This is a genomic window from Gaoshiqia sediminis, from assembly GCF_025907915.1.
Classification (GTDB): Bacteria; Bacteroidota; Bacteroidia; order Bacteroidales; family Prolixibacteraceae; genus Gaoshiqia; species Gaoshiqia sediminis.
This window is the reverse complement of sequence record NZ_JAPAAF010000035.1, coordinates 1-47,743: the sequence shown is the minus strand read 5'-3', so window position 1 is coordinate 47,743 and position 47,743 is coordinate 1. Positions and strand designations below refer to the sequence as shown.

General features: G+C 47.9%; 39 protein-coding genes, 2 tRNA genes and 1 other RNA gene. 24 read left to right on the top strand and 18 right to left on the bottom strand.

Annotated elements, in window-relative coordinates; translation table 11 throughout:
- Positions 1–12: 12 nt before the first annotated feature.
- From N2K84_RS16775 to ffs, 3 genes are all read right to left on the bottom strand, one after another.
- Positions 13–95 (bottom strand) — tRNA-Tyr (locus tag N2K84_RS16775).
- A 93-nt stretch (positions 96–188) separates the two neighbouring features.
- A tRNA-Thr gene (locus N2K84_RS16770) sits at positions 189–262 on the bottom strand.
- Positions 263–276: 14 nt separating this feature from the next.
- Positions 277–375, bottom strand: an RNA gene (gene ffs, locus N2K84_RS16765) — signal recognition particle sRNA small type.
- 306 nt (positions 376–681) lie between these two features.
- Between ffs and N2K84_RS16760 the strand changes: the two genes are divergently transcribed.
- The 6 genes from N2K84_RS16760 to N2K84_RS16735 all read left to right on the top strand — a co-directional run bounded on the left by N2K84_RS16760 (position 682) and on the right by N2K84_RS16735 (position 8,647).
- Positions 682–1,236 carry a DUF4199 domain-containing protein gene (locus tag N2K84_RS16760; RefSeq protein WP_282592987.1) on the top strand — a complete coding sequence of 185 codons (555 nt, stop codon included), beginning with the start codon at positions 682–684 and terminating at the stop codon, positions 1,234–1,236.
- Positions 1,237–1,281: 45 nt separating this feature from the next.
- Positions 1,282–2,235: a glycosyltransferase family 2 protein gene (locus N2K84_RS16755; protein WP_282592986.1), complete on the top strand. Its 954-nt coding sequence runs from the start codon at positions 1,282–1,284 to the stop codon at positions 2,233–2,235.
- 119 nt (positions 2,236–2,354) lie between these two features.
- Positions 2,355–5,102 carry a S9 family peptidase gene (locus N2K84_RS16750; RefSeq protein ID WP_282592985.1) on the top strand — a complete coding sequence of 916 codons (2,748 nt, stop codon included), beginning with the start codon at positions 2,355–2,357 and terminating at the stop codon, positions 5,100–5,102.
- 15 nt (positions 5,103–5,117) lie between these two features.
- Entirely contained in the window at positions 5,118–5,636 is a 519-nt protein-coding gene (locus tag N2K84_RS16745; RefSeq protein ID WP_282592984.1) for a DUF4252 domain-containing protein, read from the top strand.
- Positions 5,637–5,762: 126 nt separating this feature from the next.
- Positions 5,763–7,106 carry an MFS transporter gene (locus N2K84_RS16740; RefSeq protein ID WP_282592983.1) on the top strand — a complete coding sequence of 448 codons (1,344 nt, stop codon included), beginning with the start codon at positions 5,763–5,765 and terminating at the stop codon, positions 7,104–7,106.
- Positions 7,107–7,165: 59 nt separating this feature from the next.
- A complete protein-coding gene (locus tag N2K84_RS16735) occupies positions 7,166–8,647 on the top strand; it encodes a DUF1080 domain-containing protein (RefSeq protein ID WP_282592982.1) in 1,482 nt (493 codons plus the stop codon).
- Here the strand turns inward: N2K84_RS16735 and N2K84_RS16730 are convergent, their stop codons facing one another.
- On the bottom strand, positions 8,648–9,373 hold the full coding sequence (locus N2K84_RS16730) for a cytidylate kinase-like family protein (protein ID WP_282592981.1): 726 nt from the start codon (positions 9,371–9,373) through the stop codon (positions 8,648–8,650).
- 274 nt (positions 9,374–9,647) lie between these two features.
- Between N2K84_RS16730 and N2K84_RS16725 the strand changes: the two genes are divergently transcribed.
- On the top strand, positions 9,648–11,036 hold the full coding sequence (locus tag N2K84_RS16725; RefSeq protein WP_282592980.1) for an aminopeptidase P family protein: 1,389 nt from the start codon (positions 9,648–9,650) through the stop codon (positions 11,034–11,036).
- Between the two features lie 21 nt (positions 11,037–11,057).
- On the opposite strand, the gene N2K84_RS16720 is transcribed toward N2K84_RS16725, so the two are convergent.
- Complete coding sequence (locus N2K84_RS16720) at positions 11,058–11,495, bottom strand: arsenate reductase/protein-tyrosine-phosphatase family protein (RefSeq protein ID WP_282592979.1); 438 nt, start codon at positions 11,493–11,495, stop codon at positions 11,058–11,060.
- 221 nt (positions 11,496–11,716) lie between these two features.
- Between N2K84_RS16720 and N2K84_RS16715 the strand changes: the two genes are divergently transcribed.
- Genes N2K84_RS16715 through N2K84_RS16705 form a run of 3 tightly spaced genes read left to right on the top strand, consistent with a single transcriptional unit; the run spans position 11,717 to position 12,426 of the window.
- Positions 11,717–12,121, top strand: a complete 405-nt coding sequence (locus N2K84_RS16715) for a nucleotidyltransferase substrate binding protein (protein WP_282592978.1) — start codon at positions 11,717–11,719, stop codon at positions 12,119–12,121.
- On the top strand, positions 12,118–12,270 hold the full coding sequence (locus N2K84_RS16710) for a nucleotidyltransferase domain-containing protein (RefSeq protein WP_282592977.1): 153 nt from the start codon (positions 12,118–12,120) through the stop codon (positions 12,268–12,270). Before N2K84_RS16715 ends, N2K84_RS16710 begins: the two co-directional genes overlap by 4 nt.
- Positions 12,271–12,426, top strand: coding sequence for a hypothetical protein (locus N2K84_RS16705; protein WP_282592976.1), 156 nt, complete (start codon positions 12,271–12,273; stop codon positions 12,424–12,426).
- A 281-nt stretch (positions 12,427–12,707) separates the two neighbouring features.
- Here N2K84_RS16705 and N2K84_RS16700 read toward each other — a convergent pair whose 3' ends face one another.
- On the bottom strand, positions 12,708–17,042 hold the full coding sequence (locus N2K84_RS16700; RefSeq protein ID WP_282592975.1) for a hybrid sensor histidine kinase/response regulator transcription factor: 4,335 nt from the start codon (positions 17,040–17,042) through the stop codon (positions 12,708–12,710).
- A gap of 253 nt (positions 17,043–17,295) precedes the next feature.
- On the opposite strand from N2K84_RS16700, the gene N2K84_RS16695 reads away from it, so the two are divergent.
- The 10 genes from N2K84_RS16695 (at position 17,296) to N2K84_RS16650 (ending at position 29,185) form a co-directional block, all read left to right on the top strand.
- Positions 17,296–18,717 (top strand): glycoside hydrolase family 28 protein, encoded by a 1,422-nt coding sequence (locus tag N2K84_RS16695; protein ID WP_282592974.1) that lies wholly within the window; start codon positions 17,296–17,298, stop codon positions 18,715–18,717.
- 80 nt (positions 18,718–18,797) lie between these two features.
- Entirely contained in the window at positions 18,798–20,036 is a 1,239-nt protein-coding gene (locus tag N2K84_RS16690) for a DUF4861 family protein (RefSeq protein ID WP_282592973.1), read from the top strand.
- A 173-nt stretch (positions 20,037–20,209) separates the two neighbouring features.
- A complete protein-coding gene (locus N2K84_RS16685; protein ID WP_282592972.1) occupies positions 20,210–21,595 on the top strand; it encodes a glycoside hydrolase family 28 protein in 1,386 nt (461 codons plus the stop codon).
- 24 nt (positions 21,596–21,619) lie between these two features.
- Positions 21,620–22,609 (top strand): alpha/beta hydrolase, encoded by a 990-nt coding sequence (locus N2K84_RS16680; protein WP_282592971.1) that lies wholly within the window; start codon positions 21,620–21,622, stop codon positions 22,607–22,609.
- Positions 22,606–24,228 carry a glycoside hydrolase family 43 protein gene (locus tag N2K84_RS16675; protein ID WP_282592970.1) on the top strand — a complete coding sequence of 541 codons (1,623 nt, stop codon included), beginning with the start codon at positions 22,606–22,608 and terminating at the stop codon, positions 24,226–24,228. Before N2K84_RS16680 ends, N2K84_RS16675 begins: the two co-directional genes overlap by 4 nt.
- A 332-nt stretch (positions 24,229–24,560) precedes the next feature.
- Positions 24,561–25,310, top strand: a complete 750-nt coding sequence (locus N2K84_RS16670) for a rhamnogalacturonan acetylesterase (protein ID WP_282592969.1) — start codon at positions 24,561–24,563, stop codon at positions 25,308–25,310.
- A 196-nt stretch (positions 25,311–25,506) separates the two neighbouring features.
- Positions 25,507–26,667, top strand: coding sequence for a GDP-mannose 4,6-dehydratase (gene gmd, locus N2K84_RS16665; protein WP_282592968.1), 1,161 nt, complete (start codon positions 25,507–25,509; stop codon positions 26,665–26,667).
- Positions 26,668–26,679: 12 nt separating this feature from the next.
- Positions 26,680–27,069 (top strand): GxxExxY protein, encoded by a 390-nt coding sequence (locus tag N2K84_RS16660; protein ID WP_282592967.1) that lies wholly within the window; start codon positions 26,680–26,682, stop codon positions 27,067–27,069.
- Between the two features lie 141 nt (positions 27,070–27,210).
- Positions 27,211–28,347, top strand: a complete 1,137-nt coding sequence (locus N2K84_RS16655) for an adenylyltransferase/cytidyltransferase family protein (RefSeq protein WP_282592966.1) — start codon at positions 27,211–27,213, stop codon at positions 28,345–28,347.
- Positions 28,348–28,465: 118 nt separating this feature from the next.
- Complete coding sequence (locus tag N2K84_RS16650) at positions 28,466–29,185, top strand: hypothetical protein (RefSeq protein ID WP_282592965.1); 720 nt, start codon at positions 28,466–28,468, stop codon at positions 29,183–29,185.
- Positions 29,186–29,201: 16 nt separating this feature from the next.
- On the opposite strand, the gene N2K84_RS16645 is transcribed toward N2K84_RS16650, so the two are convergent.
- From N2K84_RS16645 to N2K84_RS16635, 3 genes are all read right to left on the bottom strand, one after another.
- On the bottom strand, positions 29,202–32,180 hold the full coding sequence (locus N2K84_RS16645; protein WP_282592964.1) for a PEP/pyruvate-binding domain-containing protein: 2,979 nt from the start codon (positions 32,178–32,180) through the stop codon (positions 29,202–29,204).
- Positions 32,181–32,285: 105 nt separating this feature from the next.
- A complete protein-coding gene (locus tag N2K84_RS16640; protein WP_282592963.1) occupies positions 32,286–33,359 on the bottom strand; it encodes a 2-oxoacid:ferredoxin oxidoreductase subunit beta in 1,074 nt (357 codons plus the stop codon).
- A 3-nt stretch (positions 33,360–33,362) separates the two neighbouring features.
- Positions 33,363–35,201, bottom strand: coding sequence for a 2-oxoacid:acceptor oxidoreductase subunit alpha (locus tag N2K84_RS16635; RefSeq protein ID WP_282592962.1), 1,839 nt, complete (start codon positions 35,199–35,201; stop codon positions 33,363–33,365).
- A 213-nt stretch (positions 35,202–35,414) separates the two neighbouring features.
- Here N2K84_RS16635 and N2K84_RS16630 point away from each other — a divergent pair, with 213 nt between their 5' ends.
- Positions 35,415–35,930: a gamma carbonic anhydrase family protein gene (locus N2K84_RS16630; RefSeq protein WP_282592961.1), complete on the top strand. Its 516-nt coding sequence runs from the start codon at positions 35,415–35,417 to the stop codon at positions 35,928–35,930.
- A 40-nt stretch (positions 35,931–35,970) separates the two neighbouring features.
- Positions 35,971–36,870 carry a nucleotidyltransferase family protein gene (locus N2K84_RS16625; RefSeq protein ID WP_282592960.1) on the top strand — a complete coding sequence of 300 codons (900 nt, stop codon included), beginning with the start codon at positions 35,971–35,973 and terminating at the stop codon, positions 36,868–36,870.
- Between the two features lie 8 nt (positions 36,871–36,878).
- On the opposite strand, the gene murI is transcribed toward N2K84_RS16625, so the two are convergent.
- The 8 genes from murI to N2K84_RS16585 all read right to left on the bottom strand — a co-directional run bounded on the left by murI (position 36,879) and on the right by N2K84_RS16585 (position 44,909).
- Positions 36,879–37,715 carry a glutamate racemase gene (gene murI / locus N2K84_RS16620; RefSeq protein ID WP_282592959.1) on the bottom strand — a complete coding sequence of 279 codons (837 nt, stop codon included), beginning with the start codon at positions 37,713–37,715 and terminating at the stop codon, positions 36,879–36,881.
- Between the two features lie 71 nt (positions 37,716–37,786).
- Positions 37,787–38,296 carry an OmpH/Skp family outer membrane protein gene (locus N2K84_RS16615; protein WP_282592958.1) on the bottom strand — a complete coding sequence of 170 codons (510 nt, stop codon included), beginning with the start codon at positions 38,294–38,296 and terminating at the stop codon, positions 37,787–37,789.
- Between the two features lie 42 nt (positions 38,297–38,338).
- The gene (locus N2K84_RS16610; protein ID WP_282592957.1) at positions 38,339–38,851 is read right to left on the bottom strand and encodes an OmpH/Skp family outer membrane protein; all 513 of its coding nucleotides are present in this window, start codon (positions 38,849–38,851) and stop codon (positions 38,339–38,341) included.
- 66 nt (positions 38,852–38,917) lie between these two features.
- Positions 38,918–41,548 carry an outer membrane protein assembly factor BamA gene (gene bamA, locus N2K84_RS16605; RefSeq protein WP_282592956.1) on the bottom strand — a complete coding sequence of 877 codons (2,631 nt, stop codon included), beginning with the start codon at positions 41,546–41,548 and terminating at the stop codon, positions 38,918–38,920.
- A 14-nt stretch (positions 41,549–41,562) separates the two neighbouring features.
- Positions 41,563–42,306, bottom strand: a complete 744-nt coding sequence (uppS, locus tag N2K84_RS16600) for an undecaprenyl pyrophosphate synthase (RefSeq protein WP_282592955.1) — start codon at positions 42,304–42,306, stop codon at positions 41,563–41,565.
- 5 nt (positions 42,307–42,311) lie between these two features.
- Positions 42,312–43,082, bottom strand: coding sequence for a type IX secretion system protein PorG (gene porG, locus N2K84_RS16595; RefSeq protein ID WP_282592954.1), 771 nt, complete (start codon positions 43,080–43,082; stop codon positions 42,312–42,314).
- A 183-nt stretch (positions 43,083–43,265) separates the two neighbouring features.
- The gene (locus N2K84_RS16590; protein ID WP_282592953.1) at positions 43,266–44,147 is read right to left on the bottom strand and encodes an NAD kinase; all 882 of its coding nucleotides are present in this window, start codon (positions 44,145–44,147) and stop codon (positions 43,266–43,268) included.
- A gap of 99 nt (positions 44,148–44,246) precedes the next feature.
- Positions 44,247–44,909: a CBS domain-containing protein gene (locus N2K84_RS16585; protein ID WP_282592952.1), complete on the bottom strand. Its 663-nt coding sequence runs from the start codon at positions 44,907–44,909 to the stop codon at positions 44,247–44,249.
- 70 nt (positions 44,910–44,979) lie between these two features.
- Here N2K84_RS16585 and N2K84_RS16580 point away from each other — a divergent pair, with 70 nt between their 5' ends.
- The gene (locus N2K84_RS16580; RefSeq protein WP_282592951.1) at positions 44,980–45,696 is read left to right on the top strand and encodes a pyridoxine 5'-phosphate synthase; all 717 of its coding nucleotides are present in this window, start codon (positions 44,980–44,982) and stop codon (positions 45,694–45,696) included.
- Between the two features lie 4 nt (positions 45,697–45,700).
- On the top strand, positions 45,701–46,519 hold the full coding sequence (locus N2K84_RS16575; protein ID WP_282592950.1) for an alpha/beta fold hydrolase: 819 nt from the start codon (positions 45,701–45,703) through the stop codon (positions 46,517–46,519).
- Positions 46,520–46,579: 60 nt separating this feature from the next.
- Here N2K84_RS16575 and N2K84_RS16570 read toward each other — a convergent pair whose 3' ends face one another.
- Positions 46,580–47,473: a tetratricopeptide repeat protein gene (locus N2K84_RS16570; RefSeq protein WP_282592949.1), complete on the bottom strand. Its 894-nt coding sequence runs from the start codon at positions 47,471–47,473 to the stop codon at positions 46,580–46,582.
- Between the last annotated feature and the right edge of the window lie 270 nt (positions 47,474–47,743).

Sequence of the window (47,743 nt, the reverse complement as noted above, 5' to 3'; positions counted from 1 at the left end):
TCATCATTCGTGTGGGGAGAGCAGGATTCGAACCTACGAAGACGTACGTCAGCTGAGTTACAGTCAGCCCCAGTTGGCCACTTTGGTATCTCCCCTTTGGAATTACTATCGATGATGGATGATTTATGATTGGCAAAAACATCCATAGCATACCACATTAATCAATCATCAATCATCAATCTGTATTGAGCCGGATCACAGATTCGAACTGTGGACCCCGAGATTACAAATCACGTGCTCTGGCCAACTGAGCTAATCCGGCAACTTTTCACAAAAAGTGGGTAAGCTACCTGTGTCGCACCGCTCAACCACCTACCCTTGCTGCCTTCCGACCCTGGGGGGATTCAGCAGGAGCTGGTCGCACAGGACTTACCCGGCGACAAAAGTAGAAATTTTTACTTTCCCGGCAAACCAAATCCCAACTATTCCCGAAGTTTTCCCCCACCATCCCGACTAAACGACTAACCTTCAAAGAAATATTTGCGTAACTTTTTTTTGACTTTCTTTTAATCCGGTCAAAAGCTGCGATGCAAACAGCCGATATACAGTAGCTGACTTCAAAATTGAGATGAATCGAGGGGAAATCCACCGCCATCGGGCATTGGACAATCGAAATTAATTTTCACACGAATGAAAAATCAGATATATTTGTCATTAACTCCTTCATACAAAAAAAACATCATGGAACAAAAATCAACTTTCTGGAAAAGCGCCATGACCTATGGCCTTTACTTAGGCATTGCGCTGATTTTATACAATGTATTGCTGTATGTGGCCGGACAAAATCTGAACACTACCCTTGGACTGGTTTCTTATCTGATTATGGCGGCGGGTGTTTTCTACTCGCAAATCCATTACCGCAACACCGAACTCAATGGTTTTATCAGCTATAGCCAGGCGCTTGGTTTCGGGATTGTTGTCATGTTGTTTGCCGGAGTCATCCAATCGCTGTATTCTGTCATTCTCATCAAATACCTCGATCCCTCCATCCTCGATCAAATCCGGGTGATGCAGGAAGAAGCCCTGATGGAAAGAGGCATGTCAGACGAACAGATCGAAGCCGTTGGCCAGATGATGACCAAGATGCAAAGTCCCTTGGTTATTGCCATTTCCGGCTTACTGACATTTGGTTTTATTGGCTTCATCATTTCCCTGGTGACTTCTATTTTCGTAAAAAAGAATGACGAGGAAAATGCCTTTGCCGAAGCCATGGGTGAAATAAAAGACGAAGAATAAACACACCGCATCGCAACTCCTATTCATTAACTAATACATTTTCAAGTGGATATTTCCGTAGTTGTTCCCCTGTTTAACGAAGAAGAATCCTTACCCGAACTGACTTCCTGGATTGCCCGGGTAATGGACGCCAACGGGTTTTCGTACGAAATTATTTTAATTGACGACGGGAGCAACGACCGTTCGTGGGAAGTAGTTGAAAAACTGCACCTGCAAAATCCCGATATCAAGGCCATCAAGTTCAGGCGCAATTACGGCAAATCGGCGGCGCTGCAGGTTGGCTTTACCGAAGCCCAGGGCAATGTAGTGATTACCATGGATGCCGATTTGCAGGACAACCCGGAAGAAATACCGGAATTGTATCAATTAATCACCGAACAGCAGTTTGATCTGGTTTCGGGCTGGAAAAAGAAACGCTACGACCCGCTGCTTTCAAAAAATATCCCCAGCAAGTTTTTCAACTGGATTGCCCGGCGCAGTTCCGGCATCAAGATCCACGATTTCAACTGCGGACTGAAAGCCTACCGCCGACAGGTGGTAAAAAGCATTGAAGTGTATGGCGAAATGCACCGCTACATCCCTATTCTGGCCAAATGGGCCGGTTTCCGCAAAATCGGTGAAAAAGTGGTGCAGCATCAGGAACGCAAATACGGCGTCACCAAGTTTGGCTTTGAACGCTTCCTGCGTGGCCCGCTCGATCTGCTATCGGTTATCTTTATTGCCAAATTCAGCAAACGGCCGATGCACTTTTTCGGACTGATGGGCAGTCTGGTTTTTCTTGCCGGTTTGATAGCAGCAGCCTCCGTGGGCATCCACAAACTGATTGCTCTGGCCAACCAGGTGCCCGCCCCGAAAGTAACCGAAAGCCCCTATTTTTACCTGGCGCTCACCGCTATGATTATTGGGTCGCAGCTATTTCTGGCCGGCTTTATCGGTGAACTGGTTTCCCGAAATGCTTCGGAACGCAACAAATACCTTATCGAAAAAAAAATTAGCTGATCCGGCTGACTGCCGGGCTTATCCACCTATGGGCCAATCCTTTCCGCACAACAGAAAAGATTGGCCCTTATTTGTTATATTTGGACTTCCTGAAAACAAAACTTACAAATTAGCTCCTTATGAAGTATTTTATTCTTCTTTTCATGCTCTTCTTTTCGGAGGTACTGTACGCCCAGAACCATAAAAAAACACTTCAGGTGGAAGACTTCGCACACTGGAAAGTACTGGAAAACCAACAAATTTCAAACGATGGGAAGTGGGTAGCCTACGAGTTGAACCCGCAACAAGGAGATGGCGCCTTGGTTTTAACCGACACGGAAGGCAAACGCACCGACACGCTGGTACGCGGCGCCTCGGCAGCCTTTACCCCCGGTGCCGACGTTCTGCTGCATCGCATTAAAGTGCCTTTCGACAGTATTCAGGTTGCCAAACGAAAAAAACTAAAAGAAGACCAGATGCCACTCGACAGTGTTGGAATTTTCCAAATAAACACCGGGCAGATCACAAAATATCCACGGCTGGTATCGTGGCAACTGCCGGAAGAAAACGCCAACTGGGCGGCCATTTTGCAGCAGCCTGACAGTGTTGTGAAAACCAGGGACGAACTGAAACTTCAAAACCTGATCCTGCATCGGCTGGATACAGGCGACACCCTGACCAAAAGACAGGTAACCGACTACAGGGTTGCAAAAAAAGGGAATAGCGTCATCTACTCCACCTTCAGCGGCGACTCGACCACCATCAGCCGTGTGTTTGTGTTCGACACGAAAAGCGGAACCACACACACATTGTTTGAAAAAAACGGCCACATCCGCCAGGTAGCCACCAATGAGGAGGGTAACCAATTCGCCTTTCTCTTCTCAACCGATACCACCCAACAAAAAACCTTCGACCTGTATTATGCCAAGAGCACCGAGTCGCCACAGGCTGTGGTTACAGCCAGCACACCGGGCATACCCATCAGCTGGGCGCCCAGCGAACATCGCGAGCTTCTGTTCTCGAAAAACGGGAACCGGCTTTTCCTCGGAACAGCACACATTCCGGAACCGGAACCCAAAGACACACTCGCACCCGACGAAAAACCCGTACTCGACATCTGGAGCTGGACTGATGCTGAACTAATGCCGCAGCAGCTTGTCAAACTCGACCAGGAGAAAAAACGCACTTACCTGGCCGTGTACCATCCGGCTGAAAAGAAATTCCTGCAACTGGCCGATCCCGGAATACCGGAAATAAGCCTGATTCAGGACGGCGATGGGCGCATGGCCCTCGGAAAAGACGAGAAACTATACCAAAAGGCCAGCTCATGGACCGGCCGCAACAGCGCCGACTACTACGTCGTTGACACCCAAACCGGTATCAAAAGGCAAATGGTGACCGATAAAACCAAGGCTGAAATTTCACCTGCCGGGAAATTCATTATCTGGTTCGATCCGGCCGACAGCAGCTACTATGCCCGCTCAACCGACGTTTATAAGATACAGGTGTACGCGCTCACAAAAAATCTTCCGGTAAACTTTTACGACGAACTGGACGACACGCCCCTGGAGGTAAAACCTTACGGAATTGCCGGCTGGAGCGATGACGACCGCTACGTTTACATTTACGATCGCTACGACCTCTGGAAGATTGACCCGACGGGCTCACGTGTCCCGGTAAACCTGACTTCGGGCTACGGACGGAAAAACAGCATCAACCTGCGCTATGTAAAAACCGATCCGGAAGGAAAATTTATTCCGGACGGAGAAATCCTGGTAAACGGTTTTGACGAACGAAATAAAGCTTCAGGATTCTTTACCGTGGATACCAAAACGGTAAAAGCCCCTAAATTACACCTACTGGAGGATTACCGGTTCAGCGAGGTAAAAAAAGCCAAAGAAGCCGGTCGGCTGATTTGGCGCAAGGAAAGCTGTACGCTATTTCCCGATCTTTGGACCAGTGACGCGACCTTCGGCCACCCCCGAAAACTATCGGATGCCAACCCGCAACAAGCCGGGTTTAACTGGGCGAGAAACCAGTTGGTGAGCTGGACTTCCTTTTCGGGCGAACAGTTGCACGGAATCCTCTACTACCCCGAAGATTTCAACCCGAACTTATCCTACCCGATGATCGTTTATTTTTACGAACGAAGCTCCGAAGAATTGCACCGGCACTTCCTGCCTTCCCCCAGCCGGTCGATAATCAACAAAACATTCTATGCCAGCAACGGCTACCTGGTTTTTGTGCCCGACATCACTTACCAAACCGGTTATCCGGGGCAAAGCGCGTTTAACGCCGTGGTGAGCGGGACCAGCTTCCTAATCAACCAGTTCCCCTTTATTGACAAAAACCGGATCGGCATCCAGGGGCAAAGCTGGGGCGGCTACCAAACGGCCTACCTGATTGGCCAAACCGACATGTTTGCAGCCGCCATGGCCGGGGCGCCGGTTAGCAACATGACCAGCGCTTATGGGGGAATTCGCTGGGAAACAGGCCTCTCGCGCATGTTTCAATACGAAAACACCCAAAGCCGGATTGGCGGCACCCTGTGGGAAAAACCGATTCAGTACATCGAGAATTCACCGCTTTTTTACGCACCCAAAATTAACACGCCTTTGCTGATGATGCACAACGACCAGGACGGCGCCGTGCCGTGGTACCAGGGAATTGAGCTATTTGTTGCCATGCGCCGCCTTAACAAACCGGCCTGGCTGCTCAATTACAACAACGAACCCCACAACCTGAAAAAGGAAAGTTGGGAAAACCGCATGGACCTGAGCCGCCGGATGAAGCAATTTTTCGACCATTACCTGAAAGGCGCCCCAATGCCCGGATGGATGAAATACGGACTTCCGGCGCTGGATAAAGGGAAAGAATTAGGTTATTAAACACAAGGTATAAAAATGAAGATCCGACTGCTTTGGGCGACAACTGTTCTGCTGCTGCTTTTTTCCTGTACCAGGAAAACAACAATCGATGCGGCTTTTTCGAAATACAACCACCGGGAAGGAATAGTTTCCATGACCATCCCGGGCTTTTTGATCCGCACAGCTACCTGGGGACAATCCCTGGAACCGGAAGAAGAGCGCCTGCTGCGCCAAATCGATCAGGTAAAAATCCTTTCGGTGGAGGACCGGGGAAACTACCGGGACCTCAACTTCTACAAAGAGTTGAAGCCATTAATCGACCAGGAAAACTACACCGAACTCATGGCTGTAAAATCAGCTGGCGACGATATCCGCATCCTGTCCAATATGAAAAAGAAAGATCGCATCAACGAGCTGCTCATCCTGACAGACGGCAATGATAAAGCCTTGATCTACGTGAAAGGTAATTTCTCCGTAGCAGAGCTGGCTCAACTGGCAGGTAAGGGAGATTTGTTGGAATCGGGCGCCTTGCAAAGTATATTAAACAGGAATTAACCGGCATCCGTAATAACCTTGCTTTTCGCAACGGAATATTAAAAAATCGGAAAACGTTTAACAGATTGTTCAAACTCTGGCACCGCTTGACTGTTTAAGCGGTAAGTTTGCACAAAAGTTACTGTTTTGATCAAGCACCGCTATAACCATTTCCCCTTTTCCCCCACCAAATCACCTGTTTTTTACGGCTGGTTTATCGTGCTTTGGGGCACACTGGGGGTCATCATGAGTGTTCCCGGGCAAACCATGGGTGTGTCCACCTTCACCGACCATTTGATCGGCGCCCTGAAACTGAGCCGCAACGAATTAAGCACTGCCTATCTGATTGGCACCATTGCCAGTTCGTTGATGCTTACCAAGGCCGGAAAATGGTACGACCGTATCGGGGCGCGTTGGCTGGGCGTGGGTATTAGCCTGGCGTTGGGCACTACCCTCATCCTGCTCAGCCAGGTTGACCGAATTGCCATTGGACTGGGAAAACTTCTTGCCATAACCGATTTTCAGTTCTACCTGAGTTTCTTTTTCATCACGGCAGGATTCTTTCTGGTCCGTTTCAGCGGACAGGGTGTACTCACTATGCTTTCGCGCAACATGATGATGAAATGGTTCTCCCGCCGCAGAGGTTTTGCCAACGGTATCAGTAGCGTGTTTACCTCGTTGGGCTTTGCTATCGCTCCGCTGGTCTTCGATTACTTCATCGAAAGCTTCAGCTGGCGAGGAGCCTGGATCATTTTGGCAATGATCACCGGTTTTGGCTTCAGCATGCTCGTGTTCCTGTTTTTTCGCGACAACCCCGAGGATTGCGGTCTGAAGCCTGACGGCGAACCGGTAAATACGCAGGAGAAAAATCCACAGCATATTGCCTATGAGCCGGTCAAACAATTTTCGCTGAAAGAAGCCCAACACACCTTCCCGTTCTGGGTATTTGTAATTGCGCTTTCGATGCAGTCGCTCGCCATTACCGGCTTCACCTTCAATATTGTTTCCATTTTCGAATCTGCCGGAATGGACAAAACCACGGCCCTCTCTGTCTTCTTGCCTACTTCGGCCATTTCGGTCTTTATTTCGCTGACCGGCGGTTGGCTAAGCGACCACATTAAACTGAAATATTTACTGATGGTCTTTTTGGCTGGCCAGATCATCTCGCTCTTGAGCCTGTCCGTGCTGTCGCCCGGCTTACCATACTTGTTCCTGATAATTGGCAACGGCATCGTAGGTGGCTTGTTCAGCGTACTGGCAGCCGTGGTGTGGCCCCGCTTTTACGGTCGCGAACACCTGGGCGCCATCAGTGGTTTTGCCATGAGTGCGCTGGTGTTTTTCAGTGCGCTGGGACCACTGCTTTTCAGCGCTTCGTACACCAGGCTGGGCTCATACGCTTGGGCGGCTTTCCTTTGTCTGTCCATCGTGGGCGCCACCTTTGCAACCTCCTTCAAGGCTGAAAACCCACAGGAAAAACTGAGCAGACAATAGCCCATCTTTCAGCAGGAAGTTTATCTTTGTTACAACGTAACCTGCTAAACTTATCCATCATGGCTAAATTATCCCTGCTATCCGGGCTGTTCATGTTATTAATGGCCGCCACTTCCTGCACTACCAACCACGAAAATAAATGGCATAATCTGTTTAATGGTGAAAACCTGGACGGCTGGACCGCCTTGGAAAACCCGGAATCGTTCCGGGTGGAAGAAGGAGCCATTGTATGTAGTGGCCCCCGTGCCCATTTGTATTACATGGGAGATCCGCAATCGGGCATCTATAAAAACTTCGAACTGAAAGCAATGGTGATGACCCGTCCCGGCGCCAATTCGGGAATCTTCTTTCATACCAAAGAACAGGAACGCGGCTGGCCACTGAAAGGCTACGAAGTGCAAATCAACAATTCGCACGAAGGAAGCGGCGATTTCCGTGAACTGAAAAAAACCGGCAGCCTGTACGGAATCCGAAACGTCTTTTTTCAAACGGTACCCGACAATGTATGGTTTGAAGTGACCGTTAAGGTGATTGAAAACCAGGTAGAAATCAGCATAAACGGGACTAAGGTGGTGGATTACATTCAACCCGATGAGCCTTACCGCCCCGAAAATGACAAATACAAGGTATTTGACCGCGGCCGTATTGCCCTTCAGGCACACGACAAGAACAGTACCACTTACTTCAAAGACATCCGCTTAAAAATTTTGCCGGAAGACCAAAAACGGGAACCTTACACCGACAAGGCATGGGACACGAAAATTACGAAACTGCACCTGGCCAATTTCCCGGTGATCGACTTCCACACCCATCTGAAAGGCGGATTGACCATTGAACAGGCCACCGAGAATTCGATGAAACTGGGGATCAATTACGGGATCGCCCCCAACTGCGGGCTGAAGTTCCCGGTTACCGACGATGCCTCATTGTATATGTATATGGATACGGTGAAGGCGCAACCCATTTTCCGGGGCATGCAAGCTGAGGGCCGCGAGTGGGTCACCCTGTTTTCGCCCGAAGCCGTGGCCCGGTTCGACTACGTTTTCACCGATGCCATGACCTGGACCGACCATAAAGGACGACGCCTGCGACTGTGGATTCCCGAAGAAACCTTCGTGGACGACGAACAGGCCTTTATGGACGAACTGGTCGGCAAAATTGAAGCGGTCATCGCGCAGGAGCCCGTTGACATTCATGTAAACCCGACCTATCTGCCCGAGGTGATTGCCGGTAAGTATGACGAATTGTGGACCGACGAACGCATCGACCGCTTTGTGAAAGTGTTGGCCGACCACGGCGTAGCGCTGGAGATCAATTCCCGGTTCAGGCTCCCCTCAGAAAAAATACTGCGTAAAGCGAAGGAGGCCGGCGTGAAGTTCACCTTCGGCACCAACAATGCTGGCAACGACTTGGGACGCCTGGAATACTCACTTGAAATGGCCGAAAAACTAGGCCTCACCTGGAAAGATATGTTTATGCCCAAACCCAACGGAGAAAAGCCGGTACAGAAGAAAGGCCTGCCGGCTCATATAACCGGATGATTAAAAATAGGGTACTTTTTTCATTTTTTCCGGTATGCCTTTTATTTCGAAAGCGGCAACAATAAGACGCACCACCTGTTCGGTCGTAAACCGGGAAACATCAATGATCAGGTCGAAATGCTCATGCGCATTTTTGTCCTTGAGATAATGTTTCCGGTAAATGTCTTTTTCCTTTTCGTTTATCTGAATGTATTTCAAGGCCTCAGGTCTGGATAGTTTGAAACGCTCTGAAATTGCGTCAATCCGCCATTCAAGCGGAGCCATAAAACGCAGGTGCAACGAATTGTCGAGGTCAGCGGCAATAATATGGGCAGCACGTCCCAAAATGATGCAGCAACCGTCGTACGCAAAATTACGGATCACCTCGCGTACCGTTTTCACAATCACCCGGTTACTTTTATAATACTTGTCGGTAAACGCCGAGATAACTTCATCAAACGCATAATGTTCGCCGGTGGAAAACAGCCGGTGAACCTTTTGCGGGGCAATTTTCAGTTCTTCGGCACAGTGGCTCAGCACCTCCTTACTGATGACTTGCCAGCGTTTGCAATACACATGCTTGTTTAACTCATCGGCCAGGAGGTTGCAGAGATGTTCACCACCGCAGCCAACTTCACGCGAAATGGTAATAAAAGGTCCGGCGTTTTGAGGCTTCATCTCATCCTTTTTGCCCAACTCGCCAAATCGCTTATTCATATAATTCACCAAGGTATTTGTGTTTTCCATGACTCGGGATTTTGGGTTTGTAAATGATTTTACGGACCGTCTTAATTTATGTTATATGTTTGGCAGTAGGCAACTTATCGGAAAACTTTTTGTAAATTAGCTGTTAGTTCGGGAAAAAATCATAAAATCATCTCCATTTAATTTTTATCTTTCGTGTCCGGTTTCGGAACAACAACCTGCTGGTGCTGCCTTCGTGCCAATGAAATTTCAGACAGGCAGACACTCCGGATCGGCAAATCATGCACCAAATCGTTAAATCAGAAAATCAGCACCTATGTTTGATCAAAAAATTTATACCGAACGGAGAAAAAAGCTGAAACAAAAGCTGGGAAATGGCCTGATACTCTTGTTAGGGAATGTCGATTCGCCCATGAACTATCCCGCCAACACCTTTCATTTCAGGCAGGACAGTACATTTTTGTATTTCTTCGGCCTCGGTTTCCAACGCCTGGCCGGGGTAATTGATGTGGAAAGCGGTGACGAAATTATCTTTGGAGATGATGTGGATATTGAAGACATCATCTGGATGGGGCCGCAAGTGAGCTTGCAGGAAAAAGCAGCGAAAGTGGGTATCACGCAAACCGCCCCTTACAGCCAGCTGTTCGACGCCATCAATCAGGCCATCCGCCAGGGGCGCAAAATCCATTTCCTGCCGCCCTACCGTGCCGAAAACAAACTGCTGCTTCAGGAACTGCTGGGCATCCATGCCCAGAAGCAGAAAGAATACGCTTCACTCGAACTAATCAAAGCAGTGATCGCCTTGCGGTCGGTAAAAGAAGCTTGTGAGATTGAAGAAATCAAAAAGGCCTGCGCTACCGGTTACCAGATGCATGTTACGGCCATGAAAATGGCCCAACCCGGCGCTTGGGAGCAAACCATAGCCGGCACCATCGAAGGCATTTCGCTGGCCAACGGCAGTGTGCCCTCCTTCCCCATCATTCTCTCGCAAAACGGCGAGACCCTGCACAACCACGACCACTCCAATTATCTGAAAAAAGGAAAACTGTTGCTGGTAGATGCCGGCGCCGAAACCAGCCTGCGTTACGCCTCCGACTTTACCCGCACCACGCCTGTTGGCGGTACATTTACCCAAAAGCAGCGCGAGATCTACGAGATTGTGCTGGCGGCCAACAACCGGGCTGCCGAACTGACCAGGCCTGGCGTAACTTACCTGTCGGTGCACCTGGAAGCGGCCCGCGTGATCACAGCCGGATTGAAAGCATTGGGTCTGATGAAAGGCGATGTGGATGAGGCCGTCAGGAATGGCGCGCATGCGCTGTTTTTTCCGCATGGACTGGGGCACATGATGGGACTGGATGTACACGACATGGAAGACTTAGGTCAGATTTATGTGGGCTACGATGATGAAACCCGCCCGGTTGACCAGTTTGGCACGGCTTACCTGCGCCTGGGCAAAAAGCTGGAACCCGGCTTTGTGATTACCAACGAACCCGGCATCTATTTTATCCCGGCGCTCATCGACAAATGGAAGCACGAAAAAATCAATACCGATTTTATTGATTTCGGGCGGCTGGAAAGCTACAGCGACTTTGGAGGCATCCGTCTCGAAGACGACCTGCTGGTAACTGCTGCCGGCAGCGAACTGCTGGGCCAACGGGTACCCATCACACCGGAAGAAGTTGAAGCCACCGTGAAAGGTTAATTCTAAAATAGCAAAGGCTGCTCATTCCGCAGCCTTTTCTTTTTTCAAAATCCGGTGATAAAAATAATCGAGTTCCGTTTTTATCTCTTCAATGTAACTTTTATAAGCTTTAATCTGATCGGAAGAACTGCCCGTAATTTTGCCCGGATCGGCAAATCCCAGGTGTAGTTTCTTCCTGTAAGTGAGCGACAAACGGTCGAACTCTTCTTTTGTCCCGTCACACAGGGTAATCACGTATTCCAACTCCATCGTTTTAAAATCATCCAAGGGTCGTATTTCTTCCGACGCCATCGGGTAGCCGAAGAACTTCATCACCTCAAAAGCCACCGGATTAAGCTCGCTCACCGGCGCAGTGCCCGCCGCAAAAACCTCCAGGCGATCATCAATCGATTCCAGGATCGTTTTGGCAATCAGGCTACGGCACGAACCGGCCCCCGAACAAAGGAACAGAATCTTCATCTTTCGTTGTTTTGGTCAAACACTATACTGCTGTAAAATACTGAATATTGATTGCTTAGGATACAGGCGACCAGCTGTTTTGAAACTTCTTGACACAAAAGGCACCTGTTATTCAACAGCTTATCAGGCCGGACACCCTTTGGCCTTTTGAGTAGGACGAAGAATGAGCAGCCGCAACTAAATGTGTATATTTGCCTAAATCAACCAAGTCCCCGAAAGATATGGAACAGGATATCCGATGGAAACAACGGTTTCAAAATTTCGAGAATGCCCTTCATCAGTTGGAAAATGGTATTGCTTATTATCATGATAATCCAATTGATCTGGTAAAGGAAGGTATCATTCAACGGTTTGAATTTACCCATGAGCTGGCCTGGAAAACCATGAAAGATTTTCTGGAATACGAGGGAATTCAGGAACTGATAGGCTCGCGGAGCGTGACCCGGGAAGCCTTTAACAAAGGGCTGATTTCCAACGGACAGGAGTGGATGAACATGATTAAAAGCCGGAATGAAACCGTACACACCTACAACCCGGAAATTCTGGAAACCGAATTTTCGAATATCGTTACCGTTTATCTCGACTTGTTCAAAGCCTTTCGATCAAGAATGAAATTCTGGTTATGAAATTTGGATTATCCGAAACCACCATCAGTCTGCTTTGCTCGGTATTTGAAAACTACCCGGAAATTGAAGAGGTGATCATTTACGGTTCGCGGGCCAAAGGAAACTACCGCGAAGGCTCCGATATTGACATCACCCTGAAAGGAACATAATTGACTGAACAAATCCGTGCGAGCGTATGGCTGGACATCGACGAACTAGACACCCCCTATTTATTCGACATTTCCATCTTCCACCTGCTGAAATCCGATAACCTGATCGACCACATTAACCGGGCAGGAAAAGTACTTTACCGCAAAGAAGACTAAAAAAAGTTTGCTTTCGGTTTACTCTTCCTTCGTACATCCTTCGCTTTTGAGTCTGAGTTTCTCTTAGTTTTCTCTGAGCTTTCTGTTAGGTTTTTCTTAGCTAACTAACAGAAAACTTAGATAATTTTTAGAAATACTATGTATATTGTCTGATTGAGGTACGGATCATCTCCGAAAGAATATCCTGCCCATCCGCTCGGGTAAAAACAGTTTTTGTGAAAATTAGTTGGCCTCTCCGACAGCCCCGTGAAGGACTTAATATGGGTAAAAAAGAAAAATTCTTACTCGCCCCCGCCCTCTTTAAACTTGCTGGGCGGGCAGTTGTAACGTTCCTTAAACTTTTTGCTGAAGTACTTCAGGTCGTTAAAGCCCGAAAGGTAAGCAGCTTCGGAAACGCTATAGCCACCGGCCATGATGTATTGGGCCGCGATTTGCAGCTTGGTGTTGCGCAAAAATTCTACCGGCGACATGCCCGTGAGCGACTTCACCTTGTTGTAAAAAACCGTACGCCCGAGGGAGGTCTCCTTCACCAGGGCATCCACGTTAAAGTCGGCATCCTGACAGTTTTTTTCAATCAGTTCAACCAGGTTTTTCAGAAATTCTTCGTCGCGGTTGGTGATTTTCAGATCGCCCTTAAACGGGTTGTTTTTGTTGAAATAGCCCAGCACATTTTGCCGTTGCCAAAGCAGGTTGCGGATCACCGTGCTGAGATATTCCGAATGAAAAGGCTTCATGACATAAGCTTCGGCGCCCGATTCGATGCCTTCGAGCTGGTCGTCAAGGGCCGACTTGGCTGTTAGCATCACCACGGGAATGTGACTGAGCGCGAAGTCGTTTTTGATGAGCCTGGTCATGCTGATGCCATCCATCACGGGCATCATCAGGTCGGTCACAATCAGGTCGGGCTGCTTCTCGCGGGCCAGGGCCAGGCCTTCCTCGCCGTTGCCGGCCTGGAGCAGCTGGTAGCGGCCGGCCAGAATGGATGCCAGGTAGTTGCGTATTTCCAGGTTATCTTCCACCAGCAAAACCGTTTGCTCCGTTTCCGGCGGCTCCGGCTGAACAGCAGAAGCCTGTTGTTCCTCCTTGCACTCCGGCTCAAACTCGTCGGCATGAGAAAAATGGCGCAGGTCTTCGTTTTGAAGGCCGGCCAGCTCATCTTTCGAAAAATGCGCATTACCCAGCAGCAGGTTTACGGTAAAGCTGCTGCCCTCGCCAGGGGCGCTTTTCACCGCAATATCGCCGTGATGCAACTTCACCAGCTCGTACGAATAGGCCAGCCCAATGCCCGTTCCGCTGAAGTCGGCATTTTCGTCGGTCAGCGAGGTAAAGCGCTCGAACAGCAAAGGCAACTTTTCGCGGGCAATACCTTTACCTTCGTCTTCCACTACCACCGACACCTGGCGCCCCTTGTCGTCGGGAATAATGCGCACAGCAATTTGTTTTCCGGCCGGGGTAAATTTAAAGGCGTTCGACAGCAGGTTAAAGAGCACCGAGTCCATCTTTTCCGGATCCACCAGCACCCGCACTTCCGGACCTTCGGACGGGCAGGAAAAGCGGATTTGGCGCTGCCGGGCCATCTGTTCGAAGTTGTGGCAAATATCTCGCACAAAGGCAGTGAGTTCCACCTCCCGCAGTTTCAGTCGCATTTTCTGGTTCTGTATTTTGCGGAAATCCAGCAACTGGTTGATCAGCCGGAGCATCCGTTTGCCGTTGTTGCTCATGGTTTGGATGGGCGTTTTCAGTTGCGGCGGAAGGTCGGCCATGCGTTTCATATCTTCCAGCGGCCCCAGAACCAGCGTGAGCGGGGTGCGTATTTCGTGGGAGATGTTGGTGAAGAACTTCAGCTTGATCTCGTTCACCTTGCGTTCCACCCGCAGGTCGGTGCGCAGGCGATTGTATTTGGTGAAGATACGGCGCGACACCTCGGCCACCAGCAAAAACAGCAGCACATAGACCACGTAAGCCAAATGGGTGCGCCACCAGGGCGGCAGGATTGTGATTTTCAGTTCGCGCGGCGTGTCAGACCACGTGCCGTCCCAATTGGCCGCCCGTACCAAAAAGGTATATTCACCGGGGGGGAGATTGGTGTACGAAGCTTTGCGTTCGTTGCGTACATCGTACCACTGCTGATCAAAACCATCCAGCGTGTAGGCATAGGCATTCTTCCGCGGATCGAAAAAGCTCAGGGCAGCATACTCGATGCTAAAGCTCGACTGGTTGTACTTCAGCACAACGTGATCGGTATAGTTGATGTGCTTTTGAAGCGGCGAATCGTCGGCCCGGAACGACACATCCTGGTTGAAAATGGAAAAGTGGGTGAACACGACCGGCGGTTGGAACTTCTCAGGGTTCCACTCCTTATTTGAAACCACCAGCAGGCCATCCAACGTACCGAACAGGAGGCGCCCATCGTTCAACTTCAGACAGGTACCTTCGGAAAAATTACTGCATTGCAACCCGTTATTTTCGTCGAAATTATAAAACTGGCCGGTTTCCACTTCATACTTCGATATGCCATTCTCGGTACTTAGCCAAAGGTTACCGCTTTCATCTTCCAGGATGCCAAACACGGCATCACTGATCAGCCCGTTCTTTCGGGTTACCAGATTGAAGATAGCTTGCTCATCCGTTAAGCGTTGCAGGCGGTTGAGCCCGCCACCGAATGTACCAAACCACAGCTGCCGGTCCGAATCCTCGAAAATATGGACCACATCGTTGTAGCTCAGGCTCTGCGGATCGTTTACATCATAGAAGAACGAACGGAAGCGCAGCGTGTCAGCATCCGAAGCGCTCACCAGCTGATTCAGCCCGAAGGTGGTGGCCACCCAAATGTTGCCCGATGCATCTTCAAAGATCTGCCTCACCTCGTTGCTCGACAGGTTGCTGTTCTCGGTTGAAACCAGACGAAAAGTCAACGGATCTGCTCCTGGCTTGTCAATTAAGTTGATGCCTTTTCCGTAGGTGCCCACCCAGATTTGCCCCTGCCGGTCCTGCATCAATGCGTAAATGTTGTTGTCGGCCAGCGCTACCGGGCTATCCGGATCGTAGCGATAAATACGGAAAATGATGTCGTTGTACGAGGCGTATTGATGCAGCGGCTTTCGGCTACGGGCCAGCCCCCCACCTTTGGAGCCTATCCAGAGAAACCCATCTTTGTCCTGCAACAGGGCATATACATTGAAGCGAGGCAGATTCCCGCTTCCGGTCGGAATGCCGGGAAACTCTTTCAGCAAGCGGAAATTGGTATCGTACACATACAATTGGCCGGATTTTGTAGCCAGCCAGATGTTGTTTCCCCGGTCCTGCATCATGGCACGCACCACATTGTCAGACAAATTTGAGATCGTCTTTTCAACTTTCAGTTGGCGAAAAAGCGGATTAGCCGGAATCACTTTGTTCACTCCTCCGTTAAACTGACCGGTGCCCACCCAAATCAGTCCCGACTGGTCCTGCGCTACACAATAGGCAATATCGGAACTGAGCGAATTTGGATTGTTGGGATCGTTTCGGAAAAACTGAAACGATTGGCTTTTCTCGTTGAATACCCCCAACCCGCCCCCATGCGTAGCCACCCATAGGATTGAGTCGCTGTCTTCAAAAAGATATTGCCGTTGCAAATCCACCAGCGATTGAATTTCGCGAGGGACCAGTTCGTGGAAAGCAGACTTTTCCAGTTGATTGTCAATGCGGGTAATGCCAAAGCTGAGGGTGCTGACCCACAAATTCCCACGGCTGTCCTCAAAAACGTCCTCAATATACTGGCCGGGCATAAATCGTTTTTCGTCTCCGGTTGCCGGGTCGTAAACCAGCAGTCCCGAACGATTGGTGCCAGCAACCAGCATGCCGTTGCTTGTCAGGTGCATCACAGTAACATTGTCGCGAAAGTCGGATACCGGCAATGCCGAAACTTCATATTGCTGAAGATCAATCCGTAAAATACCGGAGCTTTCGGTGCCTAAAAACAATTCGTTATCAGTAGCCACACCGCAGGTAAAGGACCGTTCTTCCATATAGACACGCAAACCGGCTTTGACTTCGGTGTCCGATTGGTACAGATTCAGTCCCGCATTAGTCCCAACCCAGACACCGCCATCCGGGTCGCTCACTACAAAGCGCACCGAGTCGGCTGACAAACCATCACTCTCCTTATCCAGGGTTTCCACCTGGTAGATGCCGTCCTCATCAGGCAATCTCAACCGGTAAATACCGGCATTGGAGGTACCCAGCCAGATTGCACCTTCATGCTCCAGGAAAGAGGTAATTCGCGTATTTCGCGGGTTTCCGGGCTCAGTTTTGGAGGGGAAAGAATAAAAACGCTCGGTACGATGATCCAGGTAATGATAATGCCCGTCGTGCGATTCGAGCCAGATAAAGCCCTGCCGGTCTTCCCAAATGGAAACAATGCGGTTGTTGGTCAACGAATATGGATCGTTAAAATTGGTTTTAAAAATTTTGAACTCGTAGCCGTCGTAACGGTTCAGGCCGTCCATGGTACCAAACCACATATAGCCACGACTGTCGCAAAAGATGCTTTGCACCGAATTTTGCGAAAGGCCATCACTGGTATTCAGCACCTCGAAACGCTCAATATCGATGGCCTCTGCCTGTAGTGCCATGATAGTCAGGAGGAAGAAAGAAAGTATGTGACCAAAAATTTTCACTGGCGCCTGATTTTTCGGATGCGAAAAGTAGGATAAAAAGCTTATACTTCAAAACAAACGACAATTCGTACCCCCTCAACAATCATTTTGTCACCAGTAGATCTGTGCTGTAAAACTTACTTTTGACACGTTAGTTTTTAAGGGCGAAGGCTGCCTTTTTGAAAGCTTCCTTCGTAATCCATGTAAACCATTCAATTTCTTAAAACACATGAAGACAGTAAAATTTGCCCTGAGTTTATTCCTGATTTCCTGCGCAACCTTATTGGTAAGCGCGCAACAGGACACCCAAAAGTGGGAAGAAATCTACCAGATTATCGCTAATATGAAGGAGCCCTCCTTCAAAGATAAAACCTACAATATTGTTGATTTTGGCGCGGTTGCCGACGGAGAAACCCTGAATACGGAAGCAATTCAAAAAGCCATCGACACCTGCTCAAAAACAGGGGGTGGTACCGTACTCGTTCCGAAGGGAACCTTCCTGACTGGTGCCATTCACCTGAAAAATGATGTCAACCTGCACGTTTCGGAAGGTGCGTTACTGAAATTCTCGACCAATCCGAAAGATTATCTGCCCTTGGTACAAACCCGCTGGGAAGGGAATGACTGCTTTAACTATTCGCCGCTTGTTTACGCCAACGGGCAAAACAACTTTGCCATCACCGGCAAAGGAACACTGGACGGACAAGGCAGCAATGACACCTGGTGGCCCTGGAAAGGCCAGGCTCAATACGGATGGAAAGAAGGCATGCCCAGCCAACTGCTCGAAACCGGACGTCCGCTGCTCGACAAATGGGAACGCGAAGAAGCGCCGTTGTTCGAACGCCAGGCCGGCGAAGGGCATTACCTGCGCCCTCAGTTCATCAGCTTCATCCATTGCACTTCGGTAAAAATTGAAGATATTAAAATCGTAAATGCACCATTTTGGGTGGTTCATCCCATCCTATCAAAAGACATCATCTTCCGCGGTGTTCACATCGAAAGCCTCGGACCAAACTCAGACGGATTTGACCCTGAATCGTGCAAAAACGTGCTGGTTGAAAATTGCATTTTCGATACCGGCGACGATTGCATTGCCCTCAAATCAGGCCGTAATTCCGATGGCCGTAAACCGAACATTCCAACTGAAAATGTGCTGATCCGCAATTGCAAAATGCTCGAAGGACACGGAGGCGTGGTAATCGGCAGTGAAATCTCGGGTGGTGCCCGCAACATTTTCGCCGAAAACTGCGAAATGAGCAGCCCCCATTTGGATCGCGCCATCCGCCTGAAAACCAACAACCATCGTGGTGGTGTAACCGACGGCCTATATGTTCGCAACATCAAAGTCGGCCAGGTGAAGGATGCCGTTATCCGCATTAACTGCTCATACGACCCGAAAGAAGGCCAGGGCAACTACCCGCCCATGGTTCGCAACGTGTATGTTTCGAACATCACAGCGGATATGACCGGAAAAACCCCTGCCAAATACGGTCTTCGTCTGGAGGGGATAGCGGGTGAAAACGCTGTTGAAAATATCTTCATCAGCGACTGCGATTTCAAAGGCGTTGAAAATATCAGCCTGATCCGTGATGTAAAAAATCTGAACCTGAATAACGTTTTTATCAATAACGAAAAAGTTGAGTTATATTAGTGCTTGAATTATTCCCTGTCTGCCTGGCAACAGGTCGGACGGGGAATTTCAATACATTAACCTCAAAAAAATAACCGATTATGAAATTCCGATTCATTAACTTTTTATTTGCTGTACTTTTACTGGCTGCCTGTTCGCAGCAGGAAAAAGGACAAACCCTCACCATTAGCAACCCGCTTGGAGAACCAGTTTCCGAACTGACTTATGAGCTTTCTTCTTCCGATGTAATGCAATCGATTGCTTCGATGCAAACTACCGGCTTTCACATTCTGGACGGAGAAACTGAAATTCCGTTTCAGATTATCGTAAAAGACAATGCTCCGGCGGCGCTGCTCATTCAGTCCGATTTTGCAGCCGGTGAAGAAAAAAAACTGACCCTTGTGGCCGGAAAAGGAACTGACTTTCCGCAAAAAACACAGGCCGAAATTTCGGTGAAAGAAGGCGGCGAATGGGTTTGGGTAACCAAAAACAATGGCAACGAACAGTACGAATATCAAGGAGGTACCTGGAAAAATGTTACGTCAGTATGGATGGACGAGAAACATACCGACCACTCATTTGACATCCGCTACGAAGGACCAGGCTGGGAGTCGGACAAAATCGGCTACCGTTTTTACTTCGACTGGCGCAATGCGGTTGACATCTTCGGCAAAAAAGTGGACACACTCGTATTGCAGGGTGTTGGCCTCGACGGTTTCGACTCGTACCACGAAATGTGCGACTGGGGCACCGATGTGCTGAAAGTCGGCAACGCACTGGGTATTGGCTCTATTGCCCACTGGGCTGATTCAGCTGCCAACCGGGTAGCCAAAACCGACAGCGTCTATACAGAAGTGACCTACAGTGGCCTGCTCGAATCGAAATTAACCACCAAATACTATGGCTGGGAGTACGCCGGAGGCAAAACCGACCTGGTTTCCGAGTTGTCCATCCGCGCCGGAAGCTACCTGACCAAAGGCCATCTGAAAACCAGCTCCCCGATGGACAATCTGGCTACCGGAATCGTAAAGCTGCCCAACACCAGCGTGTTGAATTCTGACAGCGAAGGAGATTGGGCTTATCTGGCCACGTTCGGTGTTCAAACCTTGCACAACGACCACATGGGCATGGCCATTTTCTATAAGAAAAGCGATCTGCTTGAAGTGACCGAAGACAAATACAGCCATGTGGTGGTACTGAAGCCAACCAACAACGAGCTGACCTACTTCTATGGTGCAGCATGGGAGCAGGATGCATCGAAAATGGATTCGATTGAAAAATTTGAAACTTTCCTGAAGAAACAACTGGCCCTGCTCGATGCCGGGCTAATAAACGAATAAAGCAAATCTAAGTATCAGGGCGCCAGGTTTTGGTTGATAGAGAAAAGGGAGAAGGCTCCCTGATACTTGATGCTTTTTTTGACAGACGGAAACAAAAAACCGTCGCCTGAATAAAATGCCGAAGCCGATTTTTTCACTTCGCACCATAAAAACCGAAACAGCACTCAAACCAAATGAAACAGATTTATAACCTGCTCCTGCTTTTCCTTGTTGCCTTTCTGGTTTCCTGCCATGCGCCGAAAACCCGGCTCGACAGCAAAGAAGAAATCCTGGCCCGCATCCAGGCCCCTGACTTTCCGGATCAAACGTTTAAAGTGACTGATTTTGGCGCTGTTGCCGACTCTGTAACAGATAGCAAACCGGCCATTGATGCTGCCATTCAGGCCTGCAAAACTGCTGGCGGCGGCAAGGTCGTGTTCCCGGCAGGCACCTACCAGGTGGATGGCCCCATTCACCTGGAAAGCAACCTCAATCTTCATCTGGAAGAAGGAGCTACCATCCGTTTCGGAACCAACCCCGCTTCGTACCTCCCGGTAGTGAAAAGCAGCTGGGAAGGCACCCTGCTCTACAACTACAGCCCATTCATTTATGCCTACCAAAAAGAAAACATTGCCATTACCGGAAAGGGGACCATCGACGGAGAAGGCTCGGTAACTTTTGCTCCCTGGCACAGCCGGCAGAAAGAAGACCAGCAACTCTCGCGCGGCATGAACCATCAAAATGTGCCGATTGAAGAACGACAGTTTGGTGAAGGACATTACCTGCGACCGCAATTGGTGCAATTGTTCGAATGCAAGAATATTTTGGTGGAAGATGTAAGGGTTGAAGATTCGCCCTTCTGGTGTATCCACCTGCTGATGTGCGAAAACGTTACCCTGCGCGGCCTCACCTACGATGCCCAAAACAAAAATAACGACGGCATCGATCCCGAATATTCACGCGACATCCTGATCGAAAACATCACCTTCAACAACAACGACGACAATGTGGCCGTAAAAGCCGGACGCGACCACGAAGGCCGGGCCATGCTACGCCCCAGCGAAAACATCATCATCCGCAATTGCCACTTCAAAGGGCTGCACGCCGTAGTAATGGGTAGCGAAATGTCGTCGGGGGTGCGCAACGTGTTTGTGGAAAACTGCGACTATGCCGGTTACCTGAAACGCGGCATCTATCTGAAATCGAACCCCGACCGTGGCGGCGAGTTATCCAACATTTACGTCAACAACGTACATTTTGGCGAAGTGCTCGACTGCTTTATGGTTACTTCGAACTATCACAACGAAGGCACCGAATTCCCAACCAATATCCAGGACATTTACATCAGCAACGTGACGTGTAAAAAGGCCAACAACTACGGCATTTACATCAAAGGGCACGAGCTGAAAAAAGTGCACGGTTTCACGATTGAAAATTTCAGGGTCGATAGTGCCTCTCGTGGTGTGTTTGTGGATTATGCCGAAAACATCAACTTAATCCAGGTTTCAGTTGATGGAAAATCGGTCAGCTGGGAACCCGAAAAGCTGAAGTTGAACCCAAGCTCGGATTACGATTATTAAAGTCACCCAATCAATCATCAGATCATGCTGAAACTAAAAACTTACTTTCTCGTCCTTCTGATCGCCCCGTTGATGGCAATGGCCCAAAACGAATTTCCGCAAGACACATCGTTCGCAGTGTATTCCACCTTCCAAAAGATTAAAAAGGATTTTCCCCAAGCCCGGCCGGTAAAACCATTCGCTTCGGAAAAAGTCCTTTCGCTGCCCGACCAGGTGTACCGGGTTCGCGAGAACCGGCTGCTACGCATGGACGTCTTTCTTCCCAACAACAGCGACAAAACATGCCGCCCGGTGGTAATGATGATCCACGGCGGAGGCTGGCGCTCAGGAAACAAATCGCATCTGGTACCGCTTGCCCAAAAGCTGGCGATAGACGGCTATGTAACAGCCACGGTAGGGCAACGGCTTTCCATCGAAGCACTGTACCCGGCTGCCGTTCACGACCTGAAAGAGGCCATCCGTTTTCTGAAGCACAACAGCCAATTGTATGGCATCGACACCACCCGGATTGCCGTGCTGGGCTGCTCGTCGGGTGCTACCATGGCCAGCCTGCTGGCCACTACCGGTCATTTGACTACGTTTGACGACCCGGCATCGCTTTATCCGGCACACACCGCCCGCGTGCAGGCGCTGATAAACATCGACGGGGTGGTTGACTTTACCGACCCAAACGAAAGCGCCAAAGATACCAATCCCGATAAACCTTCGGCCGGGGCCATGTTTTTTGGCGCCACCTACAACGAAAAGCCGGAGCTCTGGAAAGATGCTTCTGCCATCAATTACGTGGATAAAAACACCCCGCCAACGCTGTATATAAACAGCGCCCTGCCCCGCTTTCATGCCGGACGGGATTCGCTGTTAAGCATTCTGAATGCAAATAACATTTATAATGAAGTTCATGAAATTCCCGATACGCCTCATCCATTTTGGTTGTTCCACCCTTGGTTTGACGAAACACACGGCTATATCCGGGATTTCCTGAATACAATTTTCAATAAAACTAAAGGATTATGACAGCAAAATCATTCTTCACATTTCTCAGTGTACTCCTGGTAGCAGCCACGGTTCAAGCCCAGCCCTGGAACGCCGACCTGGGCAACGGCAAATACAAAAACCCGATCTTGTTTGCCGACTATTCCGACCCGGACGTTTGCCGGGTAGGCGACGATTTCTATATGACGGCTTCAAGTTTTAACTGCGCACCTGGTCTGCCGATACTGCATTCAAAAGATATGGTCAACTGGGAATTGATTGGTTACGCCCTGGAACAACAATACCCGATTGACCACTTTAAAACACCGCAACACGGAAATGGTGTTTGGGCGCCTTCTATCCGTTACCACGAAGGTGAATTGTACATTTACTGGGGCGACCCCGATTTTGGTATTTACATGGTGAAAGCCAAAGATCCGAAAGGCCCCTGGAGCGAACCGGTCATGGTAAAAGAAGGCAAAGGACTGATTGATGCCTGCCCCATTTGGGCTGAAGACGGAAAAGCATATATGGCTTACGCTTTCGCAGGCAGTCGTGCAGGCGTAAAAACCGTCATCATGATGACCGAGCTAACCGCTGACGGAACCCAAGCCATTGGCAATAGCGTGATGGTATTCGATGGTCACGACGGCCATACCACCTGCGAAGGAGCGAAATTCTACCAGCATGGCGATTACTATTACATCATGGCCCCGGCCGGTGGTGTAAAACCCGGCTGGCAATTGGCTATGCGTTCCAAAAACATTTGGGGACCGTACGAAATGAAAGTCGTGCTTCACCAGGGAGACACCAACATCAACGGACCTCACCAGGGAGCATTGGTGGTACAGGAAAACGGCGACAGCTGGTTTTACCATTTTCAGGACCGCTGGGCTTACGGACGTATTATTCACCTGCAACCGGTAACCTGGGTGGATGGATGGCCTATCCCTGGTGTGGACAGCAACAAAGATGGCATTGGCGAGCCGGTTGCCGAATGGACCAAACCGAATGTTGGCAAAACATATCCGGCCACTCCCCTGGTAACTTCCGACGAGTTTAACACCCACGAATGGGGCTTGCAATGGCAATGGCATGCCAATCCCGAAGTCTATTTCGGCTACATGTCGGCCAACCTGGGCTACCTGCGCCTCAACTGCATTCAACAACCCGAAGACTATGTGAGCTTGTGGCAATTGCCGAACCTGTTCCTGCAAAAATTTCCGGCTCCCGACTTTACCGCAACCACCAAACTTAATTTCTTTAACCACGAAGAAGGCGACCGCACCGGCTTGCTGATCATGGGAGAGGATTATTCATATATCGGGTTGAAACAAGTAGACGGCGCCGTGAAACTGGTGCAAAATACCTGTATAAAAGCCCGTACAGGAGGCACAGAAGAAGAACAAGCTTCGATAGACATCGACCAAAAAGAAATCTATCTGCGAGTGACGGTAAAACACGTCCCCAACAGCCCAACGCATGATGCCGTGGCTACGTTCAGCTATAGTCTGAATGGCAAGCGTTTCAAGGATTTTGGTACAGATTTCCAACCGGCAGCCGGTCGCTGGATTGGTGCTAAGATGGGACTGTTTGCAACCAGCTCAACCCTAACCAATGATTGTGGTTATGTGGATGTTGACTGGTTCCGGGTGGAATAAGGGATTGATGATTGATGATTGATGATTGGGGATTGGTAAACTGGTCATTCGTCATTAGTCATTCATAGTCATTTGTTGCTCATGGATATGAAACCTGGATCCGGCAGTAGCCGGAGTAAACACCTGGAATCTGGAACCCGAAACTTGGAACTTGAAACTTGGAACTTGAAACTCAAATCACCGCAAAGGAACAAAGACGCAGAGATATGCGGTTGACGATTAGCGATTTGCGATTAACGATGGGAAACAGGAAACCCGAAACTTGGAACCTGGAACCTGGAACTTGAAATTTGAAACCCGAAACTTGAAACTTGAAACTTAAAACCCAAAATATGAAAACAAAATTAATTGTCTTGGCAGTCCTGGTAATAGCTCTGATCACCGCATTTCGGGAAACCGGTGAAAAGAATGTCCGGATCTTCATGATTGGGGACTCGACCATGGCCAACAAAGCACCCGAAAAAGCACCCGAAACCGGCTGGGGAATGGTATTCGGAGATTTTTTCAACGAACAGGTGACTATTGAAAACCATGCTGTTAACGGGCGTAGCTCAAAAAGCTTCATCGGAGAAGGGCGCTGGCAAAAAGTGTACAACCAGCTTCAACCCGGCGACTATGTGTTCATCCAGTTTGGGCATAACGACCAGAAAGATCAAAGCCCCGACCGCTTTACCAATCCATTCACAACGTACCGGGCCAACCTGGAGCGATTTGTACGCGAAAGCCGCGAAAAAGGGGCCATCCCGATTTTGCTGACTTCGGTGGTGCGCCGCAACTTTAACGAAAAAGGCAGCCTAATCGACACGCACGGAAACTATCCGCTGGTTGTCAGGATGGTGGCCTCCGATTTGGATGTACCGTTTATAGACTTGCAACTGCTCACCGAACAGAAAATGACCGATATGGGCCCCGAGGAGTCGAAAAAACTGTATCTCTGGCTCGAAGCCGGGGAAAATGCCAACTACCCCAATGGCGTTCAGGACAATACACACTTCTGTCACACCGGAGCTACCGAAGTGGCTTCTATGGTTGTCGGAGAATTGAAAAAACTGCATTTGCTGGAAGAATATCTAAAAAAATAGTTGTTGATAATGTGTTTTTTTGTGTGCCAGTCACACGTGTTTGGTTAGATGAAGGAGGGAAAGCAATTTCCTTCCTTTTTTTTATATTATTGGGATTTCTCAAACATAAACCACTGAATTTTTATCTTCCTACTTTCAATTTTATATTGTAAACTTGTACACTCAATTATTCAAAATAACACCAGCAGATTAGATCATGTCACAAAAAATCGCATTCATCACCGGGATTACCGGACAAGACGGGGCCTACCTCGCCGAATATTTGTTGAAAAAAGGCTACATCGTTCACGGACTGAAACGGCGTTCGTCGCTGTTCAACACCGACCGCATCGACCATCTCTACCAGGATCCGCATGTGGAAAACCGCAACCTGATTTTACACTACGGCGATCTGACCGACTCGATGAACCTGACCCGCATCATCCAGGAAGTTCAGCCTGACGAAATTTATAACCTGGCAGCAATGAGCCATGTGAAAGTCAGTTTCGACACGCCCGAATACACGGCGAATGCCGACGGGATTGGCACCCTGCGCATCCTGGAGGCCGTTCGTCTGCTGGGGCTGTCGCAAAAAACGCGTATTTACCAGGCATCTACCAGTGAGCTGTATGGCTTGGTACAGGAAGTTCCGCAACGCGAAACCACTCCTTTTTACCCGCGTTCGCCGTATGCCGTGGCCAAGATGTACGCCTACTGGATTACCGTGAACTACCGCGAAGCCTACGGGATGCATGCCAGCAACGGCATCCTCTTCAACCACGAATCGCCGATCCGCGGCGAAACATTCGTCACCCGAAAAATTACCCGTGCCATCAGCCGCATTGCGTTGGGCATGCAGGATAAACTATACCTGGGCAACCTGTCGGCCAAGCGCGACTGGGGCCATGCCAAGGATTACATTAAAGCCATGTACCTGATTTTACAGCAAGACAAGCCCGATGATTATGTGATTGCTACCGGCATTACCACCACCATCCGCGACTTTGTGAAGCTGGCCGGGGCCGAGATTGGCCTGGAAATCAGCTTCACCGGTGAAGGCGCAAGCGAAAAAGGGTTTATCACGCATGTAGATGAAAACCTGTTCCACGAAAAGGTAGGTTCCGATTATCTAAACCGGATCGCTGAAGTCATCAAACGTCAAGCATCAATCGTAGAGGTCGATCCGGCTTACTTCCGGCCCACCGAGGTCGATCTGCTGATTGGCGACCCCACAAAATCAAAAACCGTGCTGGGTTGGGAACCACAGTACGACCTGAACGCGCTGGTGAAAGACATGATGCAATCGGACATTAAGCTCATGCAAAAAGATGCCTGGCTGAAAGAAGGTGGATATACGGTGATGAACTACTTTGAATAGATTATTCCACAGATGCCACTAATGAACACAGATGATTATCCATTAAGCGAGGAAAGCTACCAAATTATTGGCGCCTGTATGAATGTCCATAATGAATTGGGTGCGGGATTTATGGAAGCTGTTTATCAGGAAGCCCTTGTACTGGAGCTTCATGACTTATTAATTCCTTTCGTTCGGGAGAAAATATTGGACATCTATTACAAAGGATATTTGCTCGAGAAGAAATATAAAGCTGACTTTATTTGTTTCGACCAAATTATTGTTGAGCTCAAAGCAGTGAATGAATTAAATTCAGAACATACAGCCCAGGCTTTAAATTATCTGAAAGCAACAGGTATGAAATTGGCCCTATTGGTGAACTTTGGCAAAACAAGACTGCAATATAAACGGGTGATTAGGTAGGTATCGTTTTTACTGCGCAACTGTCAACAGCGTAAGTAATATCGGTTATCTGTAATTTGTGTTTATTTGTGACCATCTGTGGACAGAAAATAGACCGCAGGTCTTTATCTTTGAATTTTAGGAAAATAATCATACAGCAACATGAAGAAGAAAGTATTTGTTTCCGGTTGTTTTGACATGCTCCATTCGGGGCACGTGGCCTTTTTCCGCGAGGCAGCAACACATGGCGACCTGTATGTTGGACTGGGTTCCGACAAAACCATATTTAACCTGAAAGGCCGTAAAACCATCAATACGGATGCAGAACGACTCTACATGGTGCGTGCGATCCGGTACGTAACGGATGCCTGGATCAATTCCGGCTCGGGCCTGATGGACTTCGAACAGGAAGTGAGACAACTGAAACCCGACATCTTCTTTGTAAATGAAGATGGCTACACCCCCGACAAACAGAAACTATGTGCTGAAATAGGCATCGAGTTACTGGTGAGCAAGCGCGAACCACACCAGGGACTACCGGTGCGCTCGACGACAGCTTTACGCAGTGAGTGCCGTATCCCTTTTCGTCTCGATCTGGCAGGTGGTTGGCTCGATCAGCCTTTTGTGTCGCAGCACCATCCCGGTCCGGTGATTACCATCTCCATTGAACCTGACTACGATTTTAACGACCGCAGCGGCATGTCGAGCAGCACCCGGAAAAAAGCCATTCAGCTTTGGAAGACCGATATCCCCGAAGGCGACACCGAACTGCTCGCCAAAACCCTGTTCAGTTTTGAAAACCCACCCGGAACAAAATATGTTTCGGGCTCGCAGGATGCCATTGGCATCGTCTTTCCGGGCGTTAACAAACTCGACTATGAGCCCGGCCAATACTGGCCATCTGCTATTACCGCCCAATCCAACAAAGAAGTACTCGATTTCATCGAACGTCACCTGTGGTTTATCACCCTTTCTCCGCGAAACGGGAGCTATGACGTGCTGGCCGATACGGCAATTAATGCTGAAAACGCGAAAGCGCTGGCCGATGCTGCCCTGGGTTGTTGGGATGCCATTCTGCAAAAAAACCTGAATGCTTTTGGGCACTATTTCAGGAAAAGTTTCGAAGCACAAATTCAACTATTTCCCAACATGGTAAATGAGCAAATCAACGAACAAATTGAACAATATCGTGATACGGCTTTAGGCTGGAAACTGAGTGGGGCTGGTGGCGGGGGCTACCTGGTACTGGTATCGGACAAACCGATTCCCAATGCCATCCAAGTCCGTATCCGGCGGTAAAGCCCTCAAAAAAAATTTCGTCTTTTTAGAATACAGGATGCAGTAGCAACCATTTAGATGGGTAATGCAAGCATTGACTCAAAATTTTTCAAACCGGTTTTGTAAACACCTTATTTCAATGTCCCAGTTTTTCCTATCGGGTTTAGCCTTTTGCCTGGCCTTTAGCATCATCTTTCTGATTCAACCTTCGGTGGCCAAGGTGGCTTTTGCAAAAAATTTCAAAGCGTTCCCTGAAAAAGCCTTTCCGGGCATTCCGCTCCTCACCCTGGGCGGAATCTCCATGTTTATTGGCATAACCCTGGCTATAGCCCTGTGCACCAACAACCAAGGCTTCAATGAGCTTCATCCGCTTATATCGGCCATGGTGGTTTTGCTTTTTTCGGGACTGGTGATCGACTCCGGGCATGGATATCGCTATCTCCGTCAGTTTGCCAAATTTTTTGCTGCCGGCCTGTTGGTTATTCGTGGCGAAGACGGGCCTGAAGCCATTTTCTCCACGCTGGCGCCCTGGCTGGATGCCCTCATCCAATTCGGCTTTGTCTTGCTGTTCATGTTTGCTTACCATGCTGCTGTGGTGTACCGGAAAATGCCCTTCCTCTTTGCCGGTTTATTCAATGCGCTAATTTTTGTCGTTCTTTTTTGGCCAATCCCGACTGCCTCCAGCTACACATTGTTGACCATCACACTTTCCGGAAGTGTGGCCGGAATTCTGACCTACAGCCGGTATGCCCTTCATCAAAAGAAACCGCTGCCGTTGATTGGGCACACGGGCATTTTCCTGATTGCCATTATCCTTGCAACCCTATGGCTCCAGCTAATTGCCCAGTGGGTTCATTAAATTCCCGACCATCCGTCTACACGCTGATCAGCGCTTCACGTTTCCGGCCATCCATCAGGATTTTAAGATCATGTTCAAACCGGATATGTTTCACAAAGTTAAGTTCCTCCACCACGGTTTGCTCTTTCAGCATGTCCAGGTTCATCACCGCATCACTACTGTTGTGGGGTACCGAGAAATAACCAACATTCATGGAGGTCACGTTATGGAAAAAATGTGAGCCCAACGAACCTTCGAGTGGAAAATCCTCCAGGCCCATTTCAATAATGACACGGGCTTTAGAAATTTGAGCCCAGGCTACCGGGATACCCGTAAATGGGTCGCGTGACCCCCACCGTCCGGGACCGATCAGCAGATATTCCTTCCCGGCAATGTCCATCTTTTTATTAAACTGATTGATCTCCTGCGCGATGAGCTTAGTCTTTGTTTTATCGAATTTTTCGTCCGAGACGTATATCACATCCCGGATGCCACTAATCTGACCGTTGCCCATCCCCCTACGGGCAAACAACAAGGTGTTTGATTTATCCATTTCACCCAGGTCAATTTTCAGCTCTTCCTCGTGCCTGATCAATGGTTTTATTTGCAGCAAGTAAAACGTAGGGACGCCATCTTCGCCTTTTTCCAGGTCAACCGCATATTCCATTTCTACCGGCGAGCCCATCGCTTCACGGAACAAGCGCAATAAAAAACGGATGGTTTCGGCCAGCGGAAGGTGGTTGTACTTGAGAATATTGGCAAAGTTGATTACCCGGGGCCCCCTAATCCCCACGCCGGGGACGAGATCATCGTTTTCAGGATCGTACACCGAAGCGCTGTGTTCCAGGGTACCATCAACCTCTGCCTCACGTATCGGGAGTTTCAGTATGGCAGCATCCTCCCCGTCATGCACCAGGTCAATCCCGCTTCGGTGCATATCCAAGGCGTAAAACTCACGTTGCGAATCGCGCACCTGGTCTTTGATGCTACTTGGGTTGATATTTGGGTATCGCGGACAAAAACGGAACGCATTTTCCCCGCCAACTACGTACATGCCCAGGCCAACTGCCGCAACGGCAAAACCATCCTGTGGCTCCATGTACGACACCGGATAATAATTATACGATTGGGCCACCCCGCTGATGGATGGATAATAGCGTTTGTTGTGTTCGTGCCCAACCACCTCCTGTATAACCACCGCCATTTTTTCCTCTTCAATTTTATAGTTCACCGCATCGAAATACGAAACTGCCGAATCGGTAAAAATACTGGCATACACCAACTTAACAGCCGTTTGCAATTGAGAATAACGCACCATCACATCGGGATGATTATTCGGAATGAGGTAAGTGGCATACACACCCGAAAAAGGTTGCAGCAACGAATCTTCAAACAAACCCGAAGAACGGACAGCCAAAGGCCTCATCACTTTCTCGACATAAGCCATCAGCCTGGCCTGTAAACTATCGCTCAGCTCCGATTCCAAAAACATGGATTTAATATGTTCATAATCGTTGCTGCTATATATTTCCTCATACAAATTGTTCAGCTCGAGAAATTTATCAAACTCGATAGCACCGATTACCGCGGTTGCAGGAATGCGGATATTGATGTTGGGGATAATTTTTTTGAAGTCGATATTTTCGATAAAGTTGCACATGAAAGCGATACCACGTCCTTTCCCGCCCAGCGAACCTTTCCCAAGACGCAGCACGTACCGCTCGGAGTTCAGCAATCCGGGATCGAAGTTAATGATGCGGCCCCGAAGCTTTTTCAGGCGCATTTTCTCAAAAACGTCGAGGCAAAAATACCGCAGCTCCAGTGTGCTTTCAAAATCCTCGAACCGGTAAGGTCGTAATTGCTCGGCAATATTGATCTCCCCGCGGGCCATCAGCCAGGTGGAGAATGAATTTCGTTTGCCATGATAAGCCAAGGCTTCATCGGGCACTACCTTGAACATTTCCTGAAATTCCTGTAAGTTATGCGCCACCATGATAGGCGTCCCTTTATCGTCCTTAAAAACAAAATTGCCAAACCCCAGCCGTTTATAAATGAAGTTATGAATGTCCATTGAAAGACTTTCGGAGTTTTTATTGATAAACTCGGCGCCAATTTCGCGTGCCCGGATAGCATTGTTAACATCCTGGCTTTGCAGGAGCAGGGGCACCGGGAAACGCAGAAACTGCTGCACATATTTTAACAGCATAATCCCCGAATCTTCATCTTCCCGATCATTACGATGGAATTTCACATCCGAAATTACGCACAGCAGGTAGTCGCGGTATTTATTGATCATCGCTATCGCCTCTTCGTAGGTACTCACCAGCACCACTTTAGGACGCGCACGCATTTTCAGGATCATGTGCAGCTCGTCACCAGATTCGTCCTGCACCAGGTTTTGCGTTTGCGTCATGATATTGGTGTACAGCATGGGCAAATAGCGGGAGTAATACTGAATAGAATCCTCGATCAGCAAAATAACCCGGACATTCCCGTTTTGGGTGTCGGCTTCCAGGTTCTTTTTATCCTCGATATATTTCACCATGGCCAGGAAGACATTGGAATTGCCGTTCCAGACAAACACCTGGTCGATGGATGCAAATTGATTGGCAGCTTTCTGGAAATAGCGCAAATCGCCGTTGTTGTTTACCAACAGCAAAATCGGAACATTATTGTTCGCCTGGTTGATCACATCAGCCATCTTCACCGGAATGTCCTTGTCCACCCCAACCATAATAATGACCAGGTCGAAATCGCGTACGCTCAACATCTTCAAAGCCTCCTCTTCGGAGTTCACACTAGTAAAACGCGGGTAGGTATAAAGATTCAGCTGAAGGAATTCCCCGAAAATTTTTTCAGTAAATTGTCCTTCGCGCACAATCGAATAGCTATCGTACAAGGTAGCCACCAGCATGACCTCTTTCACCTTGGTGGGCATCAGCTCCTCAAAAATGTCGCGGTCGTTTTTCTTGTGCTTGTATATCGAAGCGAGGGTAATATCATCGAGCTGGTTCATGCAGTAATCATTTCAATTAACCGATGAAATTAGGAAAAAACTTGCAGCACAAGACAAAAAAAGGAAGCCGAAGCCTCCTTTTATGAAACATATCTGATAAAAACATTAATCGCCGTTAATCGGACATTTTTTGAGGAAGAAAGGAACCGGCTCATGGCTTCCAGGCTCATTCACCTCCCAGGTATTTCCGGAACGCAACAGCTCTTCCACTTTCGAAATCTTGCGGCTGGCCTGTACGGTTTCAATCTGCCGCACCACCTCCTGGTCGTAAACAGGCGCCTGCACACTACGAATTACCCCCATGGCTACCGGGAAATCGGGCAAGGCCATATTGATCAGCGCCAAGTGCAAAGTTGGATCAACTTCCTTTGCATCATGCACCAGGATATCATCTATCGTATAACCATTCTGCCCAATGGTAACTACTTTCAGCCGGCCTTTTTCAAATACCAGGCCTTTCTCGTTTTCCTGTCCAAAGATCATGGGTTTGCCGTCTTCGAGGAAGAGTTGCCGTTCGGCACGATATTTTGGATCAGCAATTTGATCATGGATTCCATCGTTAAAGATGACACAGTTCTGCAAAACTTCAACCACAGAAGTCCCTTTGTGTTTGGCAGCTTCAACCAAAACCGACTGGGTATGCTTCACGTTGCTGTCCACCGCACGGGCAAAAAAGGAACCACTGGAACCAAGCACCAGCTGTCCGGGGACGAAGGGCGATTCTACCGTACCAAACGGGGAAGTTTTAGTAACCATTCCCCGGTCTGAGGTCGGCGAATACTGGCCTTTCGTCAGTCCGTAAATCTTATTATTGAAAAGGATCAGGTTCAAATCGATATTCCGTCGCACCAGGTGGATGAAATGATTTCCGCCAATGGCCAAGGCATCGCCGTCGCCGGTAATTACCCATACATTCAGGTCGGGATTGGCTGTTTTCACCCCAGAAGCGATAGCCGTAGCACGCCCGTGGATGGAATGGAACCCGAACGTACTCATGTAATACGGAAAGCGGGACGAACAACCGATACCGGAGATGACGGCAAATTTTTCGTGCGGTACGTTCATCTCGGCCATCGTGCGCTGCACGGCGTTCATAATGGCATAATCGCCACAACCCGGGCACCAGCGAACCTCGTTTTCACTCTTAAAATCTTTTGCTGTATAGTTAAAATCTGCCATGTTCTAGTCCTCCAGTAGTTTGTTAAAGTTTTCTTTCAGTTCAAGCACAGTAAAAGGCAAACCTTTTACTTTATTCACCTGGTGATAAGTGAACCCGGGCACTTTATCGCGCAGGTAACCGGCAAATTGCCCCATGTTCAACTCACATACAACAATCTTCTTAAATTGACTGAAAACTTCCTTTGTATTCTTGGGAAGCGGTTTAATAAAGTTGAAATGCGCCAGGCTCACGTTTTTACCTTCGTGGTGCATTTCGCGAACGGCGCTCAGGGTATGGCCATACGTCCCCCCCCAGCTTACGACAAGCAAATCGCCCGAAGTATCTCCGCACACTTCCAGCTGCGGGAGCATATCCACCACTTTCTCTACTTTATCAGCCCGGTATTCGGTATTTATCTGGTGATTTTCGGGATCGTGACTAACCGATCCTTCCACATTTTTCTCCAATCCGCCAATGCGATGCTGGAAGCCAGCCATTCCGGGAATAGCCCATTCGCGTGACAAGGTTTTCGGATCGCGTGCATAAGCTTTAAAGGAATCTTTATTTTTGGCTATACGCGGCGTAATTTCCGGAAGCTCATCCATGCCGGGCACACGCCAGGGTTCACTGCCGTTACCCAGGAAACCGTCGGTGAGCAGCACTACCGGAACCATGCGTTCCAACGCGATTTTGGCCGACAGGAATGCATAGTAAAAGCAATCGGAAGGTGTGCTGGCGGCAATCACGACCACCGGGCTTTCGCCATTACGTCCGTAGAGGGTTTGCATTAGGTCCGACTGCTCGGTTTTGGTAGGCAGGCCGGTGGAAGGACCACCACGCTGTACGTTTACCACCACCAGGGGCAACTCGGCCATTACCGACAGGCCAAGCGCTTCGGATTTCAGGGCAAAGCCTGGTCCCGAAGTCGTGGTGATAGCCAGGTCGCCGGCAAAAGCTGCGCCGATCGCCGTACAGATACCGGCAATTTCATCCTCAGCCTGAAAAGTCTTCACGCCTAAATCTTTGCGTTCCGACAAGGCCGAAAGGATGTCGGTGGCCGGGGTAATGGGATATGAGCCCAGGAACAGCTCCAAGCCAGCTTTTTCGGCAGCAGCCAGGAAGCCCCAAGCCGTTGCCTGGTTACCATTTATATTGCGGTACAATCCCTTTTCGATGGCAGCCGGATGAACAATGTACTGCGGGGTCATGTGCTGCATGTTCATCCCGTAGTTGTAACCTGCGTGCAACACCTTCAGGTTGGTTTCGACCACCAGCGGTTTCTTGGCAAATTTCTTTCTTAGGTAATTTTCGATATAATCGAGCGGACGGCCAAACATCCAACAAACGAGTCCCAGCGCAAACATGTTTTTGCTGCGCAACACTGACTTATTATCCAGGCCGTAGTCCTTTAAACTTTCCCGGGTAAGACTGGTAATTGGAACCGGAATTTTCTCGTAATCATCGAGGTGACATTCTCCAAACGGATCGTCGGTCTTGAAATTTGCCTTTGCGAGGTTCTTTTCATTAAACGAATCTACGTCGAAGATAATGGTACCACCGGGGTTCATAAACTTGGCGTTTGCCTTTACTGCAGCTGGATTCATGGCGACCAACACATGGGCATAATCGCCCGGGGTATTGATTTGTCTGCGGCCAAACTGCACCTGGAAGCCCGATACCCCGCCAACAGTTCCCTGCGGCGCCCTGATTTCCGAAGGATAATCCGGGAAGGTTGAAATATCGTTTCCATAAAGTGCAGAAGCATCCGAGAACAACGTTCCTGTTAACTGCATCCCGTCGCCCGAGTCACCGGAAAACCGAATGGCTACTTCTTCAAGTTCAATTACTTTAGCGTCTTTCATGTAACATATAATTTAAATACCTACAACTGTTCTTACAAACCTTTATAAAAACATAGCCAAAAATAACAAATTATAACCTTGGAACCAGTTTGAATAAAGGGCATCCGTTACAGACCCAAGCAAAAATAACCATTTATTAATAAGGTTTTCATGACACAATTAATAATTTGGAGGGTTTCTTATCTTTGCAAACAATATTAAAGAATACGGTTTATGGCACTTATAAAATCCCTCAAAGGAAAAACCCCGGTAATCGGCAAAGATTGCTTTCTAGCTGAAAATGCCACGATCATCGGCGATGTTGAAATTGGCGATCACTCCAGTATTTGGTACAGTGCGGTGGTGCGTGGCGATGTTCATTACATCAAAATCGGAAATAACACCAACGTGCAGGATTGTGCCGTGATTCACGCCACCTATCAGAAATCACCGACCAATATTGGCAACAATGTCATCATTGCCCACGGAGCTATCATTCACGGTTGCACTATTCACGACCAGGTGATGGTTGGGATGAATGCCGTTGTACTGGATGATGTAGTGGTAGAGAGCAATACGATTATTGCAGCCGGATCAGTAGTTACCAAAGGTACTCGTGTAGAAGGAAGCAGCGTGTATGCCGGTATTCCGGCCAAAAAAATTAAAACGCTCAGCAAAGAACTGCTGGAAGGTGAACTGCACCGCATTGCCGACGCCTACAGTACCTATGCCAGCTGGTATCAGGATTGATGATTGATGATTGATGAATACAGAATAACGATTGAAAAAGATGAAACCAACACTATTGATATTGGCAGCCGGAATGGGCAGCCGCTACGGAGGATTGAAACAAGTTGAGCCGGTTGGCCCCCATGGAGAGACCATCCTCGAGTATTCCATTTTTGACGCCATCCGAGCCGGCTTTGGCAAGGTCGTTTTTGTGATCCGCAAGAGCTTTGCCGACGAGTTTAAAGCTCGTTTTGAAGGAAAGCTGGACGGTAAAATAGCGGTAGAATACGTTTATCAGGAGCTGGACAAACTCCCCGAAGGATACGCTCTTCCGGAAGGACGTGAAAAGCCCTGGGGTACGGGTCACGCTATTTTGATGGCCAAAGATGTGATCCGGGAGCCTTTTGCCGCCATCAATGCGGATGACTTTTACGGAGCGGGCGCTTTCAGTGCCATCGCCTCCTTTTTTCAGCAGGAAGTATCGAAAAAAACTTATGCCATGGTGGGTTATCTGTTAAAAAATACCTTATCGGAATTTGGGACTGTTTCGCGCGGTATTTGTCAGACCGATGAAGCCGGAAACCTGGTAGAAATCACCGAGCGCCATCAGATTGCCCGGAATAACGGTTCTATTTATTTTGAAGACGAACAAGGGCAACCGGTAAAAGTGGACGACAGCACTCCTGTTTCTATGAATTTCTGGGGTTTTGCCCCATCGATATTCAATCATTTGGAAACGCTCTTTCGTGCATTCCTGGATGAAAAGATGCAGCAGCCCAAGTCAGAGTTCTACATTCCGAGCGTTGTCTTTGAGCTGATCCAAACTGGCCAAATACAATCGAAAGTTTTGCGGGCCGATTCGCCTTGGTTTGGCGTTACCTACCCCGAAGACAAGGCCTATGTGGTATCGCAGATTCGCAAGCTAACAGCAGAAGGCGTTTATCCTGAAAAATTGTGGTAGTACTTCCGTTATAAATGAATTTTTTGAGCATTGACAGCCTGCCCCATAAATTGTTGGGCGCGGGCTTCAAAAAGCTCAACCTGCTCGGTGGTATAGTACACTACTCTCCCGCCTTTGGAGCAAAACTTGTCGATTTCTGAATGACGATGCAAATAATCCAGCAACTTCTCCGAAACAATTTTGCCTTGCTCAATCACATTCACAGCCGGGTTAGGCAAATATTTCCGGATACTGTCGATCAGCAAAGGATAATGGGTACAGCCTAAAATCAGGCTATCGATTTTAGGGTCCTGTGCAAAAAGCTGGAGCACGTTTTTTTCAATAAAGTAGTCGGCACCGGGGGTTCCAATTTCGTCATTCTCCACCAAAGGCACCCACATGGGACAGGCCTGCTGGCTAACCATTTTGACGCGGCCATCCGACCATTTTTCCAGCTCAATCGGGTAGGAATGCGATGCCACCGTCCCCGATGTGGCCAATACTCCCACATGGCCGTTTTGAGTTATTTCTCCGGCTACCTCTACACTGGGACGGATCACACCCAAAACTCGTTTATGCGGAGCGATCCGTGGCAGGTCGTTTTGCTGAATGGAACGGAGGGCCTTTGCAGATGCCGTGTTGCAGGCCAACACCACCAGATGGCAGCCCATGTCGAACAGCTTTTTCACCGCCTCCAGCGTGTATTCGTACACCACGTTAAACGAACGCGTACCATAGGGTGTGCGGGCATTATCACCCAAATAAATAAAATCGTATTGCGGCAAGTAATGAACCAATTCTTTTAGCACGGTCAAGCCACCGTAGCCTGAATCAAAAACGCCTATGGGATGAAAATCTGTTGACATAAAAACCTTTTCAACAAAAATAAAAAAAGCCACCTGAACAGGCGGCTTTCCATTCAATTTATTTGAATGTCTTATTGAATGCCTAATTTTGCTTTTACCAAAGGCAACAAATCGATACTTGTATTTGATTTGTAAAGTACAGCGTTCGAGTCGAACACGTAAACAACGCCTTGTTCTTTAGCAACTACTTCAATCATTTCGTTGGCTTTATTGAAGATGGGCTGCATCAGTTCGCCTTGCTTTTGCTGCAATTTTTGCGAAGCTGTAGAATTGAAGCTCTGAATGCGCTGCTGTAGATTCTGCAAATCTTCTTCTTTGGACTCTCTGACAATATCAGTTAAAGAATCAGCTTTCTGTGTATATTCAGCCAATTTCGATTGAAATTCCTGCTGCATGCTTGCCAACTGATCTTCCAGTCCTTTGGCTTGTTCTTCGAGCGTTTTTTGAGCGGCTGCAGTTTCGGGCATTGCCTGAATCAACGCCTGTGAATCTATATGGGCAAACTTCAGCGTTTGCGCTTGTACCAAGCCAGCCGAAACCAGCATAATTGCTATCAAACAAATTTTGAAAACACTTTTCATGATCATTCTTAGATTTTAATATTGGTTCACAAATATAGGATATTAATTCTTATAACCAAGCTTTTGCAATACCTGGTCACTTAGGTCAAACTTAGGATTGGTATAGAGCATGCTTAAGCCACCGGCCTTGTCGAAGATAACAGCATAGCTGCCTTCGTTGGCCAATTCCTGAACGGCGTTGAAAATATCGTCCTGAATGGGTTTGATTAGCCCCTGGCGCTTTTTGAAGAGGTCACCATCGGGACCGAAATATTTTCGCTGCAAAGCTTTATATTCTTTCTCTTTGGTAATAATCACATCCTCGCGTTTGCGTTTCATGTCTTCGGACAAAAGAACAGATTCAGCCTGAAAATCCTTGTACATTTTCTCAACCTCACCATGGATGGTTTCCAGTTCTTTTTGATATTGTTTCGAGATCTGGTCCAACTGTTCCTGGGCAGCCGTATAAGACGGAATATTTTCGAGGATGTATTCCGTATCGACAAAAGCATATTTCTGCGCCATGGTCACTCCAGCAACCACCAGGAAGGCAACTAACATGATTATCCGTTTCATCACTTCAATTTTTTTTAAGTTTTTTCTGAATCAGTTCAATCAAATACCAAGCCAAACTCGTAACTATCAGAACTGCTGACCCATAACGAAGTGGAACTGACTTCCTCCAACCGATTTATCGCCGTTAACCGCATCAAACCCATATCCCCAGTCGATACCCATCAACCCAAACATGGGCAGGAAGATGCGCACACCCAAACCGGCAGAGCGTTTCAGGTCGAACGCGTTGTAATCTTTAAAGTCCATCCAGGCATTACCGCCTTCAATGAAGCCCAACAGATAAATGGTTGCCGAAGGTTTCAGGGTAACGGGGTATCGTAATTCCATCGTCAGTTTATGGTAGATATTCGATCCGGTAGTAGGGCTTAGGCTGTAATCCTGATAACCGCGCAGGGACACGATATCGGCACCGTAGAAGTTGTATCCGGACATACCCGATCCACCAACGCGGAAGCGTTCGAACGGTGAACGGCGGTATTTGTCAAAATAACCCAAAAAGCCATATTCAAATTTGGTGTGCAACACCAAGTTGGTATTTTTCGAAACCGGCGTGTACCAAGCCCCTTTCATTTTCCATTTATGGTATTCAATCCACTTATAACGATCTTCACTGGTCAGGTCCGGATCACTGTAATCTTTTCCGTTTAGCAATGAAAATGGAGGAGTAAACTGTAAGGCCAATGAAAACTCCGAACCTCTCCGCGAGTAAAGCGGGTTATCAACCGAGTTACGTCCGAAAGTTGTTTTAAAACTGAAGTTATTGAAACTACCACTTCCATCACCGGTTTCGTCATTCAGGAAGTAATAATAACTAGCCATATTTTTTAGGTTGTAGTGCTGATAGGACACTTCGTGGTAAAGCGTAAAAAAGTCATCCGGCCATCTCAAGCGGTATCCGTAACCTAATGCTGCAGAAGTGGTTATCTGAACCTGATCATCATCCGGGTTTGTATCTTCCTGATAAGGATAGCCGTAACCACTGTAGCCACCATAACCACCGCCATAACCACCGTAGCCACCATAATAGCTGTATGGGTTACCGTATCCATACCCACTGCCATAGGGGCTGTAAGAGCTATTGTAATAATTGTTGGCCGAATAGTTCACTTTTGAACGTGAAAATGAAACGGACAACGAATTCGGCTTTTTACCACCCAGCCAGGGCTCGATAAACGACAGGCTATACGATTGGTAAAACTTGCCGCTTGTTTGAGCACGTACGCTCAAGGTTTGTCCATCGCCTGTGGGTAAGGGGCGCCATGCTTCTTTATTGAAGAAATTGCGCACCGAGAAGTTGGAGAAACGCAGACCTACCGTACCCACAAACATGCGGGCACCCCAACCACCCGACAATTCAATCTGGTCGTTTGCCTTTTCCTGCAATTCATATTTAATGTCAACCGTACCGTCTTCGGGATGTGGAATAGGAACAGGATTAATAGCCTCGGGGTCGAAATGGCCGAGCTGCGACAACTCACGCACCGAACGGATAATATCAGATTTGCTAAACAAGTCACCCGGATACGTTCTAAGTTCGCGACGGGCAACATGTTCGTGCGTTTTCGTGTTCCCCTCGATAATTACTTTATTGATGGTAGCCTGGGTACCTTCGTAGATGCGCATTTCAAAATCGATGGAGTCGGCATTAATGTTTGCTTCTACCGGTTCGAGGTTGAAAAACAAGTACCCGTGGTCCAAATACAGGTTACTAACTGCATCATCGTCAGTGGTCAATCGTTTATCCAACAATTTTTGGTCAAACACATCACCTTTTTTAATACCCAACACAGCATCGAGGTAATCGCCCGGATAAACGGTATTCCCCATCCACTTCACATCGCCAAAATAATATTTGTCGCCTTCTTCTACCCAAATATCCAGACGGACACGGCCTTCGGCAACCGGGGTCACCGTATCGGTTACAATAGTAGCATCGCGGTAACCTTTCTCGTTATACTTGGCAATTACGTTGCCTTTATCTTCCCGGAACTTGTCCTCCAGAAATTTTTTGGTTTGGAAGAAGTTGCGCAGCTTCCGGGCATTGGTTTTTTTCATGGCCCGGTTCAGGGTACTTTCACTCAGGTTTTCAACCCCGTGAAAAATGATTTCTTCAACCTTTACCTTTTCCTTTTTATCGACCATGATATCCAGAATGACACTATTTTCCTGGACAGTATCATCTCGTTGTACAATATTCACTTCGGTATTCAAAAACCCCTTGTCGTGAAAAATGTTTTTAATGATCCGCTCTGCATTGATCAGCTGGTTATCTGTTACCTGGCTGCCCCGCAACAACAATACTTTTTCAGTAATGTCATCTTTTTCCGATTTCGAAACGCCAAAGAAATTAACATCGGCCAACCGGGGACGCTCCTGCAGGAAGATGTTCAGCCAGATAAAATCGCCATCTACTTTGCTGGCTTCAATTTTCACATCAGAGAACATTTGGTGTCCCCACAATTTCTTGATGGCATTGGAGATTTCCTCACCGGGAATTAAGATTTCGTCACCAACAGCAAGGCCGGATATTTGAATCAGCACATTGGTATCCAAATAACGTATGCCCAGAACGTCAATTCCTGCAATGGTATATTTTTGGGGGCTGGAGTAGTAAATTGAAAAGTTTGTTCCTTCTTCCTGAGCAAACGTAGTTAAACTCAATAAAAACAATACTAAGAAAATCTTCAGTTTTCGCATTTCCGGTAAATTGGTTAGCTCACAATTTGTTGACTGGTTTTTCCAAACCTTCTTTCTCTGTTTTGAAAATCGCAAATGGCCTCAAACAGGTTATCTTTCCTGAAATCGGGCCATAAAATCGGGGTGAAATAAAACTCGGTATAGGCTATTTGCCACAGCAAAAAGTTACTTACCCGGTTTTCCCCGCTGGTGCGGATGAGCAGTTCAGGGTCTGGAATTCCATTGGTGGTAAGGTATGTATCGATTAATTCGTTGTTGATTTGTTCAGTCCCGAGTTTTCCGCTTTTTACATCGTCAGCAATTTTTCTAACAGCTTCGGTAATTTCCCAACGGGCGCTGTAACTTAAGGCAAGAATGAGCGTCAGCCCGGTGCAATCTTTCAGTTCGTTAATAGACCAGTTCAGTTTATCCTGAACATCAACAGGGAGGCTATCAAAATCGCCGATCATCTGTAAGGATACATTTTTCTCCTTCAGCTTTTCGGTTTCCTCGTTTATGGCATGAACCAAAAGGCCCATCAGGGCATCAACCTCCTCTTTGGGACGCCCCCAGTTTTCGGTTGAAAAAGCGTACAAAGTAAGGTATTTCAAGCCGATTTCGCCGGCGCCTTCGACCACCGATCGAACCGACTCAACACCATGTTCGTGCCCAAAAGTCCGCTCATTTCCATGAAGTGCGGCCCAACGACCGTTTCCGTCCATGATAATGGCCACATGTTTTGGTAATTTTTCGCTTGCTATTTTATCTTTCAAAATCATTCACACTAATTTATGTTGTCGTAGGCCGGACATTTCTTGCCCCCCCGGTAAATGAGGTAGGACAAATGGACTCCAAAATGAAATGTCCAGTCGTTGTTATGCAAGGCGTCGTTGTATGTTGTCCAATAGCCCGCATTCTCTCCTGTCGCGGTGTAATATTTCAACGGATCATCCAGGTTGTCCAGGCGGTCATCCAAATATTTGCGGATCTGCCCTTCCATTCCTACCGACAAGCGTTCACCCACATTAAATTTAAAGCCAAATCCCAGCGGAATATTGGCTGCCACAACATTCTCCCGGTAAGCCTTGTCATATCCGGACGGTAAATTGGGCGCTGAATTTGTATTCAGATAAGGCACTACGCCTGCCAACATTTCCGGATCATAATCATACGGATAGAGGCTGACCCCAAGACCTACCAATAAATACGGCGTTATCGGATGACGCTTGCTCCCCATGATATACCGGAAAAAATTGAACTCGAACATCGCCGATACGTCGGTCACCATTTTGCCAAATTCCCAGGGATGGCTTTCATATGAGCCGATTACGTCCAGGTCGCTCACCATCACCGTACCCCGCAAACTGTACCGAGGATTAAAATTGTACCGGACAAACGCCCCGGCTGCCGGCCCCAAAGAACTTTTATAATTCACGGATGTCATATCTCCGGTGTAAGTTCCAACGCCGCCCCAAATACCAATATCAGCTGTCTTTTGTGCCGATAACACACCAAACATCAACAAGCTAAATGCGAGTAAAAACAATCGTTTCATGGATTATCTTTTTTCGTGAAAGGTTGATTAAAAAAGACAGCATTGCATATCGTTCCGGCATCAGATTTTACATTTTAAACATAACACCTTTCAAAGGCTACAAAAGTAATATAATTCTCAAAACATCATGCCTGCTGCCCCCTATAAAACCCAAATAGAGGTTAAAAATTGTTAAGTCCCAAATTAATTCCTGCGGTCGGCACCCCACATCAGTTTATTGCGCAACGTACTGAAAAAATCGTGCCCGGGAAGCTTTAGTGTCTGGACATGAAAATCAGCTTTGCGAATTAAGATTTCACCCGGAAAGTTTATGGCTTCGGAACGGGAATCGAGGGAGGCCAGAAATTGTTGTCCACGCCCTTCAACCCGGAGCGTGAGTTTATTGTGGTCGGGCACTACAATAGGCCGCATGGTAAGGTTGTGCGGGGCAATCGGGGTGATAACGATGCTTTTAGAGTCGGGGGTAAGTATGGGCCCTCCTACGCTCAGCGAATAGGCTGTCGATCCGGTGGGCGTGGCAATAATCAGGCCATCGGCCCAATAGGTGGTCAGGTATTGATCGTTCAAATACGTGTGGATATTGATCATCGATGACGTATCCATTTTAGTAACCGTGATCTCGTTGAGCGCATAATTGAAATCGCCGAACGTATCAATCAGGCCATCCACCTGCAAAACCGAACGCTCCTCAATTTCAAAATGGCCATTCACAATATTGTCCAGTGCCTCATCGATATCCTCGCGAGCAATGGCCGATAAAAAGCCCAGCCGCCCCAGATTAATCCCTGCTACCGGAATCGATTTATTCTTTAAAGCCAGGATGGATTTCAAAAATGTGCCGTCGCCTCCAATGCTGATCAGGTAACGGACCGATTCGGGCAACTCAGCTCCAGTGGTAAAAACACCAGCAATATCCGGCTGAATATGACAAGCCGATTTTACAAACTCGTGCATCGGCTTATAGAGGTACACTTTTATTTGCCGTTCTTTCAGCAATAAAAAAAGCCTGGTTAAATCAGGCGAAAAGACGGGATCGAGGCTCAAACCAAAAATTGCTATCATCATATCGGGGTTACTGTTGTAAAGTCAAAAGTCAAAACCGTAAAAAGACATCAAACTTTTATTAATAAATTCATTAAAACTCCTGTCAGAAATGTCGAAACACTAAATATTCAGGTACTTCATCAACAATTCAAACCGGTCATCATATAAATGTTTCAACACCGAATCATCCATAAACACCGATTTGATAACGTAATCGAAACGCACAAAAGTCTGGATAACGGGCGACAAATCCATTTGATTTATCTTCAGAGTCACCGTAATCTCCTTTGAATCATCTGACTTCGAAACATACAGGCTTAAAATTTTAGCGTCATTCCCTTCCACAATCCTGGCAATTTCGGCCAGCGAATAATCAATCGGGTTTAACTCCAGCACAATCACCCCTCCCGGCTCATTTACAGCGACCAGATCGGCAAAACGCTGTGCCAGGTCAAATACGGTAATAACCCCTCTGTATTGGTGCTCCTGATCAAGCACAGGAACTACCGTAATTTTCAATCTCGACACGACCGAGACCACTTCATAAATATGTTGACTGACACCAACATGCGGCTGAACCAAAAAATCGCGGCAGTCCTCCATCAACTTATCATTCAGGTTCAAATCATAAATTGACTTGTCCGATATCAGTCCCAGATACTGATGGTTATCCACCACCGGCAAGTGGGAAATACGGAAAATTTCCATCCAATTCAACGCCTTTTGGCCGTTGTCCGTCAACCGTAACGAAGGAATGACATCCGATATGAGTTCTTTTGCCAACAAAACTTTTCAAGTTTGAATTCTAATCTTTCAATAGTATGTTGTAACTTGCAGGCCTATTTCATTTACCATGACCAGACTAAGTGTAAATATAAACAAAATAGCAACATTAAGAAACTCCCGCGGAGGTTCTATCCCCAGTGTGGTGGAAGCTACCATAAACTGTCAAAAATTTGGTGCAGAGGGCATTACGGTGCATCCCCGGCCTGATGAGCGACATATTCGCCGGCAGGACGTGTACGATATTAAACCACACATTACCACCGAATTAAATATCGAGGGTTACCCAAGTAAAGATTTCATGAAATTAGTGATCGATGTGAAAGCCGACCAGGCTACTCTGGTACCCGATAAGCCGGGACAGCTGACTTCGGACCACGGCTGGGACACGATCAAAAACGAATCTTTTCTGCGTGATGTGATCAGCGAACTTAAATCTCATGGCATCCGGGCTTCCATTTTTGTTGATCCGGACCAGAAAATGGTAGAAGGCGCGAAAAAAGTCGGCACCGACCGCATTGAACTTTACACAGAGCCTTATGCCAGCGGATACATGGCCGATCCGGAAAAAGCAGTTGCCCCATTTGTGGCCGCCTCAAAACTTGCCAAAAGCTTGGGTTTGGGGATCAATGCCGGGCACGACCTGAACTTGAAGAACCTCAAATACCTGATCGACATGATTCCCTATATCGAGGAAGTTTCCATTGGCCATGCGCTGATCGCCGATGCCCTTTACATGGGACTGCGAAATACCATACAGGAATACCTCGAATGCATCAAACCTTAAATGCATGGAGTTATTTTTCAGGGAAGAAGGTTCGCCGGGTAAAAACATTGTCATTGTACACGGACTTTACGGCTCGTCGGACAATTGGCTGACCACCGGAAAGAAACTGGGCGCCCACTACCATGTTTACCTGATCGATCAGCGCAACCATGGTCGATCGCCCAATGCACCTGCACATTCCTACGAATTAATGAAAGAAGATTTGGCTGAGTTTTTCGAACGTCAGCAAATCGAAAAAGCCATCGTGATTGGGCACAGCATGGGCGGCAAAACGGCCATGTACTTTGCTGCCGATTATCCCGAAAAAGTTGAAAAGTTGATCGTGGTGGACATTGCTCCAAAAGATTACCTGCAATACCAGGAAACCAGCCAATATTATCAGCACCAGCTGATTCTGGAAACCTTGCGCGAATTGAACAATCACTGCGAAAAATACCAATCGCGCGAAGGAATTGCCGACTTCCTGAAACTAAAACTGGGCAACCGGGAACTGGTTCAGTTTCTGCTGAAAAGTATTTACCGCAACAAGGAAACCAAGCATTTTAAATGTCGCGTAAACGTGGATGTTTTATATGATTCGCTCGATGAAATTGTGGGTGGTGTGAATTATCGCTGGCTGGAAGACCGTATCCCGATCCTGCAATACCCCGTTTTGTTTGTCCGGGGCGAGAAGTCGAATTACCTGACTGCCGAAGATGAAACGATGATCCGGAAAATCTATCCCGAAGCCAAGATTGAAACCATCCCCGATGCCGGGCACTGGCTCCATGCCGAACAACCCAAATTGTTTATGGAGGCTATCAGCCGCTTCATAAACACGTAAGGATTTGACCCGGTTGCGCCTGTCGGTTTCTGCGTCACCCTGTCCGAAAATCAAGTAGTTCTATTTTAGATATTTCCGGTAATAATTAGCCTTTTCCGGGTTTTCGAAACGGGTATAAATATTGACCATATAAGCAGCATACTGCGAATTGGGCCCCATCTCCCACAAAACTTCAAAATGGCGTAACGATTTCTGAAAATCGGCATTCACCAGTTTTAGTTCCTGCAACAAATGATGATGTTGGAGGTGGGTACGGTTCTTCTCGTAAGCTTTCATCTCGCGTTGGTAACGCTCTTCTGCCTGACGGTAATATTTCTCGCCCAGCCATTCAAGGGCTTTCACATGTTTCGGATTCAGAGCCAACAATTCTTCTGCCGCGGTGTCGGCCACATCATCATTTTTCAATTTTCGCTGGATAGAGAAATACTTATCCAGATATTTTTCAGCGGACCGGTTCTCAGCCTTCATCATCGGCCAAAGTTCTGCCGCATTCCCTTCATTTCCAATCTTTTCATAAATTTCAAACAATCGGGTAGCCACCCCTGCCGAGTCCGGATTTTCCGGGTAATTTTCGTGGTAGGATTCCAACGTCTGTAATTCTTTCGACAGATTTTGCTGCTGGCTATAAATATCGGCCAAGTCCAGAAACAACTCCCGATTGGCAAAGTTCCCTTGCCGTGCCTGGCTGTACCAATTTTCGGCCAAATCAAATTGATTGGCCCGATAAGCCGAGCGGGCTGCACGGGCATAAACCTCAGGAGCCATATCACTTCCAGCAGCCATCTGCTGTTCAAAAAACAATTGCCACGACGCTGTGGCTGATGAATAATCTCCGTTTAATTCAGCATTCTCGGCATTTTGCCGGTGCGAAACCATTACCTTGGGAGCACTACAGCCCACCAACATACCGACCAACACTACAATCACTCCAACCCGGCTTTTCATATCCTTCATTTTTATTTTTGTTTTACACGAATCGATTTACATCTGACCACTTCAACCATCCCAAAGTCCACCGGATCATCCAATCAGAAAGCGGTAAAAGTAATACAAATGACCATCTCTCCAAAACCGTCCCTCCAAAAGCACAGCATATTAAATAGCCTGCACGAACACCTACCTAAAAACAAAGGGCATTCCCAAAACAGGAACGCCCCTCGATATCTTTGAAATTAATCTATCCGAATTAAATCTGCTCGAAGAAGTCGTTCCCTTTATCATCCA

Coding starts and splice junctions, on each gene's coding strand:
- N2K84_RS16760 (WP_282592987.1), top strand. CDS start 682: ATGGAACAAAAATCAACTTTCTGGAAAAGCGCCATGACCTATGGCCTT.
- N2K84_RS16750 (WP_282592985.1), top strand. CDS start 2,355: ATGAAGTATTTTATTCTTCTTTTCATGCTCTTCTTTTCGGAGGTACTG.
- N2K84_RS16745 (WP_282592984.1), top strand. CDS start 5,118: ATGAAGATCCGACTGCTTTGGGCGACAACTGTTCTGCTGCTGCTTTTT.
- N2K84_RS16735 (WP_282592982.1), top strand. CDS start 7,166: ATGGCTAAATTATCCCTGCTATCCGGGCTGTTCATGTTATTAATGGCC.
- N2K84_RS16730 (WP_282592981.1), bottom strand. CDS start 9,373: ATGGAAAACACAAATACCTTGGTGAATTATATGAATAAGCGATTTGGC.
- N2K84_RS16725 (WP_282592980.1), top strand. CDS start 9,648: ATGTTTGATCAAAAAATTTATACCGAACGGAGAAAAAAGCTGAAACAA.
- N2K84_RS16720 (WP_282592979.1), bottom strand. CDS start 11,495: ATGAAGATTCTGTTCCTTTGTTCGGGGGCCGGTTCGTGCCGTAGCCTG.
- N2K84_RS16715 (WP_282592978.1), top strand. CDS start 11,717: ATGGAACAGGATATCCGATGGAAACAACGGTTTCAAAATTTCGAGAAT.
- N2K84_RS16710 (WP_282592977.1), top strand. CDS start 12,118: ATGAAATTTGGATTATCCGAAACCACCATCAGTCTGCTTTGCTCGGTA.
- N2K84_RS16700 (WP_282592975.1), bottom strand. CDS start 17,042: ATGGCACTACAGGCAGAGGCCATCGATATTGAGCGTTTCGAGGTGCTG.
- N2K84_RS16695 (WP_282592974.1), top strand. CDS start 17,296: ATGAAGACAGTAAAATTTGCCCTGAGTTTATTCCTGATTTCCTGCGCA.
- N2K84_RS16690 (WP_282592973.1), top strand. CDS start 18,798: ATGAAATTCCGATTCATTAACTTTTTATTTGCTGTACTTTTACTGGCT.
- N2K84_RS16685 (WP_282592972.1), top strand. CDS start 20,210: ATGAAACAGATTTATAACCTGCTCCTGCTTTTCCTTGTTGCCTTTCTG.
- N2K84_RS16680 (WP_282592971.1), top strand. CDS start 21,620: ATGCTGAAACTAAAAACTTACTTTCTCGTCCTTCTGATCGCCCCGTTG.
- N2K84_RS16675 (WP_282592970.1), top strand. CDS start 22,606: ATGACAGCAAAATCATTCTTCACATTTCTCAGTGTACTCCTGGTAGCA.
- N2K84_RS16670 (WP_282592969.1), top strand. CDS start 24,561: ATGAAAACAAAATTAATTGTCTTGGCAGTCCTGGTAATAGCTCTGATC.
- gmd (WP_282592968.1), top strand. CDS start 25,507: ATGTCACAAAAAATCGCATTCATCACCGGGATTACCGGACAAGACGGG.
- N2K84_RS16660 (WP_282592967.1), top strand. CDS start 26,680: ATGCCACTAATGAACACAGATGATTATCCATTAAGCGAGGAAAGCTAC.
- N2K84_RS16655 (WP_282592966.1), top strand. CDS start 27,211: ATGAAGAAGAAAGTATTTGTTTCCGGTTGTTTTGACATGCTCCATTCG.
- N2K84_RS16650 (WP_282592965.1), top strand. CDS start 28,466: ATGTCCCAGTTTTTCCTATCGGGTTTAGCCTTTTGCCTGGCCTTTAGC.
- N2K84_RS16645 (WP_282592964.1), bottom strand. CDS start 32,180: ATGAACCAGCTCGATGATATTACCCTCGCTTCGATATACAAGCACAAG.
- N2K84_RS16640 (WP_282592963.1), bottom strand. CDS start 33,359: ATGGCAGATTTTAACTATACAGCAAAAGATTTTAAGAGTGAAAACGAG.
- N2K84_RS16635 (WP_282592962.1), bottom strand. CDS start 35,201: ATGAAAGACGCTAAAGTAATTGAACTTGAAGAAGTAGCCATTCGGTTT.
- N2K84_RS16630 (WP_282592961.1), top strand. CDS start 35,415: ATGGCACTTATAAAATCCCTCAAAGGAAAAACCCCGGTAATCGGCAAA.
- N2K84_RS16625 (WP_282592960.1), top strand. CDS start 35,971: ATGAAACCAACACTATTGATATTGGCAGCCGGAATGGGCAGCCGCTAC.
- murI (WP_282592959.1), bottom strand. CDS start 37,715: ATGTCAACAGATTTTCATCCCATAGGCGTTTTTGATTCAGGCTACGGT.
- N2K84_RS16615 (WP_282592958.1), bottom strand. CDS start 38,296: ATGAAAAGTGTTTTCAAAATTTGTTTGATAGCAATTATGCTGGTTTCG.
- N2K84_RS16610 (WP_282592957.1), bottom strand. CDS start 38,851: ATGAAACGGATAATCATGTTAGTTGCCTTCCTGGTGGTTGCTGGAGTG.
- bamA (WP_282592956.1), bottom strand. CDS start 41,548: ATGCGAAAACTGAAGATTTTCTTAGTATTGTTTTTATTGAGTTTAACT.
- uppS (WP_282592955.1), bottom strand. CDS start 42,306: ATGATTTTGAAAGATAAAATAGCAAGCGAAAAATTACCAAAACATGTG.
- porG (WP_282592954.1), bottom strand. CDS start 43,082: ATGAAACGATTGTTTTTACTCGCATTTAGCTTGTTGATGTTTGGTGTG.
- N2K84_RS16590 (WP_282592953.1), bottom strand. CDS start 44,147: ATGATGATAGCAATTTTTGGTTTGAGCCTCGATCCCGTCTTTTCGCCT.
- N2K84_RS16580 (WP_282592951.1), top strand. CDS start 44,980: ATGACCAGACTAAGTGTAAATATAAACAAAATAGCAACATTAAGAAAC.
- N2K84_RS16575 (WP_282592950.1), top strand. CDS start 45,701: ATGGAGTTATTTTTCAGGGAAGAAGGTTCGCCGGGTAAAAACATTGTC.
- N2K84_RS16570 (WP_282592949.1), bottom strand. CDS start 47,473: ATGAAGGATATGAAAAGCCGGGTTGGAGTGATTGTAGTGTTGGTCGGT.